The organism is Collinsella sp. LCP21S3_D3 (assembly GCF_052118305.1).
Lineage (GTDB): Bacteria > Actinomycetota > Coriobacteriia > Coriobacteriales > Coriobacteriaceae > Collinsella.
Genome location: NZ_JBQKHK010000008.1, coordinates 1 through 57,472, shown reverse-complemented (window position 1 = coordinate 57,472; position 57,472 = coordinate 1). Strand labels below are relative to the sequence as shown.

Sequence of the window (57,472 nt, the reverse complement as noted above, 5' to 3'; positions counted from 1 at the left end):
TGCGTGAGCGGCATGGACGCGCCGGTGAAGCCGTACGCGCTCACCAAACGCCGCAACACGACCTACTTGGCCGGACTCGATCCGCATGCACGCCAGGAGCGCCGCGCCCAGATGCTCGCCGCCACGCCCGGTGAGCTGCGCTCGCTCGGCGCCGACGTGACGCGCATCGCAGCCGTCTCGCCCACCTGCGTCTTTGGCGGCCGAGACGTCATCGCCAAGAGCAACGCCGGCTTCAACGTCATCGACCTGCTGGGCTAACGCACAGCAAAGGTAGATTTTTGGGACATGCCTGAAAATCTACCTTTTCTTTTGCCGCTGCTTGGGCGGGGCAGCTCAGCCCGTCACACCAGTTTGTCTAAATCTGTAACATCTAGGCGGCAATATTGGCTCCAGATGTTACAAATCGAGACGTTTTCGGATGACGCCGGCCCTTTGTCTAAATCTGTAACATCTAGGCCCGATTTTGCCGAGTTACTGTTACAGATCGAGACACACCGCCGCGAACACCCACTCTTCGTCAAAACCCACGAAGGTGTCCATGAACTGCTCCCCTTGCGATGGTTTGCGTGGTGGTTTCGACATTTGACCAGATAAAACCTACCAAAATAAACCTGTCCCTTTTTGGTAGGTTTGAGAGAGGGGCCGGGATGGATAAGGCCGAGTTGCGGCGGGCGATAATTGCCCGGCGCGACGCTCTAGATTTGGATATGCGGGCGGCAAAGTCTGCTGCTGTATGCGCGCGGCTCGTTGAGTTGCTGGGCGGCTCGGGTCCCGTGGCCCCGCGCACCGTTGCCGTCTATGCCGCCATGGGCTCCGAGGCAGATCCTGCCGCGTTTGCCGCAGCGGCCGCAAAACACGGCTGGCGCGTGGCCTATCCGTGCATGTTCTCGGCAGCTGACACCGTGGCTTGTGGCCAGCGCATGTGCATGCGGGCAGTTGCTGCCGGCGATGCGTCCGAGGCCCCGTTTATCGCCCACCCTACGCGGGCCTTCGCAGCCACGGACGTCGACAGCAGCCGTTTTCCTATCGTGCCTGCCGAGGCGCTCGATATGATCGTCGTGCCGCTCGTAGCCTTCGACCACACCGGCGCGCGCCTGGGCTATGGCGGCGGCTGCTACGACCGCTACCTGCCCACGCTCTCGCCCGCATGCCAAATCATCGGCATCGCCTTTGACGATCAGCGTGTCGACCACGTTCCCACCGACACCCACGACCTGCCGCTACCCCACATCATCAGCGCCTAACCGCCGTTGTATCGCACCCGCAAGATGGGCATCCGAAAATCCACGCTCGTCACGCCGCAGCCGCAGCCACAACCGCAACCGCAGCCGTAGCCTAGTGCTCCTCGCCGGCGCGGGCCAGGTCGTAGGGCGTGGTCTGGTAGACGTAGTAGTTGAGCCAGTTGGTGTAGAGCAGCTGGGCCTGGCTGCGCCAGACGTTGCGCGGCTCGGCGGTGGGGTCGTCACCTGGGAAGTAATGCGCCGGCACCTGGGGGTTGAGCCCGCGCTTCACGTCGCGCTCGTACTCCAGGCGTAGCGTGTCGGTATCGTACTCGGGATGGCCAAAGACAAAGAAGCGGCGGCTGTCGGTCGACTTGACGATGTACAGGCCCACCTCGTCTGATACGGCCACGACCTCAAGCTGCGGCTCGGCCTCCACGTCCTCGCGGCGCACATCGGTATTGCGTGAATGCACGGCATAGAAGCGGTCGTCAAAGCCGCGGACCAGCGGGCTTTGCGGCTTCACCAGATAATGCTCAAACACGCCGCTCGCCTTGGCCGGCAGGTCGCATTTCTGGATACCGTAATGATGGTAGAGCCCTGCCTGTGCACCCCAGCAAATATGCAGCGTAGAGTGCACGTGCGTGGTGGACCAATCCATGATCTGGCAGAGCTCGGGCCAGTAGTCGACCTCCTCGAACGGCATCTGCTCCACCGGCGCGCCCGTGATGATCAGGCCGTCGTAGTGGATATCGCGGATGTCGTCGAACGTACGGTAGAACGTCTCCAGGTGGCCGGCACACACGTGCGTGGCCTCGTGCGTCTTGGTGCGTAGCAGGTCCACCTCTACCTGCAGCGGCGTGTTGGAGAGCTTGCGCATGATCTGCGTCTCGGTGGCGATCTTGGTTGGCATGAGGTTGAGGATGAGCACGCGCAGCGGACGGATGTCCTGGTGCAGCGCGCGGTACTCGGTCATGACAAAGATGTTCTCGCTCTCGAGCTGCGCGGCGGCAGGGAGGGCGTCGGGGATGCGAATGGGCATGGATGCTCCTTACGAGTCAGTTGCAGCTATGGTACAACGAGCGGCCCCATCCGCGCGAGTGCATCGCCCCGAGACACCGTCAGCGGCCCAAATCACTCCAAAAGTAGAGATTAAGGCATGTCCCAAAAATCTACGGCGCTTTAGCCTAGCAAAGTGGCAGCAGGACGCTACAATGGTTCGATGCGAAAAACTCGGCCGAAAGGATATGAATATGTACCAGACGCGTAAGATCGGTGTGGTCGGCCAGGGCCACGTAGGAGCACATGTCGCCAACAGCCTGCTCATGCAGGGCATTGCCGATGAGCTGTACCTCTGCGATATCAACGAGGCAAAGGTGACGTCCGAGGTCCAAGACCTGCGCGACTCCCTTTCGTTTGTCCCGTACAACACCAAGATCGTCAACTGCTACGACCACTACGAGGAGCTGGCCTGCTGCGACGTCATCGTCAACGCCGCCGGCAAGGTCGCACTGGCCGCCGGCAACCGCGACGGCGAGCTGTTCTTTACCACCGACGCCGCCCGCACCTTTGCCAAGCGCATCGTCGACGCCGGCTTCGACGGCATCTTCGTGAGCATCTCCAACCCCTGCGACGTCGTGTGCACCGAGCTGTGGCATCTGACCGGCTACGATCCCAAGAAGATCATCGGCTCGGGCTGTGGCCTGGACTCTGCCCGCCTGCGCACCGAGATCTCCAAGAAGGTCGGGGTGAGCCCCAAGTCCATCGACGCCTACATGATCGGCGAGCATGGCTTTAGCCAGCTGGCCGCCTTTAAGGCCGCAACCATCGCCGGCAAGAGCCTCAACGAGCTTCAGGCCGAGAACCCCGACAAGTACGCCTTCGACCACATGGAGGTCGAGGAGCTCGCACGCAAGGGCGGTTATGTGACCTACGCCGGCAAGCAGTGCACCGAGTACGCCGTTGCCAACTCCGCCGCGCGCGTCTGCGCCGCCGTGCTGCACAACGAGCACGCCGTGCTTTCGGCCTCTACGCTTATGACCGGCCAGTATGGCGAGGAGGGCATCTTTACCTCCCTGCCGTGTGTGATCGGCGCCGAGGGCGTCGAGGAGGTCTACACGCTCGACCTTTCCGAGCACGAGCTCGAGGGCTTCCACAAGAGCTGTCAGCATATTCGCGACAACATCGCCCAGCTCGACTGGTGGGACGCCGAGGCCTACGACGCCAAGTAGTCCGCCGGTTGATGCGACAACTCACTCATACGGACACAATGTAAAGCGGGCCGCGCCGGAAACCCACCGGCGCGGCCCGCTTTTTGACTCACGCGACACGCTTGCAGATTTAGGTCTAATACTTTTCCCTAAAAGTGAACGAGCAAAAACGAGCCCTCGAAGCATCGGCACTTTGTGGAGACCATTTCCTGCAGTTTCATTAAGATTTTCCTGCTGTTTTGGCGTCAAAAAATGTCGATGCTTCGGGGGTCCAAAATAGGTCGTTCACTTCTCGAGAAAAGTATTTGACTTCGTTTTTCGACAAACAGAAAGGGGCACCGTAACGCAAACGGGGCCCGCGCTTGGCGAAGGCCCCGTCATGAAAATCGCGTTCCCCGTTACCTAGTACCGCTCGACGCCCATGTAGCGGCGAACCTCGGGACTGTGGTCAAATACCTTGCCGCGGGCGGCGCGCAGCTCACAGCTCATCGCATAGAAGAAGATCGGCTCCAGGTACGAACGCACGCTGGCGGGCACCTCGCCCACGCCGTACTCAAGCGCATCGAGCACCATGACTGTATCGGTGTGCGTGTTGAGAAATGCCAGTGCGCGCTCCTCCATGGGGCGACACTCGCCAGCGCCAAGCTGCACAAAGTAGAACACGCCGGGCTCGGTAGCCTCGAAGGGACCGTGGAAATACTCGCCGGAGTGGATGTAGCAGCAGTGCTGCCACTGCATCTCCATGAGCGAGCAGATGGCCATGGCGTAGGTCTGGCTAAAGTTGGGGCCGGAGCCCAGGATATAGAAGAACTTGTGCTGCTGGCAGAGCTCGGCAAAGCGATCGCCCAGCTCGGCGTTGACCTTCTCGCGGGCAGCGGGCAGCAGTGTGTCCATCTGCTTAAGGCCGGCGTACATGTCGGCGAGCGCCTCGTAGCCCTCCTGCTGGTCGAGCAGCTCGGCGGCGATCAGAGCGCCGATGCCCTGCGGAACTTCGGCCTGCGACTCGCCCTTGCCCCACGGGTAAACCCAGGTGGTCCACTTGCCGTTATCGATCTTGGAGCCCGCGTAGTCAGTCATAGTCACGACCTCGGCACCGGCGGCCAGCGCCATCTCGCAGCCGTCGACGACCTCTTGCGTGTTACCGCTGTGGCTACAGGCGATGACGAGTGACTTCGGCCCTAGGCTCTTGGGGGCCATAAGGCAAAACTCGCGCGCCGTGTAGACCGTCGAGGTAAACGTGGTTGCCTCGCGCTTGAGCAGCTCATTGGCCGGCATAAGGTCAATCATCGAACCGCCGCAGGCGATCCAAAAGACATTCTCGATCTTACCCTTGCGCTCGATAATTTCCTGAACCAGATCGTGTGCGTTCACGGTGACATTCCTCCCTGTGTGGCGGCTTTGAGCGGCGACAGCTCGTACCTGCGGTCGTTCTATGTTGTCCTATTTATAGCACGCAAGCTGTCGCAGGTGAATTCATTTCACCAAACTTGTTCTGTATTGTTCTATCTATGGACGTTAGATGTCGAACACGTAGCGCGACCCCACGATCTTTTGGCGCCCGAGCAGCAAGGGCCGCTCGTCCGCATCGGTAAAGTACGCCTCCATATAAAAGAGCGGCTCGCCGACCGGCACCTCCAACAGCGGGGCCGTCTGAGCATCGGCGAGCGCGATCTCCACGGTACAGGGATCGGACTTGAGCGGTGCGCGGCCCGAATGCACGGCAACGAGCGCAAAAATCGAATTGTCGGCGAGGTCCTCGTCGGCAAGCTGCTGCAGATAGGGATGGTCGGCCAGCACAAAGGCGTTGTTCTCGAGCATGACGGGCACGCCATCGGCCGTGCGCACGCGCTCGACCACGATGAGCTCGCAGGCGGGTTCCACGCCAAAAAACGCCGCGTCCTCGCGCGCCGCCGCAACCACCGTGCGCGATACCAGGCGCGCTCCGGCCGCCATGTCGTTGGCAGCGCAGGCCTCGGTAAAACTCTGGACGTCGCCTTTCTGGACAATCTTGCGCTTGAGCTTGGGCGCACACACAAACGTGCCCCTCCCCTGCTGACGGTTGAGATATCCCGCGCGCGACAACTCCTCAATGGCGCGACGCACGGTAATGCGCCCCACGCCGTAGGACTTCGCGAGCTCCATCTCGGAAGGAATGCGCGAGCCGGCAGCGTACACGCCGCGCGCGATCTCGCCCTTTAGGTCGTCCATAACCTGCTGGTACAGCGGCACGGCGGACACGTCAGTACGGTCGGTCTTGCTATCGGCTACCATCGTTACGCTCCATCCCGTGCGTGCTCGGATTCAAACTCTTCAATCGCCGCCATAAACTGCTCGCCAAAGGCGTCGGCTTTTTTCTCGCCAATGCCGTTGACCCGGATAAGCTCGTCGCGCGTCTGAGGGCGCAGGCGGCACAGACCGCGCAGGGCCTTATCGGAGAAGACCATGTACGGCGCCATCTCCAGCTCGATCGAAATCTCCTTGCGGAGTGCCCGCAAGCGCTCGAACAGCTCGGCATCGTCGCCCACGCGCGGTCGCTGATCCAGCTCGGCCTCCTCGCGTAGCAGATCCACCGCACGGCGGGCGCGGGCCGAGGCCTTGCGCTTGGATGCACGACGCTTAACGGTAAAGGCAAACGCCTCGTCCTCGACCTCGCCGGCACGCGGGCCCAGCCCAACGACCGGGTACTGTCCCTGTGAGGTTGCCAAATAACCGCGGCCGCACAGCTGCCCGATAATGTCCTTGATGCGCCCGACCGATTCGCTCGACAGCTCACCGTAGCCGCGGTCCTCGTCCAGATGCATCTGGCGAATGCGCTCGGTGTTGCCGCCGTGGAGCACGTCGGCGATCAGCGACTTGCCAAAACGCATGGGACGCGTAGCCACATAGCGCACGGCGGCGCGGGCCATATCGGTGACGTCCTCGACCTCGAACTGCGTGAGGCAGTTGCTGCAGTTGCCGCAGCCCTCGGCGTCGTCCGTGGCGGCACCGCTAGCACCGGCTGCGGCGGTATGCTCGGCCGCAGCCTCGTCGCCAAAGTAGCGCAGCATGTATTCGCGCAGGCAGCCGGTGGTATTGCAGTAGCCCTCCATCTGGCTGAGCAGGCGATATCGATTCTGGAGCGCCCACGCGCGTTGCTCGTCATCGAGCACCTCGTCGGCAGCATCGCCGCGATCGATCAAAAAGCGACGCATGCGAAAATCATTGCCGTTCCACAGCAAATGGCAGCTGGCTGGGTCGCCATCGCGGCCGGCGCGGCCCGCCTCCTGGTAGTACGCCTCGATGCTCTCGGGCACGTTGTTGTGAATCACGTAGCGCACGTTGGGCTTGTCGATACCCATGCCAAAGGCGTTGGTGGCAACCATTACCTGGATATCGTCGTCGATAAAGGCGCGCTGGCTTTGCCGGCGGGCGTCGTTGCCCATGCCGGCATGGTAGCGGCCAACGCGAATGCCGCTGGAGCCCAGCGCCTCGGCAAGCTCGCTTGCCAGCGCATCGACGGTCTTGCGAGTCGAGCAATACACGATGCCGCTTTCACTCGAATGTGCGATCACATAGTCGCGCACCCACGCGGCCTTGGCCTTGTCGCCCATCTCCTCGCAGCCAAAGTAGAGGTTCTTGCGATCGAAGCCCGTCACCACCGTCGCGGGGTTTTGCAGGCCGAGCATCTGCTGAATGTCCGCACGCACGCGCTCGGTCGCCGTAGCGGTAAAGGCCGCCACGATGGGGCGCTGCGGCAGGGAATCGATGAACTCGCGAATCTGCAGGTAGGCGGGACGGAAATCCTGGCCCCACTGGCTTACGCAGTGGGCCTCGTCAATGGCCACGAGCGGCACGCCAATGCCGGCGGCGGCCTCCCGCGCAAAAGTTAAAAAGCGCGGCTCGAGCAGACGCTCGGGCGCCACGTACATAAGCTGGTAGCGGCCCTCGCGCGCCCGCTTGAGCACGGTGTTTTGCTGGGCCGGAGTAAGACTGGAGTTGAGATAGCTGGGTCGCGCACCCGCCGCGAGCAATGCACGGGTCTGATCCTCCATAAGCGACAGCAGCGGACTCACCACAAAGGTGATACCGGGCAGCATGAGCGCGGGCACCTGGTAGCAAATGGACTTACCGGCGCCCGTGGGCATAACGCCCAGCGCATCGCGGCCGGCAAGGATCGCATCGACCATGCGGTCCTGCCCCGGGCGAAACGAGGTGTAGCCAAAATAGGCGCCGAGCGTATCGAGCGCCATCTGCTGCATGCTATCGGTCATGGTTTCCTAACGTCCAAGTCATCTGCCGCCGATTATACGCCGCCACGCGGACCGATGCCGCACGGCTGCCGGCCACGGGCAATGTAATCCGATGGGAACGAGCGTGGATAATCTCCCACTTTGAGCCCGTCACCAAGCAAAAAACGGGAGATTATCCACGCTCATTCTGCGGGTAGTCATTGGGGACATTCTTGACAAGCGCGGAAACGTCGCTGGTTGAGCATAAGTCAGCGAAAACGCCCCTAAGCGAGCAAGGTGACGTGAAAGAGGAGGGAAGCGTACTTTTGTACGCGACCGACGATTGAACGTCAGATTGCCGCTTAGGGGCGTTTGCAGCGTCGACCGGTCCGCCGTTCGTTAGAACGGCGGAACCAAAGGCGTAGCGTCGAGCCGTTACGCGGTTTGGTAAAACCGCGTAACTTATATGACCATGACGTAGCGGCTGCCCACGTAGTACTGCTTGCCGAGCAAAACCGGCTCGCCATTGGGACCGGTAAAGCCGGCACGCAGGTTGAGCAGCGGATCGTGCGGAGCGATGCCCAGCTCGGCCGCCTGCTCGGCATTGGCGCGAACGGCCTCGACCGTGCGGTAGCCAACCGAGGCAATCGGCGTTCCACCAACACGCTCGACCTCGGCAAAAATCGACTTGTCCTCAAGATCGGCCGTCAACAGCTCACGGTAGGCGTCAAAGGGCACAAAGATGTTCTCCTCAAAGATGGGCTCGCCGTCGGCCGTACGCACGCGCTTGATATGCAGCAGCAGCGCATCCTTCTGCAGGCCAAAGAACTCCATCTCGTTTTGGCGCGCCGGAACGATCTGGCGATCGATTACATGCGCGCCGGCCTTCATGCCATTGTCGGCACACAGCGCGGTAAACGTCTGCAGCATCGAGGCATGAAACTGGCGGTTGATGTGCGGCGTGGAGACAAACGTGCCACGGCCTTGCTGTTTAACCAGATAGCCATCGGAACACAGCTCCTCTACGGCGCGGCGCACCGTAATACGGCTCACCTCGTACTGCTCGGCAAGCTCAAGCTCGGACGGGATACGCTCCTTGGGTGCATAAACACCCTTCTCGATCGAATCCTTGATTTCGTCGTAAATCTGCTGGTACAGCGGCGCATTTTTGGGTGCAGGCATATCTAATCACTCTTATCGAAATATCGGGATAACAAATACGTATATAACGTCTAGTTTTATGTTACCTCATAACGATAAAACGATACATCCTCCCTACCAAAAAGGGACAGGATTGAGCAGAGCCGGCAAAATGCCAAATACCTTACTTGCCGTCGTCCTGCTGCAAGCTGTCCTGTTCGCTGAGGCGCACCTGCCTGCTGGCCATGCGTGCGGGCTTGTCGGGATCGGGAACGGCCGTGGGCATGGGTTCGTCGACATGACCGCCCCACCAACCGCCCACAAAGTTGAGCGTGTGGAACACGTTGATCACGGCGCCGGGATCAACCTCGCATACCAGCCTGATAATGTCCTGGCTCTCGTAGGTCGAGACAACGGTGTGCAGCAGGTACATCTTCTCGCGGCTGTATCCGCCGACGACCTCGGCGCAGCTAATGCCGTGCTGAAAATGGTTTACGTAGGCAGTCATGACCTCGTCTGCCTTACGCGTCGTGATCTGCAGCGTCACACGATCGTAGCGATGATAGAAACTGTCGATGGTCTTGGTCGAAATAAACTGAAACACAATGGAATACGCCGCCTTGTCCCAGCCAAACATAAAACCAAAGATTGCCAGGATAAAGCAGTTAAAGCCAAAGATGACGCCCCAGATGGTCTTGCCTGTGTGGTTGGAGACCCACAGCGCAATAAAGTCGGTGCCGCCGGTGGATGCGCCGGACTTAAGCGCGATGGCAGCACCCAGGCCCGAGACCACGCCGCCAAAAATGATGAGCATGATCTTGTCGCCCAAAAATGGAGCGAAGTGAAAGACGTTGAGGAACAGCGACGAGAGCACGACCTGCATCATCGAGAAGATGACGAAGCGCTTGCTAATGCCGCTCCAGCATAGGAGCGCCACGGGGATGTTGAGTGCGAGCATACCGAGCGAGATGTCGATGTGAACGCCACCTAGCGAGGTAACGCGATCGAGAAGGACCGCGACGCCGGTAAAACCGCTCGGAAGCAGGTCAGCGGGCCGAATGAATGCCTGGATCAGAAATGTCTGGAGAACGGCAGAGACCGTGACCGCCACGGCAGTAATGGCACGGCGGACGATGGTGAGGCGGCCGAGTACGAGCACGCGGTCCGTGAGCTGATCGATGGCATCCGCCACGCAGGCTCCTTTCGAAGGCAGATATAGTTGTGGGGCATGCCCGCGATTGTAGCATGGAGCGTGCGGGGGGCGCCTCAATTCACCCTCTCTCGACAACCATCAGAAGGACCGTGAGGCCACTCAAAAGAAAAACGCCGTGAAGAGAGCGATCCCTTCACGGCGAATTCGGCATTTGCCCAGATAAAACCTGCCAAAATAAACCTGTCCCTAAATGGCAGGTAGGATGTCACACAGATTGTCGATGACAACGTCGGCGGCAGACTGGTCCAGGTTGACGCCCTCGTGCGGACGCAGCGCCAGGACGCGGGCGCCAGAGCGCTTGCCAGCCTCGATGCCCAGAGGCGAATCCTCGATAACCAGGCACTCGGCAGGCTCCACCCCCAGCGCCTCCATGGCACGCTGGTAGATCTCGGGGTCGGGCTTAAACGCACTGCACTCGTGACCGCTGATGGTGTAGTCCAGCACGTCGGCGATGCCGGCAATCTCCACCAGCTCGTCGATCAGCTCGCGATAGGACGAGCTCGCGATGGCACACTTCACGCCGCGCTCATGCAGCTCTCGCATCACCGGCTCCGTCTGCTCGTTGAGAAGCTCGGCATACGGAACGGGGTGGTGCGGGCTGTAGACCTGCTTGTACTCCACGCGCAGGCGCTCACGCAGCTCAACATCGTCGGGCACCAGCGCCTTCCAAATGGCCGGCTCGTTAGACCCCGAAAGGTCGGGGATCTCGTCAAAGTGGAACCCCTTCTCTTCCATAAACGCCACGCGGCGACGGTTGTAGAACCACTCGGTATCGACCAGCACGCCGTCCATGTCAAACAGCACTGCCTTAATCATACGCTCCTCCTTCCACCTGCCAAAAAGGGACAGGTTTATTTTGGTAGGTTTTATCTGGGGTTTGCGGCGCGACAAACACGCCCCCAAAGCAAAAAAGGGGACGGGGTGAAAACCCCATCCCCTCTCAATCAACCCGTAAGGTCTACTTACTTGTGATTAGTAGGAAAGCTTCCACATGTAGCGACGCATGGTCAGCGGGTGCTGACGGGCCTCGGCGATCTGGTTGCCGTACTCGCGCATAACGGCGAGGTGCAGCAGCGGGTTGAAGTAGGTGACGACGCTCGCGGGCACGGCGTCAGCCAGGCCGTAGTCCTTGGAGTCGATCAGAGCGACCTTGGCGCCCATGCGCTCAAGGAAGGTGAGGGCGCGGGCGTCCATCGGACGGGTAGCGCCATCGGACATGAAGAAGACGTAGGGCTTACCCTCGGTGGAAACCTCGAACGGGCCGTGGAAGTACTCGCCGGTGTTGTAGGCGGCGGCGTCGATCCACTGCATCTCGGTGAACAGGAAGGCGGCGTGAGAATAAGCCATCTTCTCGGAGGCACCGGAAGCCATGAAGTAGATCATCTTGTCGTCCTTGAAGTCCTCGGCGAACTTCTTGGCGAGCTTCTTGCAGGACTGAGCGGCGTTCTCGCAGAGGTCGAAGACGTTGGTGAGGCCGGTGATCATGTCCTCGTAGTGGTCATAGCCCTCGGTCTGCTGAAGGATCTCGAGAGCAAGAGCGATGGCATAGCCGGGCTTCTCGCACTTGGCAGCGTAGTTGGCGTGGAAGCCGTGGATGATGACGTGGTCGGCGTCGACGGTCAGAGCGGAGCCGGCCTTGTTGGTGAGGGAGACTACCGGGCAGTTGTGCTTCTTGGCGGTCTTGTTGGCCTCGACGGTCTCGGGCGTGGAGCCACCGAGGGAGCAGGTGATCACGAAGGTGTGCTCGTTGACCCAGGAGGGCGTGTCGTAGTTGAACTCGTTTGCGGTGAAGATCTGAACGTTCAGCTTGTCCGTGTTGTTGGCCAGGAAGTACTTGGCGGGGTAAAGGTCGGACATGGAAGCGCCGCAGCCAACGAAGGCGACGCTGTGGATCTCGTGGTTGGACAGGACGTCAGCGACGATCTGCTTAGGGAGGTTAAGGTCGATCTCGTACATCTGACACATTCCTTTCGATTTTTGCGGCGCCACCTTGCCGGACGTGCGCAGGATTACCGTGATTTGGACCGAGTCGCCGGCCCATTGAAGATGTGACATAGGGACTGTCCCTTTGACACATTTAGGGATGGGAGCCTGCCTGGGGTATGGGATGCCAGGCAGGCTCCCCGGGGAAAGCGGTTAGACGCTTGGGCGCGACTAGGCCAGGATGCCGGCCGCGGAGAGGGCGATGCCGCCCACGATGGCGATCACTAGAAGCCAACCGGTGTTGACGTTCTTCTTGATGAGCCAGTACATAAGGCCGGTGAGGCCAAGGGAAATCATCTGGGGCATCATGCCGTCCAGGATGTCCTGGATCACGACGGTGCCGTCAGCGAACTGCAGCGGGGTGGTGGCGCCGATCAGCGTAGCGATCATGCCGCCCACGGACATAAGACCCACGATGCCGCAGACATACATGAGCTTCTCCATGAGGTCGCCGCCCTGAAGCTTGCTCAGGTACTCGTGGCCGCCCTGATAGCCCATCTTGGCTGCGAACCAAGTGATCAGCACGGAGGGCACGATGGAGATGAGCATGGCCAGGATCGGGCCCATGATGGAGCCCTGCTGAGCCAGCTGAACGCCCAGACCAAAGGCGATAACGCGGATGGTGCCCTGGAAGAAGGAGTCACCAATACCGGAAAGCGGGCCCATGAGGGAGGTCTTGACCGCGTTGATCGAATCGGGATCGAAGTTCTCGGGATCCTTGGCGTACTCCTCCTCCATGGAGGCGGCGAGGCCCAGGACGAAAGCGCTCGTCTGCGGAGTGCAGTTGTAGAACGCCATGTGACGGCGATAAGCCTCTTTCTTAGCAGCAAGCTGCTTGGGGTCGGACTCATCCGGATAGAGGCGATCGAGCGTGGGAACCATGCCATAGAGGAAGCCCATGTTCATCTGACGCTCGTAGTTCCAAGAGGCCTGGATGGCCCAGGAGCGCCAGAAGAACTGGCTGACCTTCTTGTTCAGGGACACGTCCTTGGTTGCGGTTGCCATAGTGTGTTCCTCCTTAGTCTTCGTCGTCTTCGAGCGGATCGTAGTCGGAATCGACACCGGCGGCTGCATGGGAACCGTTGAACTTGAAGCCCATGAAGACGACAGCCAGGCACACACCGATCAGAGCGACCGCGATGACGGACAGGTTGAGGTAAGCGGCGAGCAGGAAGCCGATGAACAGGAACGGAGTCATACCCTTCTTGATCATCATGGTGAGCAGCAGGGCCAAGCCGTAGGCGGTCATGATCTTGGTCGAAACGTTAAGACCAGTGGACAGCCACTCGGGAACCATGTTGACGATGGCCTGAACCAGGTCGGTGCCAACAAAGACGGCGAGGAAGATCGGCAGGAAGTACATGACGGCGTACAGACCAGTGCCGACGCAGATGTGCATACGGTAGGCGGTCTTGAACTTTCCGTTATCGATCGCGCTATCTGCCACATGGGTGAGGGCGGCGATGATGGAACGGAACACGATGCCGAGGAGCTGACCCAGGACGGCGACCGGGATGGCGATCGTCATGGCGGTCTCGGCGGAAGCATCGGTCAGGCACGCAAAGGCAGCGGCCACGATGCCGCCCAGGACCATATCGGGCGGAACGGCAGCACCGACCTGCACCAGGCCCATGGACACGAGCTCGACGGCGGCGCCGACGGCAAGGCCGGTGGGCACATCGCCCAGCAGCAGACCGACGAGCGTAGCGCCAACGAGGGGCTGCTCGAAGTTAAGACGACCGAGCAGGCGGGAGTCCCACATGCAGAACACGCCGACGAGGCCGACGAGCACCGCACTGATGAACGTATTCATACCCTTCTCCTTTCAGTCAGGCAAAAGCCTGGTTGACTACAGCTTGGCGTCGATGTCGACGCTCTGATACGTGGGGGTCTGCTGGACATAGAGCTTGATGCCCATGTCGAGCAGCTGGTTGATGTCGGCCTTCTGGGTGGCGTCGAGGAAGACGGAGCTGTCCTTGCCGCCGACCTGATCGGCACCGTCGTGGTTGGCGGTAGCGCCCAGGTTGATGGCGTCGAGCTTGTAGCCCTGGCAGAACTGCAGCATCTCGGCAGTGTTGCCAAAGACGAACATGACGCGCTCGCCGAGGGTGTTGAGCTTGTCCATCTTGGCGAGGGCACGCTCGACGGTGAAGACGTTCAGGCGCACGCCCTGGGGCTTGGCCAGCTTAAGAGCGCCCTTCTTGATGTCATCGTTGGCGGCAGCGTTGTCGACGACGATGATGCGCTCGGCCTGAACCTTGGTGGTCCAGGTAAAGACGACCTGACCGTGCAGCAGACGGTAGTCAAGACGTGCGAGGACGATCTTGGCGGGACCGGAGCTGTGACGGGACGCCTTGGCCTTCTTGGCGGGAGCCGCGACGGCCTCGACCGGTGCGTTGGGGTTGGTCAGACCAGTGCGGGCCTCGTTGATGAGGGCCGCGAGCTCGGTGCCCTTGACGGGGGCGGGGCTCATAGCGAGCGTGAGCGCCAGCGGGATGTTGAAACCGCTGACAACCGTGAACTTCGTGCCGTTCTTGGAAAGCTCGACCATGCTGTTGTTGACCGAGCTGCCGAGCATATCGGTCAGCACATAGACGGTGTCGTCCGCGTTGAACGTGGCGATCATGGCGTCCACCTTATTGGTGATGGGCTCCTTGTCGTCACGAGCAAGCGACACGACGTGGACGTTCGACACGTCGCCGAGAACCATCTCGAGCGTGTCTTTGGCGCCTGCGGCCAGGCCGCCATGAGATGCGAGAATGATCTGATTCATCTTGCCTCCTCCTTTTCGTTATGTTCATTATAACGTCTTATACGCTACTTACATTGATAATTAGTATAAAGACCGTTCGCGGTTAAAAATCGACCGTTTACGGGTTTAACGTACTCGAAACGTTGGGGCTGGGTAGGCGGGCACTGGCTGGATAACCCTAGGTCGGATGCCGCACGCAATTCCCTATCGCACGAAGTACCAGGGACTTTCCTGTACGGTGGGCTCCAGCGCGATGCCGGTGCGTTCCTTAAACAGATCCATGTCCTGCGATTTCTCCGTCCACCACGCGTTGGGCTTAAAGGTCATGCTCTCAATGACATGACCGACAAACACACTGTTGCGCAGCCTGGAGAAGTCGGTGTTCATGATCAGGATGGACGCGAGCACCAGCACGATGCCCAGGACCTTGATCGCGCCGGCGGGCTCGGCGTAGACACCAATGCCCAGCAGTACGGTGACAACTGTCTCGAATGACATTACGACGGGAACTTTCGACGTCTCGAGCCCCATGGACAGACCCTGCATATATAAGATGTAAGCCACGGCTGTGGGGATGAGTCCAAAGCCAAGGAACAACAGCAGCAGCTGTGGCGACATTGCCGCGGCGACATCCGGCCACGGAGCCGCGATAGCTGCCATAACCGCACCGCCAAAAACAAAGCCCCAAAACGTGACAGCCAGCGGGTGGACCGTCTTGGTTGCTATTCGGCTAAACACCGCGAGCGACGCACCGCAAAGGCCTGCAATCACACCCGACGTGACGCCCCAAACCGAAAAATGAAAACCGGAAAGGTCGCCATTGGTCACTGCAAGCACACAGCCAACGATGTTAAAGACAATGGCAACGAGCTTGTTAGGGGTCACGTCCTCGCGATAAAGCACGCGGCCGAGCATGACGCCAAACACCGGCGAGGTGTAGAGCAGCACCGAGGCCGTGGACATGCCCACCTCGCCCATGCACTCGTAATAGCAGGTGTTGGCGGCGGCCAAACCGACGATACCGACAAGCGCGCAGGGAACAAGCTCTTTAGGACTTGCCTTGAACAGTGTCAGGGGACCCGATGCTTTTCCCTCACGAGCACCTCCCTGGCAACCCATGAACGCCAAGACCGGAGCCATTAAGGCGGCACCCGACAACAGGCGAAAGGCCGCCATGCTCTGAGACGAAACACCCATGGCCGAGATGCCGTTTACAAAGATTCCGATGCTGCCCCACATAAGCGCGGCGATCAGCACCAGCACATAGCCCAGATTGCTTTTCTTCAACGCAGCCTCCTCGGTATTGTTTCCAATATGTTTCATACTACGTTATAGTCGTTATATACATTTTTCAAGCCACAAATCGCCGAACGGAAAAATCTGCTCTCCCACATACTCATTGGGGACGTACTTAAACGACTAGTCATTCAGGAACGTCCCCAATGACTAGTCGTTTAAGTACGTCCCCAATGACTACCCAACGGCTAGGACTGTCCCCAACTGCCGGCAGAAAGGGAACGTCCTCAACTGCCACATCTGGACCAAGGCGATGCCGATGCTTTGGCAACGTCAGCGAAAACCCGCCAGAGCGAGCAAGGTGCCTTGAAGCGAAGCGGCATTGACCTTCTGGCCATGCCGTCGAAACTGAAAGGCAGATTGCCGCTCTGGCGAGTTTGCAGCGTCGAGCCGTTATGCGGTTCGTAGAACCGCGTAACTAATACTCAAGCTTCCACATGTAGCGGCGCGTCATATAGTCCTTGTGGGTGACGGCAGAGAGCGCGCGCATGTAGACGTTGTTGAGGATCGGCGCGAAGATCAGGTGGTTGAAGTATTCGCTCACGCTGTCCTTGATGTCGTTGAGGCCGAGCTCCTTGGCGTCGAGCTGATAGACGCGCTCGCCACCGTACTGGTTGACGAAGCGGATGCCGCGCTCGTCGTTGCAGCGGCTGCGGCCGACGCTGATGAGCTGGAACAGCGAAGTGCGCTTGTCCAGGATCTCGAAGGGGCCATGGAAGAAGTCGCAGGTGTTGATGGTGCAGGAGTCGATCTGTAGCATCTCCTGCACGTTGCAGATGCTAAAGACGTAGGCGGCACCAAAGAGCGGACCTTGAGCCATCACGTTGATGCAGGGCTTGTCGGCGTTCTGCTCGGCCCACTTGGCAGCAAGCGGACGGGTGTACTCGACGGCCTTGCGATAGATGGGGTCGACCAAGTCGAAGGCGGCCATAGCGGTCTCGTACTCGGCATAGCCCTCGGTCTGCTGCGTGAGCTCCATGGCGATCATGGTCACGACGGCGGAGTTGGTGCGGCCCATGCAGGACTCGTCGACGGCCAGGCTGTCGTACTGAATCTTGTAGTCGCAGACCTCGGTGAGGGCGGACTCGTCGACATAGATGGCGATGGTGCTGGCGCCGCGGTCCTTGGCGACCTGGGCGGCGACGATAGTCTCCTTGGTGCCGCGCATGGACACGACGACGGCCAAGGTGTTCTCGTTAACGTAGGCAGGGGTGGCGTGCACGAACTCGTTGCTGGTGTAGCTGGAGCTCACGACCTGCGTGGCCTCGTGCTCCATAAAGTACTGGGCAGGATAGTTACCGCCGTTGGATCCGCCGGCGCCAATCCACACGACGCGCTTGATGCCGCCCTTGTCTGCCTTGTCGGCCAAAACCTGGGAGACGACATCTTTAACCTGTTCCTGAGTAGTCATCGTGCATCAGCCTTTCTTCTCGTTTGATGCTCATCACAGGCATACAAGTTACATACATGTTTTGGTTATGTCGACTAGTTGTATGCTATATTTGTCTTAGAAATTTTGCTGCTGTGGTTTTCGGTAGCTCGCTACCAGCAGTTTTATTGTTTTATTAAATACATGCTTGCTTAGATAAGCATACAGGTTAGATATAGGTTGGCAATATGGGCGTCACATCTAAAAAGAAACTGACCCAATACGAGCGCTTGGCGGGCACGCTGCGCGATCGCATCGCTGCCGGCACGTATGCGCGCGGAGACAAGCTGCCGTCCGAGATGGAACTCATGGACGAATCGGGGCTGTCACGCAGCACCGTACGCCACGCCCTTAAGGTGCTCGTTGATGAGGGCCTGGTGCGCACCGAGCGCGGGCGTGGCGCCTTTGTGGCCGACACGCCCGCGCTCCACGAGAACAACCTAGTGTTTTCGAGCTATACCAAGCAGGTCGAAGGCCAGGGCATGAAGCCCACCACGCGCACCGTGGACTCGGGCTTTGCCAAGGCGGCCGGCAGCATAGCTAAGTTCTTTGACGCCGCCGTGGGCAGCAAGCTCGTCAAACTTGTCCGCCTGCGCTACCTGGACGACGCGCCGCTGTGCCTGGAGACCACCTACCTGCCGCCAAGCTTCGAGACGCTCATCGATCGCGATATCAACGGTTCGCTCTACGCCACGCTGCGACAGGAGTTCCATCGCGCACCGGCACAGGGGCATAAGACCTTTGAGGTGTGCTATGCCTCGCAAAATGAGGCGTTTTTGCTCAACGTTGAGCGCGGGCAGGCGCTGATCCTGATCACCGACTACGTCTACGACACCGACGGCCGACCGCTCCATGTCTCCAAGCGCATCCAACGCACCGACCGCGCCAAATACACCGAACCCATCGGCTAACCTGCCAAAATAAACCTGTCCCTAAATGGTAGGTTTGGGGAGGTCGGGGAACCAGGTTGGTTTGGGTTGGTTGGGCGTGCGCTCGGCTAGGACCAACTCCATCCAACACATGTCGTACCAGCGACCGAACTTTTGGGCGCAGCGGTCGAAGGCACCCACCAGGCGATACCCCATATGGGCATGGAAATCCTGACTGTTGTGCGTCAGATACTCGTCGTCCTTGTCGTGCGGCACGGCGATGAGGGCGCACATGTTGGTGATGCCCATCGCGATCAGGCATTGCTTGAGCGCATCGTGCAGCTTGCGGCCCAGCCCGCCGTGGCGCACATCGCGCGCCAGGTAGATCGACGTCTCGACCGACCAGTCGTATGCCTCGCGGCTGTTGAGCGGACTCACATAGGCATAGCCTACCGGACGCCCGTCCAGCTCCATCACCAAATACGGGTAGCGCTTGAGCGTACGCTCGATACGCCCGGCGAACTCCTCAACGCTCGGCACCTCGTATTCGCAGGTAATCGCCGTATGGCGCACATACGGCTCATAGATGGCAAGCAACGCCGGCGCATCGTCGGGCGTCGCCAGGCGAATCGTCGGCTCGGATATTTCGGTCATACAACCCTTCCCCCTCAAAAACAAAGGCTGCCCTGCGCCAAGCTCAGGCGCAGGGCAGCCCCTTGTCACTACATCAGGCTACAGGACAGCCGCCAACGCGTCGATGTCCTCCTGCGTCGTGGCCCAGCTGGTGCAAAAGCGCACCACCGTGTGGGTCTCGTCGTACTTTTCCCAGTACTCAATCGAGGCATGCTCGCGAATGCGGGCCATGTCCTCGTTGGGCAGAATCACAAACTGCTGGTTGGTCGGCGTCTCCAAAAAGAACTGGTAGCCGCGCTCGTGCAGCACGCGACGAAGCGCCTGAGCCGTCTCGATCGCCTGGCGCCCAATCTCAAAATACAGGCCATCGGTAAAGAGCGCCTCAAACTGCACGCCCGTCAGGCGGCCTTTGGCAAGCAGCGCGCCATGCTGCTTAATACGCGGAATGGGATGCGCCGGGGCGTGCATACCGCAGAACACCACAGCCTCTCCGCAGAGCGCGCCGCACTTGGTACCGCCGATGTAGAACACGTCGCACAGCTGCGCCAGCTCGGGCAGGGTAATGTCGCACTCATCGGCCGCCAGCGCATAGGCCAGGCGAGCACCGTCCACAAACAGCGGAATCTCGCGCTTCTGGCACACTGCGTGAATCGCCGCGAGCTCGGCCTTGGAGTACAGCGTGCCGTACTCGGTCGATAGGCTCACGTACACGGCACCCGGGAGCACCGTATGCTCGTAGCTCTCGTTTTCGTAGAACACCTGGATATAGTTCTCAAGGTCCTCGGCGTGCATCTTGCCCTCGTAGCCGGGGATGGTGAGCACCTTGTGGCCGCCAAACTCGATGGCGCCCGCCTCGTGGCAGGCGACGTGGCCAGTCTCGGCAGCAACGACGCCCTCGTACGGCGCGAGCAGCATGTCGATCACCGTCGCGTTGGCCTGCGTGCCGCCCACCAGAAAAAACACGTCGGCATCGGGGGCCTGACAGGCCTCGCGGATAAGCTGCTTGGCACGCTCGGTATGTGCATCGGTACCGTATCCGGGCTGCGGCTCCATATTGGTGTCGACGAGCGCCTGCAGCACCGCCGGGTGTGCGCCGTGGGAATAATCGTTGTTAAACGCGAGCATGGCAATCCTCTCTTACCGGGTATCGGCCAGATGATTCAAACGGAGCTATTGTACGCCGCTGGGATAGGCAATGCGCGCGGCAAGGCACTCAAGTGCCAGCACCAGAGCAAAACCGCAGCTCACATCACTCAAAAAGTGCGCTCCGATCACGATGCGGCCAAACGCGACGAACGCCACAACCACAGCCGCCGTCCAAAAGACCACACGACGGCGCGACGGCTTTTCCTTAAAGGCCGCTGCGGGAAGCCCGGCGAGCATGAGGCCAATCGCCGCGTGCGCCGCGTGTCCGCTCGCAAACGACTTAAAGCCGTCCTTGACTACACCGGCGGCAATATAGGCCCGCTTGTCGGGGTTGCCAATCACCCACCACGGCTGAAACTCGAGCCCCGGCGTCACCTCGACCACGCGCATGCGCGGGCGCGACCACAGCGGCTTGACGATCACGTTGAGGATGATGGCCTGAGCGACCCACACGGCAAGCACCATGAGCGCCCAGCGTGTGAGCTCGTCGGGCTCGGTCGTGCGCGTGAGGCGATAGACGATAAGGTTGGCGACGATGGCCAGCACAAACGTCAGCACCAACTGAGCCACGATGAGTTTGCCGCCAACCCTCAGGGACGAAACGATCTCGTAGCCGGTCAGGCCAACATTGACGAAGATGCCGAGCACGGCGAGCCATTTGCTCCCCCTGGAGTCGGGACGCACCGCGCGCACGAGCATAACGCCCGCGACGCTCGCCGTCAGCTCAAACGGCAGCTCGCCGGTCGCCTCGATAAAGCGGCCGTACATACTGCCGATGTTGAACAGCGCGCTCGAGATCTGATAATCGAAGAAACTGCCCACGCCCAGGCAGAGGGCAAGGATAACCGCGATAGCAGCGGCATCTTTCTTATAGATGTACCCGAACATGCTTTCCTTTCGATGGAACCAGATTGCCCAAATGGGGCGTTTACGACGTCGACCCGTTAGTCATCGTCGGACGTGCCCAGCTGCTGCAGCAGCATGAGTGCCGCGGCCACGGGGCCGGTACCGTCGTTGGCGTCGAGACCGCGACCCAGGCCGCTGCCCGCGCCGGCGCCCGCCTTGTAGGGCACCGACAGTTTGCGGCTCTTGGGGAAGTTTACCGCGCCATAGCGGGTCTTAAGCTCATAGGCCACCTTCTTGGGAACGTCGACGCCCAAAAACGTGATGCGACCGCCGCTGAGCGTAACGCTCTCGAGCCCCAGGCGCTCGCCGCGAATGCGGATTCGCGCGCGATTGAACAGGTTGAGTCCCGCCAACGGCAGCTCGCCATGCGCGGCCTCGGTCTCTTCCTGCACCTCGTCGATGCTCTCCAGGTCCCCGGCCGCCGCAAGCTTACGGTATACGAGCACGCGCTGATCCACCGCCGGCAGGTACTCCTCGGACAAGAAGTAGTCGGCCGGCAGGTTGATGCCCACGCTCGCCGCCTCCACACCGGCATCGTCGTCGCCGCGCGCCTCGGCCACGGCCTGGCCCAGCATCTGCGTAAACAGGTCAAAGCCCACGCTCGACAGGTTGCCGTGTTGCTCGGCGCCCATGAGCGAGCCGGCGCCGCGGATCTCCAGGTCGCGCATGGCGATGCGCATGCCGCTGCCCAGGTCCTGGAACTCGGAGAGTGCGGTCAGGCGTGCCGTAGCCTCCTCGGTGAGCGGCAGCTCGCCCGGGAACATAAAGTACGCGTAGGCTTGCGTGGCAGAACGGCCCACGCGGCCCTTGAGCTGGTAGAGCTGCGCCAGGCCCAAGCGCTGCGAATCCTCGATGATCAGCGTGTTGGCGGTCGCGTTGTCTATGCCGCTCTCCACGATGGTCGTGGCGATGAGCACGTCGATCTTTTTGGTCGCGAACTCGATCATGACGTCCTCGACCTCGCGCGGGCTCATCTTGCCGTGCGCCACGCCCACGCGCGCCTCGGGCGCGGCCTCGTGTACGCGTGCCACGGCGTCGTCGATGGTCTTGACGCGGTTGGACACGTAGTACACCTGGCCGCCGCGGCCCACCTCCAGGCGAATCGCCGCGCTCACCACGTCGGGGTCGTACTCCCCCACGTGCACGATCACGGGGCGGCGCCCGGTCGGTGGCGTGGTGATCAGGCTCATGTCGCGCACGCCGCTCGTGGCCATCTGCATGGTTCGCGGAATAGGCGTTGCCGAAAGCGTGAGCACGTCAATCTGCTCGCGCAGGTTCTTGAGCTGCTCCTTGTGCTGCACGCCAAAGCGCTGCTCCTCGTCGATGATCACCAAACCCAGGTTCTTGGGGTTCACATCGGCCGAAAGCAGGCGGTGCGTGCCGATGAGCACGTCGATCGTGCCCTCGGCAAACGCCTTGAGCGCGCGCTTCTGCTGCGCCGGCGTGCGAAAGCGGCTGAGCACCTCGACCTCGAGGCCAAACGGGGCAAAGCGCTCAAAGAAGGTCTCGTAGTGCTGTTGGGCCAGAATGGTCGTGGGGCAGAGCACCATGACCTGACGGCCGGAGTCCACGCACTTAAACGCCGCGCGCAGGGCAACCTCGGTCTTGCCAAAGCCCACGTCGCCGCACAGCAGGCGGTCCATGGGCTTGGGCGCCTCCATGTCGGCCTTAATATCGGCGATGGCCTCCAGCTGGTCGCGCGTCTCGTCGTAAGGAAAGCTCTCCTCCATCTCGATCTGCTCGGGCGTATCGGGCGGGCAGGCGATACCGGTAATCGACGAACGGCGCGTATACAGATCGACCAGGTCAAACGCCAGCTTTTTGGCGTTCTTGCGCGCCTTGTTGGTGGCACGCGTCCAGTCGGCGGTATTGAGCCTAGTCAGGCGCGGCTTGTCGCCGTCGGGGCCAACATAGCGCGTGATGCGGTCGACCTGCTCAAGCGGCACGTAGAGCTTGTCGCCGTCGGCATATTCCAGCAAAAAGTAGTCGCGCTCCTTGCCGCCCACTTCCTGGCGCGCGATCTCGCTAAAGAGCGCGATGCCGTGGGTAGCGTGCACCACGTAGTCGCCCGGCTTAAACGGAAACGTGATCTGCGTAATGTCCACCTTGCGACGGCTGCGCGCGCGGTTGGCGTCCATGCGGGCATTGAGATCGGCGATCGAGAACACGGCTAGGTTGGCATCGGGCACCACCACGCCCTGCGGCAGGGCGGCATCCACAAAGGTCACGCGTCCGCGCGAGATGGTGGGTACGGCAGCACCGGCGGCAGCCTGGGCGGCGCCCGCCTCGAGCGAGCGGGCGTTGAGCGCGTCGGCCTTGCGCTCGCGAATTGCAGCATGGGCCTCCTGGCGGGCAGCACGGTCGGCAGAATCTGCCGCTGCCACGCGTACGCGCTCGCCAATAACACCGGCGTTTTCGGGGGCGGCCGTCAGCGACTCCTCAAAGGTAATGCCCTCGTCGCCAAAGGTGAGCTCCATCGACTCGCGCGCTCCGCGGTCGGGAATGGCAAACACGCAGGCATAGCGCTTGCCCACGACTTCCTGAACGCGCGTCATAAAGCGGTTGTCCGAGCCTGCGATAGCCGGCTGCTCAATCTTGAGCTCTGCCGTAACCGCACCGCCGGCGCGGATCAGGCTCACGTAGTTCAGGCGCTGCTGAGCACCAAAGTCGAGCTGCTGGGCGCGCACGTACAGGCCGTCCAAGCGGTCAATCCCCGCCTCGCCGGCGCGCGCCTCGATATCCTCGTAGGCACGCAGGCAGTCGTCGAACAGCGAGCGCGGCTCGGACAGAACCACAAGCGCCTTGCCGCTCACGTGCGCCAACGGGCTCACGGTCTGGCCGTACATCACCGGCAAAAAGCGGTCGAGCTCGGGTGTGACGATACGCGCATCAACCATCTCGAGCAGTGCCGCCAGCTTGCTGTCGCTCTGGCTTGCGCGATAGAGCGCCACGTGCATGTTGTGAACGGCTTCGTCGGTAAGCGCCAGCTCGCGGCACGGGAAGATCTCGATGCTGTCCTCGTTGCCGATGGTTTGGCCCGTAGAGCTCACCATACGGCGAATGCGATCAATTTCGTCGCCAAAGAACTCAATGCGCACGGGCGCTTTCTCTTGTGCGGGGAATACCTCGACGGTGTCGCCGTGCACGCGGAACAGGCCGGGTGCGTCGGCGGCGCCGGCATTGGTGTAGCCCATGCCCACCAGGCGCTGCGGCACTTCGTCAAAAGGAATCTCCTCGCCCACCGCAAAGGTCGTGGACTCCCAGTAGCAGCTCTCGACTGGCGGCACGCAACGCAGCAGCGCGCGGGCCGAGGCAACCATGATGCAGTTGTCCCCGCGCACGATACGCCCCAGAGCCTCGCAGCGCTGCGCCACCACGGCATCGTCGGGTGCCTGCTCGCGCCACGGATAGTCCTTGCGCTCGGGAAAGCGGCACACGTGCGCCAGGCCCACGTAGGCGGCCAGGCTGCGCGCGGCGCGATCGGCCGCGTCCTCGCCGCTCACAATGTAGACCGTAGGGCGCGGGCGGCGCGCAAACTGAGCAGCCGCCATAAGCGTGCGGCCCGACTGCGACACGGCCAGCGTCACATCCTCGCCGGCGTCGAGCCCGGCCTCGACGGTCTGCAAGGCCTCGGCAGTGTAGAGCTGCGCGGCTATACGGTGAATGAGCATGCTGTTCCTCCGGCATCGCAACGCCAAAAGCCCGCCGGGGCAAGCTCGGCGGGTCGTGCGTCAAAGTTCATTGACGCTTATGGTACCGCACGGTCCCGTGACCAAAAGCCAAAGCGACATCATGCCAAATGTTGCCCACAACGGTCTTGCCAACGCGTTTCCCAGCTTATTAATCCGCTTTCCGCTTTTTAATTTGCTGTCTTCTGGCAGCAATTTACACCGTCCGCGCCCCCTGGCGAGCATTTCGAGCTGAAAAGCGCCTATAATTGAAGATACTTGCGTATACAATGTCACTTTTTGATGAGGGGGGGGTGAAAACAAATGGCCGACACTCCATCTTGTGCACTGTACGCCGGGCTCAAGTCACTCGGTCGCATCAACAACGGTAACGCCGCGCAAATTCTCATGGACGGCAACGCCCGTTACGGTGGACGCCTCATCTCCGAACGCTTGATGGTCCCGTCGTTTATCTCACGCGAAATCGTTCACGCCAAACCCGGTGACCTTCCCGAGTCGCTGTTTGCGCCCTTTGAACAAAGTGCGCGCCAGATACTCAACCTCATCATACAAAACCGAGGCTCCGACCCCCAATCGCTGAGCAAGGTCGCTAAACGCTATATGGAATCGTGCGCCCCAGACATGCAGGATGCCCTTACCAATTGCGGCGTCGACGGCATGCTCTTTAAAAACGGCGTCGAGCGCATCGAGACCGCTGACGATAGTGACATTAAAGATCGCTTCTACATCCATCTGGTCTTTTTTATCGTTACCGGCTGCCTTGGCGACCCCGCCCGCGCCATCGAATACACCGAGTCCTTTGTGTCCGACCAGATGCTCTCGACACTCGGCACGGTCGAGACAACCGTCACCTCATTTTTCTCGACAACCGCGCGCCCCACGGGAGACATTCGCCTGGGGCTGCTGCGCGTCGTGGGCAACTCGGCACGACCGCCGTTGCATCCCCTTACCACGGACCCGGCGGGCAGCATTATCGGGTCGCTGACGAGCGACGAGAACGCCATCACCGACGTCGATTCCGATGTCTCGCGTCAGCACCTGCGCATTTGGCTCCAAGACGGACGCTGGCTTGCGCAGGGCCTCGGCTCCACCAACGGATCGTTTTTGATCTCGGGCGTCGATCGCTGCCGACAGGCTATCGAACCGCCTAGACGCGAGCGCCCCGCCAACTTTGCCAACACCCCCGTCGAGATTCACAACGGAGACACGCTTTGCTTGGGCGCCACGACGCGCTTCTTGGTCATTCGCATCACAGACTAGCCCGCCCACACATCTTCGACGCACAAGGTGCCGTTATTTGCATCAACCCATGCAAATAACGGCACCTTTTCGATTAAGGCAACGGTTGCGCTACCTTTTCACTAACATTATCGCCATGCACTTTTTTCTCGAAAGGATCGCCCCGTGACGTACGACACGGATATGAATATCATCGCGTTGTCCCCCTTTGAACCAAACGCCATGTTTGCGACCACCGAAGACCCCGATACTATTCGCCGCTTTACCACCCTGTTGGATTGCGGGGCAGTCGGCGGCGGTTCCCACCATCTTCGCAAGGTCGCCAACACCGAGGGCGAGACCTTTGCGCTCAAGACGCTGTGGCCCCTCAGCGGCTGTGATGAAGACGGCTCCGCCGTCAGCCCCTCGGACATCAAGACGCTTACCGAGGAGTATCGCAATCTTGCAGCCGTCTCACTGTTGGACGGCTTTCCCAAAACCTATGGCTACGGCTATACCGGCTCCGTACCGGTCATCGTTATGGAGTGGATTGAAGGCCTGCCCCTTCGCGATGCTGCGGCAGAGCTAACCGACCCCGCCGAGGGCGGCCACATTCCCGCAAACACCGTCGCCGCGATTGGAAAACGCCTGGGAGAGATTCTCCTGGGTGCCCAAAAGCTCGATGCGCCGTTTGTACACCGTGATATCTCCTTGCGCAATATCATCATTCGCACGACGTGCCGGTCCCTTGCCCAGCAGATTGCACACTGCAGTTTTGACCTTTGCCTGGTCGATCTGGGCAGCTCGAGCATCAAGCGCTCAGACCCCTCGTTTACCATGTCCACCGGCATCTGGCGCAACGGCACCCCCGAGTTCGCCCCACCCGAGATGCTCTCCAACGACATCCCCGAGCTGGCGCCGCTGCGTACGTCGCCCAGCATCGATACATACGAGCTCTGCAGCGTACTCTACACGCTCTATGCCGGCCACACGCCATATCGCCTAAACGAGCATATGGACCAGTCGCCCTACCTGTACAAGATCGAGCACGAGCACGAGCCGCTTGAGGCACGCGTACCAGGCGACCAAATGCTTGTCGATGTCATCATGAGCGGCATCCATAACGAGCAGTCCCAGCGCGCGCCGCTGTCTACGATTGTCGGCAAGCTCGATGCCTGGATTAAAGACATCGATTTTGAGCCGCGCACGCCGCTGCCCACCCCGATCGACATTAGCCAGCAACCGAAGCCTTCCTGCTCCGACAAGGCTCAGACGCGTCACCCAGTCATCTCGCGTCGCGCTGCGCTCGTGCTCGGCGGCGTCTGCGTTGCCGGCATAGCAGGCTCTGCCATTGCCACGGGATGCTGGGGGCTTATCGACCTGGCGCACGGCATCAAGCCGTCACTCGACGATTACACCTGGGAAGAACTCGCCCTGATCTCCCGCAAAATCCAAGAGACATCTTCCAGCAAAAAGGTGCTCGAGATTGCCGAAACCTACCACCTGGTAAACAGCAAGCAGTCGCTCGAAAACGAGAACACCAAGACCGTCAGGCTTTCCGACGGGACCAAGGCACAAATCCAGATCGTGGGCTTTAAGGCAGACACACTCACCGATGACGGCCTTCCCGCTGGCATCACCTTTATGTTCCGTACCCCCATCGCCATGCGCGCCGTAAACGACAGCGCCGCGACGGGTGGCTGGGAGCAATCGTCGCTTCGTGAATGGTTGGCGGACAAGGGCATGGCTACGCTGCCCGACGATCTCCGCAATCAGATTCGCTCGGTGCGAAAGCTCACCAACAACACCGGCGGCACCAAAGACGCCTCCAGCATCACCGCCACCGATGACAAGCTGTGGCTGCCGTCCATGAGCGAGCTGTGCGGCTACCAGGCGCCCGAAACGTTCGCAGAAGGCTACGAGTACCTTTCTACCCTCTACAGCGGAGAAGGCGAGCAGTACCAGCTCTATCGCGAGCAGAGCGTAAGCGGTCTGACCACCAACGACGCCATGATCCGCACCGTCGCCGGCAAAAAGATCTACTACTGGGAGCGCACCCCCAGCGCCGACTGCAGCGAGGGCGCCAACTCGACGTACTTTAACCGCGTTGGAAGAGACGGCGACGTGTTTAGCTGGGCAACGCCCGGAAACAAACCAGACCAAAAGACCTATGTCCTACCCGGCTTTTGCATCTAATACCTTCACCGGATACCAGAAAGGAGCCTCGCATCATGCGCGCGGAAACACCTTCCGAGGTGCTCTTTGATTTCCTTAAGTGCGACCTGCAGATCAATAATCGAGAAGCGGCGCGCATCTTGGTTTCGGACAAGCCGATGGACGCCAAACCGGCCCCAAGGTTTCGCATTGCCGAAAAGACGTTTCTATCGCGACGCGTGGTGCACGTCGTTCCGGGTACCGACAAGATCGACCCCGAGATGTTTGCCGATTTTTCGCAGAGCGTCCAGAACTTGGCTGCCGCTGCAAAAATCGCCAGCGGCAGCAGTCCAGCGGCCGCCAACGCTCGCCAGCAAGCCATTACGACGCGTGCCCTCGAGCGCATGGCGACGTCGCTCGAACACTGGGGGCTCGATGGTTCCATCCTGCGCAATATCTTTGACCGCATCGCCGTCATGCCGGGCCTCAAGCAAAGCGACCGGCGCCTTTTGGAGCTTCTTGCGCTAACGGTCTGCGGATGCTTGGCCGATCCCAACGCCGCCGCCTCCGAGGTCAAAGACTTTGCCATAACGCAACTGGCCCAGACCTTTGGCACGCTCGAGACCGCCGAGGTCGTCCAGGCACAAGGCACTAACCGCAAGGTCAACGAGCCTCCTGCAAAACTGGGGCTGCTCAGGCTTGCGAAAGACGGCTCGGCCTTGCCGCCAATCTATCCTTTGAGCCTCGAGCCCGAGGGTACGGTACTTGGCTCTTTTGCACACGACCAAAACGCCATCACCAACGTAGGACCCGATGTATCCCGCCGGCACCTGCGTGTAGCATTTTCTAACGGCACGTGGCTCGCGAGCGGCCTTCACTCCACCAACGGAACGGTGCTGGTGACACGCAACGGCACGACCACCGTTATCGAAAAGCCACGCTCGCTGCGCACCGCCGATGACGAGGACAGTCAGATTCCTATCCACGACGGCGACCTGCTCAAGCTGGGTTCCTCGACCGAGTTTTTGGTGCTGAAGATCTCCTCAAACGTACGCGCGCTGGCCTAGGGCCGAGCACATACAATAAGAATCAACTCAAAGGAGCGCCGCTGCACGCATCGCAGCGGCGCTCCTTTATATGACGCGGACATCTAAATACGGATGCAGGAGCCGACAAAACTTACGCAAGATAACTAAAACATAAAAGCCGCGTGGGGGTCGGGTCCCCACGCGACTATCAGGTTTGGGCTAATTAAGCCCGGAGGTAAACGCTAGCAGAGATTAGTGCTCGCGACGCTTGGTCATGTACATGCCCACGGCGGCAGCCACGGCGCCGGCAAGGGAAGCAGCTGAGGTCACTACAAAGATCGGGTCGCCAGTGGTAGGGAGGGCGGCGGCGTCCTTCTTCTCGGCCTTAGCCTCGTCCTTCTTGTCAGCAGTAACCTGCTTCTTGCCCTCATCCTTCTTCAAAGTCTCGGACTTGGGGGTCTTAGCGGTAAAGAAAGCGTAGACAGTGGTGTCCTCAGTGATAGGAGTAGAGAAGTCAAACTTCTTAAAGGACTCCTTGGAAGAAGACCAGCCGACAAAGTTGAAGCCGTCGATGGAAGGATCACTGGGCTGAGCAACAGTCTTGCCGTCCTCGACCTCAACCGTAGTGGTGGAACCATCAACATAGAAATTGACCTTGTGCGTCTGGACAGCAGGCGTCTCGTTCTTGGTCCACTGGGCGTAGAACGTCACGTGGTCACCGCCGCCTTGGACGGGCTTGCTGAAGACGACCGGGTCGGTGCCCTCGGAGTCGTAGGTCCAGCCGGCGAAGGTGTAGCCCTCGCGGGTCGGGGCCAGGGGCTGGCGGGCGACGCCGTCGGCATCGGTCACGCCCTGGAGAACTTCGTTGCCATCAGCGAACACACCGCCGTTGGTGAAGTAGAGGACGTCTTTCTCATTGTTAGCAAGCTCTGCCCACTGAGCGAAGAACGTAACGTGCTGACCGCTACCCGGGATAGGCTTGGTGAAGTCGACAGGATCGGTGCCCTCGCGGTCGTAGGTCCAGCCGGTGAAGGTGTAGCCCTTGCGGGTCGGGGCCAGGGGCTGGCGGGCGACGCCGTTGCTGTCGGTAACGCCCTCCATGGTCTCATTGCCATCGGCGAAAGCGCCACCATTGGCAACATAGAGAACCGTCTTCTCGTTGTTCTGCTTCCACTGGGCATAAAGGGTCGCGTGACCGCTGCCCGCAACGATAGCCTTCGTGAAGTCGACGGGGTCATTTCCGTCGCGATCGTACGACCAACCAAGGAAGTCATAGCCCTCGCGGGTTGGCTGAAGCGGCAGGCGTGCGATACCGTTAGTATCGGTTACGACCTGCATAGTATCGTTGCCGTCGGCGAACTGACCGCCATTGGCTTCGTAGGTCACATTAAGCACCTTCGAGGAAGCCTCAGTCCACTTGGCGAACAGCACGAAGTGATCTGCACCGCCCTGAAGGGGCTGGGAAAAATCGACAGCATTGGTAAAACTGCCGTCATAATACCAGCCGTCAAAGACGTATCCATCGCGCACCGGAGAAGCGGGCTGATTAATCTCGCCGTTTTCATTCGTCGAATAACACTGGTTGGGGTCTCCGTTAGTAAAAGTGCCCCCGTTAGCAATGAAGAAAGTTTGAGACTTTTTTGCAAAAAAGTTTGCAAAAAGCTATTGAGCCACCCGTACACTGGGGCAAAGGTCTGCCAGTGGGCACCCGTCGCACTTGGGTTTGCGGGCATCGCAGATCTCGCGGCCAAAGGTGATCCACTGGTGGTTGACCGACTCCCAATACTCGTGCGGCAAGATCTTGAGCAGATCCTGCTCGGTCTTGAGCGGCTCTTTGGCGTGCGTCTTGGGACTCAGCATCAGACGGTGCGCGATGCGGTTGACGTGCGTATCGACCGCGATGCCCTCGACAATGCCAAACCCCACGTTGAGCACAATGTTCGCCGTCTTGCGCCCAACGCCCGGCAGCTTGACAAGCTCCTTCATGTCGGCCGGCACCTCGCCGCCGTAATCGGCGACAATCATCTGTGCGGCCTCCACGGCGTGCTTGGCCTTGCTCTTATAGAAGCCGAGCGACTTAATGGTATCTGCCACATCGGCAACGCTCGCCCCCGCCATGGCCTCGGGCGTGGGCCACTGGGCAAACAGCTTCGGCGTCACCTTGTTGACCTGCGCGTCGGTCGTCTGCGCCGAGAGCAACACCGCTATGAGCAGCCTATAGGGATTCTCGTGGTCCAAAAAACACTCAACCGGGCCATAGCGACGGTTGAGGCGCTCGCACACCTCAACGGCGCGCTCGCGTTTGGCGGCATTGGTCTCGCGTGGCATAACGACTCCTCAGCTCAGCGACATAACAAACCTATGGGCACGATTGTCCCACGTATGGGGTCTTTACGCCTCCAAAAATGCGCCGGTCTGGCGGCCCCACAAGCTCGCATACTCGCCGCCTGCCTCGACAAGCTGCGCATGCGTACCGTCCTCGACAATCTCGCCGTCCGCCAGCACCACGATGCGGTCGAGCGCCGCCACGGTGGACAGGCGATGTGCCACCACAATGGAGGTGCGGCCGCGCATCAGGTTCTCAAGCGCCTCCTGCACCAGTGCCTCGGACTCGCTATCCAGGGCAGAGGTCGCCTCGTCGAGCACCAGAATCGGCGCGTCGGTGAGGATGGCACGGGCGATGGCCACGCGCTGGCGCTGACCGCCCGAAAGCTTAACGCCGCGCTCGCCCACCATGGTGTCAAAGCCCCGGGGCAGGCGGTCGATAAACTCCAGGGCATTGGCCAAGCGGGCCGCCTCGCGGATCTGTTCGTCGGTGGCATCGGGGCGGCCGTAGGCGATGTTCTCGCGAATGGAGCGGTGAAACAGCAGCGCCTCCTGCGGCACGTAGGCGACCTGGCGGCGCAGGCTCTGCTGCGTGCAGCGCGAGACATCCTGACCGTCCACGAGTACGCGACCGCCCTGTACGTCGTCCAGGCGCAACAACAGTTTGGTGAGCGTCGTCTTGCCCGAGCCCGATTTGCCCACCAGGCCCACGCGCTGACCCGCCGCCACATGAAGTGTCAGGTCGTCGAACACGCTCTCGCCCGCCGCGGCGTCGCGGTATGCAAAGCTCAGGTGCTCAAAATCAATCGCGCCCTCGCCCACCTTGAGCTCGGGAGCGTTCTCGTCGTCTGCCACCAGACGCGGCTCGTCCAGCACGCGCGTCATCTCGGCCGCATCGCCCAGCGCGCGGTTGATGCGCTGCATCATGGAGCTTACGTAGTTCAGACGCATGGTGAGGTTGTACGTATAGGTAAAGATCATGACGAGCGCGCCGGCCGAGATGCCAAACCACGCGTTGCCGCCCGCGACGAACACGCTCACCACGGCCATGGTGATGACGATAAGGCCCGAGGTTGTAAAGTTGCGCTGCATCATGGCGTGCATCGAAACCGTTTCGGCGTCGCGCGCGGCGCGGTCGGCAGCATCGAACAGGTCGCGCTCAAAGTCTTCGCGTCCGCAGGTCTTGACGGCCAGGATGTTCGTGACCGCGTCGGAAAGCACGCCCGACAGCTTGTTCTGCGCGGCGGACGTCGCGGCCGAAAGCGGCATGATGCGCTTATACATGAGCCAGACAAACGCAATGTAGACGACCATAATGCCCACCAGGATCACGGTAAACGTCGGCACCACCGGAGCGAGCGCCGCCACCGTGCAGACAACCGAGGTGATAGTGGGAATGAGCGAATACACCGTCACGTCCACCAGCCCCGTGTAGCCGCTCATAAAACGGCTCGTCTGGCTCACAAGCGATCCGCCAAAACGGCTGGTGTGGAATGTCATGGATTGATTGGAGAGCGTGTCGAAGCACAGGCGCGCCAAGTGATAGTTGCCCGCAATCTCGAGCTTGTAGACGGTGTAGTCCTGCAGCTTGGAGAGGATTTGGCCCACTAGGTTAACGAGCACGAGCGCCAGAATGTAGGGGCCAAAGACCTCAAACACCCGGTCGCCCGCCACGGGGCCGGCCTGGACGCGGTCGACGATAAGCGCCATCACGTAGGTGTTGGCAAACGTGAGCAAAAAGATGTAGCCCGCCGACGAGAGCACCGAAAGAAAGACGATCAGCGGCTGCGTGCGCGTGACGTCCCAAAAACGCTGTAGCGTGCGGCGCACGGTTGAGCGTTTGAGCGGACTGGTGCTTCTCTGTGACATGGGCTTCCTTTCACATCTGGCGGGGCTAAACGTCATTGTTGCATAATAAAGCGCACTTCAGGCAAGCACGATGCGAAAAGCAGCGGGGTGCCCGCGTTTGCGCCGGCGCCCCACCGTCTTGTTGTAATTATTCCTCGTCTTCTTGGTCTGTGAGAAGGCCCGCGGGCGTGAGTCCCAAGATCACATCAGCTTGGTCGGCGTCTTCCAGCGCGTCGATGTCCTTGAGCTTGCGCTCCATGACGTTGGTGCGCGTGGTGATGATGCCCTCGACCGTCTTTCCCGCGGTCTCGATTTGCTGCTGGGCGCGGCGCAGCGCCGCCTGATAGCGCGGCAGCTCGGCCTTGACGGCAGAAAGCACGCGCAGCACGTCATCGGTGCGTTTTTGCAGCCTAAACGTCTGGTAGCTCATCTGTAGACTGTTAAGGATAGCCGCCATGGTGCTGGGACCGGCAACGTTGACGTGATAGTCGCGGCCCAGGGTCTCGATAAGTCCCGGACGACTGACAACCTCGGCGTACAGCCCCTCAAACGGCACGAACATAATGCCAAAGTTGGTCGTTGCCGGCACACTCAGGTACTTTTCGCAGATGTCCTTGGCCTCGCGCTTGACCATGGCATCGAGCGTCTTACGCGCAGCGGCGACGGCCTCAGCGTCACCCGACTCCTGGGCGTCGAGCAGATGCTCGTACGCATCGCCCGGGAATTTGGAGTCGATCGGCAGCAGCACGGGATCGTCCTCGTCTACTGGCAGCTTGACGGCAAACTCAACGCGCTCCGAGGCGCCGGGCTTGGTGGCGACGTTTTCCAGATACTGGTCGGGCGTGAGGATGTCCGCCAGGATTGCACCCAGCTGCACCTCGCCCAAAATGCCACGCGCCTTTACGTTGCCCAGCACGCGCTTAAGGTCGCCCACGCCGGTGGCGATGGACTGCATGTCGCCCAGGCCCTTGTACACGGCCTCGAGCTGGTCGCTCACCTGCTTAAACGATGCCGACAGGCGATCGTTGAGCGTGCGGGAGAGCTTCTCGTCCACCGTCGCGCGCATCTGATCGAGTTGCACGTTGTTATCTTTGCGGATAGCACCCAGCTGGGCATCGACCGTCTCGCGCACCTTGTCCAGGCGGTGCTCGATGCCCTCGCGGTTGGCACCGAGTTGTTGGGCCGTCTCGCGGCGCAGGTCATCCATCCGGTCACCAGCTTGCGAAAACTCGCGTGCGATGTTCAGGTAACGTTGCTGCTCCACGGCCGCATCTGTCGTCTGCTGCTGCGCGATGGCATTGGCCGTGCGGCGGGTTTCTGCCAGCGCGACGTTCAGGGCATCGAGCGCGTTGTTGGCCTGCTCGAGTGCCGCCAGCGCCTCCGCACCGCCATCGCTGCGCTCTCGCAGCTCGGCGCGAAGGCCCTTGAGCTGCAGGGCGCAAGCCACAGCCACTCCTACCGCTACCAAGGCGATCACGACCAGCACAATATCAACAGCAGACATAGACTCCGCCCAACAAACCCAATCAATCATCAAACAAAACCGCAATCAATCTTACCCCGCCACACGCACCGGGCGCCCGGCCCCTTCTTGGGCGCCCCTCTCCTCCGCATATTCCATAATGCGGCGCGCCGTCTCCCTGCTCACCTTTGAGTCATCGCCGGCTAAGTATGCGTACACGTTTCCCTTATTCAGATTCAAATCGCGGCAGAGACCGTAGCGCGTTACGCCCGATTCCTCTAGCGCTCCCAACGTTCTTTTTCGCATCAGAGCGTTGATCCTTCTGTCCGCCACTGGCTTTTCCTTCACCGCTCTATACGCACGCCAAACGTTGGCATAACGATTAGGGAGTTTGTCCTCGGCGCATAGAGATGCCAGGCTACCCGTTTGGGCGTACAAGGACAAAACGCCTCGGTAACCCTCTTCCATCCACGAACCCTCGGATAAGCCCAGAACGTATTCGGCTTTACCCTGCGCCAAAGCGAGCAAAAACAGGGGCTCCGCCACGCGCGGCGCAACCGTCGTCGCCTGCTTAACCAATTTTCTAAAACTGAGCGACTGCTGTCCGGATAGCTCTCGGCAATAGCCTTTTAAGAATCCCTCAAAGGTCAGATTCAACCGAGCACCTCCTTTTTGTATTGCCTGTATGCGCAGACCATCTCTTGATAACTCCGCGCCGAAGGCGACGACGCCAGCGCCTCGCCCTCGTCGAATATAAGCCGTTCGAGCAGTCCCCAATCAAGTCGGTCGACGAATGCCTGGCTATGAAGATCGACGATGTCGTTCGGACGGTAGGCATAGAGCTTCATTACCGCTAGGTCTTCCAAGGATGGCGTAAAGTACCTGATAAAACGCGCCCCAATATCCAAGGGAATCAAACGATCTTCGTAATTGAATGGCATCTGATTACAATATGCCGCCGCCATACCATTCACCTCGGAATATCGAGCTATGATCTCGCGGAGGCACCTGTCTGCCTCAAACACATCAATGTCATGTGTAACCGACCGATTCGTCACATCGTTAAGCATGAAGGCGCTCCCTCCCACCAATACAACGCTCGGTCTATCGTCTCTTGGACCTATTTCCAGCTCCGCCTCTTCGTCAATACCCAAAAGAGTCTGCTCTAAATCCTGCTTATGCATAGCAAATCCTATTATTAATTATCATCAATAATACTATTCAGTCGCACGACAGGACCCACAGGATGCAAGAATTCTACTCGTGGCGATAATCCCTGCACCCTAGAAGTCCTAATGTGACAAACGCTAACTCTCCCAGCCGGCGCGGATGGTTGTTACGACATCGCCCAGGCGCTGGCCGAGAGCTGTTAAATGTTGGAGCACTTCGCTGGGCGAGGCGCCGTTGAGAATGCACGTGAGGGCATATGAGGCCAAGAAGATTGCCGCGAGTCCCAACGGGATCAGCACGATCATCGCCAGCGTACGCAGGCGCTGGGCCCAGCGACGGCGACGCGCACGACGCTTGTCGAACGCAAGCTCCTGCGCATATGAATCTTGCTGTACGGAATAGGCTCCTGGGTCCACCTCACCCGCAGGCGATACCGCGGGCGCGGCGTTTTGCGCAGGAGGCTGGACGGCTGCCCCTTGCATTTGCATCTCCATAAGCCGCTGCTGTTGGCGCAGCATGCGCTCGGCTTGTTGCTGCGGGGTCTCAAGAAACAGATCCATGTTGGCCTCCTCAATAGGAGCATTCGATGCTTGCGCCCAGCATCCCGCACCATCGCGGCCGCGGCAATGAAATCCGCGGCAATAGCCGCAAAGATTCTTTTGTCAGAAAACTGTCGAAAAGTTCAACAACTCCCCTACCAGCACTTTCTTTGAGCTTTTTTCGCCAGCAATCTTTTGCCCTCTCGCCCTTGCGCCATCCGACCAAAACCTAACCAAAAGCTTGACGGAAATTGTGAAGACAGGGACCCCAAACAAAACGTGCCGCCCCAAAAGGGGCGGCACACAAACTAATCTATTAGCCAAAACTCGTTGGCAAGCCCGCGCCGTCAGAACCGCGGCGCATGCCTTTGCCTCGCGCGACCCTGCGGAGCCGTGAGCGAGAGGCAAAGGTATTCCCCGCCCTGCGCTCCGCAGCAGCCAGCGCCACGCGCTAGTAGTTCACCACCTGCTCCTCAAAGTACGCCTTGGGATGGTTGCAAACCGGGCACACCTCGGGCGCCTTGGCACCAACATGCAGGTGCCCGCAGTTCAGGCACTTCCACACCTTTACGCCCTCGCGCTCAAACACCTCGCCCGATTCAATGCGCTCGACGAGCTTGTTATAGCGCTCCTCGTGAGCCTTCTCGACAGCGCCAACGCCACGGAACTTCGCGGCGATCTCGGCAAAACCCTCCTCTTCGGCGGTCTTGGCGAACTCATCATACATCGTGGTCCACTCGTAGTTCTCGCCCGCGGCGGCATCGCGCAGGTTGTCGAGCGTATCCGGAACAGCACCGTCGTGCAGGTACTTAAACCACAGCTTGGCATGCTCGGACTCGTTGCCCGCCGTCTCTGCAAAGATATTCGAAATCTGAACGTAGCCGTCCTTTTTGGCCTTGGATGCATAGTAACGATACTTGGTGTGCGCCTGGGACTCACCGGCAAAAGCGGTCTCGAGGTTCTTCTTGGTTTGAGAATTCTCAAAATCCATAGGTGTACTTCCCTTCAATACGCGCCGCCCATAGACTTTGAGCGGCATTGCCTTTAGGATACCCTCATGCCGAGAGTCTAAACCTTACTATCCTGTTCTGCAAATTCGCGTCATCACACACTCAGCCAGCGCTCGCCTTCGGCACGACAAAAGCCTTCGCGCTCCAGGTCGGCAAGAATGCCCGCAATAAAATCGCAACCAACCGGTTCGCGACCCGCTGCGGCCTCCATCTTGTTAACGCCTGCAACAGCTTCAACAAGCGTTATGCCCGCCGGCTGTCCGTCGCGAGCTGCAAGCAGCATGCGCACGATATGGGCACGCTTTTGCCGACGCGAGCCCTCAAATTTGGACTGGCGGCTATAACCCGCCGAGCGCCTAGACGGATTGGGCAGCGTCTTTTTGAGATACGCGCCGTAATCCAGCAGCGCGTAATACCACGCGCGCGGCGTATCGGCATCGTCGAGCGGCACGGCAAAGGGAGCGACCTCATCCGCCGCCGCACCGGGCGCCGCCGGGCAGGCCGCCTGGATCAACGGCACCAGCTCGCGATCGGGAACAGACGGAACGTCAGGAAAAAAGTAATGCAGAAAGACCGTGCGCACATTGGTCTCCAGGTACACTCCCGGAAGATCAAACGCAAACGACCGAATGCCCTGCGCCGTTGCGGGCCCAATACCGGGCAGCGCGACCAGGTCGCGTGTATCACGCGGAAACTCCCCATCCCAGTCCTCCACGAGTCGCTGCGCAGCCTTATGGAGCGCCAAAGCACGGCGGTTGTAGCCCATGCCCTGCCAAGCGTCCAAAACATCAGAAGGAGCGGCCTGGGCGAGAGAATGCACGGTCGGAAAGCGGTCGAGCCATGCCGGCATGCGCATCTCTACGCGTGGAACCTGCGTCTGCTGCAGCATGACCTCGGAAAGCCAGATGATGTACGGGTCGCGTGTGCGGCGCCACGGAAGGTCGCGATAACGCAGAACCCCTTCCGAACGAATCATCGAACGAAAGGGGTCCTGAATCATAGCTATGCTCCTTATGCGGCGCTACTCCTCCCGGCAAGCACACGCGCAAACGGCATACTCGGGAAAGGCGTCGCGGTCGGCGAACTTGGGATCGACGGCGGGGAACTGGCGGCGAGCGACGACATCGTCCAGCGAAACGGAATCGAGGTAGTCACGCATCAGCGCCTGGGCCCCAGCCCACAGGGGATGATAGCAGCACGTGCCCCTGCGTGCACAGTCGCCATCGAGTGCCGTGCAATCATTCATAACCATAGGGCCCTGAACGGCCTCGACGACCTGACGGATAGTGACCTCGCTCGGGTTGACCTTAAGACGCATACCGCCGTGGACGCCACGCAGGCTCTCCACAATACCGGCCTGAACCAAACCGTGTTGGATCGAGCGGGCAAACGAATACGGAACATTGACCTCTTCGGCAGCAGTGCGAACAGAAAGCAACCGCTCCGGCTCCTCGGCAAGCATCGCAAGCATGCGGAGGGCATAATCAGTCTTCCTCGATATGTCCATGTTTCCCCTTTCAAGGAATACGAACAGCTCGAACGGGCTCCGGGGCCGAGCTTACGTCGAGACGCTAAATAACCGCCGGGACAGCCAAATAGTGAATTAGATGTCCGCTGAAGGTCGAATCCAAAGCAAATTGCATCAGATTAGGCCAACAGTGGATTTTAGTATAACCTAACCCCCTGTTTCATTGAACGAGTGTTGCGCAACAAACCCCCCTGTTTAAACCGATGTACTTAATTCTTTTCCGCATCTCGGAAACAAGGAGCTGAATGAAAGGGACGGCCGAGCGGTTGTCCTATTAAACGCAAAAAGCCACGTCCGAAGACGTGGCTTTAATTGCGTTGGCGGGAAGTACGGGGCTCGAACCCGCGACCTCCGACGTGACAGGCCGGCGCTCTAACCAAACTGAGCTAACTCCCCAGGCAGTCGTTCGCGTTTGTTTCCGCTCGCGTGCGCTGCGGGGATTAGTATACACAGAAGTCTGTTCGCCGCGCAACAACTTTTTTGAAAATATTTTTTGGGTCCCTCCGGGAGGGTCTCCGGGGCCGGCTGGCGCGGGTTAAGTTTGCTGCTCTACAGTCCTGCGCAAGACGGAAAGCACATTAAGTGCTTTCCTTTGCGTGCGGAACTCGCGACAAACTTAACCCGCGCCAGCCGGCCCCGGAGACCCTCCCTGCCGTCACTATGTTCAACCAGTTTTGCGGGCGTGCGCCGCTGCGCGGCTAGCCCGCGTGCTCCTCGGCGGGGTTGGTCTGATTGTTCTTGTTGAAGCTCGGCCTTTGGCTCAAATGGAAACGGGGGATGCATTGTGCATCCCCCGTTTTTGTTGCGGTTAGTCTAAGTCAATAAACTTGACGCTTAAGACCTTGCCGTCCTTGACGAGCATTCTGGCCATGGTGGGGCCCCGGGTGCCCCTGGGGTAGCTGGCGCTGCCTGGGTTGAGGACCAAGCAGCGGCCCACCTGGGCCTCTTTGGTTACGTGAGTGTGACCGTTGATGGCTACGTCCACGGATCCCACCGGGAGGTCCTCGCGGTAGTGAGCTACGGCAAACTTAAGGCCCTCGTAGCTAAAGAGCGCCAGACAGTCCACTTCGGGGCCGTAATCACGGTAGTAGTCGTTATTGCCCAGAACCGCTCGCACGGGGGCAATGGTTCGCAGATGTTCGTAGTCCATCTCCGACGTAAGATCGCCGGCATGGATAATCAGGTCCGCGCCGCTCAACTCATCTAAAAGCGCGGGCGACAGATAACCGTGGGTGTCCGAGATGATGTCGATACGCTTGGCGCTTGCACTGTTCATGGGATCCCTTCCGCAAAACGATTTGGTGCGTTCATACAAAAAGCCCCGCGGCTCCGCAGACGATTTTGGTCTACAGGGCTGCGGGGCCGGTGTGCTAGAGGCTCAGGGCCTTCTTGAGCGGTACGACGCGACGGCGCGAAACCGGTACGCGTTCGTCGACGCCCGTAATGCCCAGCTGGATAGCGCCCGAGGGAACCGTCTCGACGTCGGTAACACACGCCAAGTTAACGATATAGCGGCGGTGAACGCGGAAGAAGCCAAAATCACAGAGCTTGGCCTCGAACTGTGCCAGCGAGGTCGTCGACAAAAAACGGTCATCGACGGTATAGATACAGGAGTAATCGTCCTTGGCCATAATGAAGCGAATGTCGTCCACGGGGATGAGCACCTTGCGGCCGCCCTTCTCCACCGGGATGCGCTCGATGGTCACCTTGCTGTCCGCAACGGGCTTCGTGCGCTGCATGACCTTCTCGATTGCACGATCCAGGCGGGCTTCCTCTACCGGCTTCATCAGATAGTCGACGGCATCCACATCAAACGCCTCAACCGCATGATCGCTGTACGCGGTCACAAACACGATCGCCGGCGGATTCTTAAGCTTATGCAGCGCCTCGGCAAGTTGCAGACCCGAAGCGCCAGGCATCGAAATATCGAGGAACACGACATCAACGCGACTCTCCATAAGCATCTCGATGGCGGAGCGAACGCTCGACGCTTCTGTGATCGTGCCGATCTTGCCCGTCTGCTCGAGCAAGAAGCGAAGTTCCGAACGGGCCGGGGCCTCATCATCCACAATCATCGCACGCAGCATGGGGATAAAACCTTTCGTCAACTAACTACGTCGGGCATACGCCAACCGGCGTTAAGCCCGTGACCAATTATTCTACTCTTGAATGTCGAAGATGCTCTCCGACAAATCGAGATGTAGGAGCACTTTAGCGCCCTTACCCGGCGCCGATTCGACGCGCGTATAGGAGTGCGGCCCATAAAAGCGATGAATGCGCTCCGAAATATTGTGCATGGCAACGCCGGCGCCGCCACCCTGCGGGGAGCTGGCGTCGGGGCGGGCAGAGCGCTCGTCAAACAGTCTGGCAGCGATGCCCTCGTCCATGCCCACACCGTCATCGGCCACCGAAATCAAAATCGCATCGTCACCATCCCTGCGCACCGTCACGTCAATCTTCAGCGCACTGGCATCACCCATGCCGTGACGCACGGCGTTCTCGACAATCGGTTGGATCACAAATGCCGGAACCAGCGTGTCCTCGACGTCCTCGGACACGTCAAAGGTCGCCAGCACGCGATCCTCGCCAAAGCGCGCCTTCTCAAACGTCAGGTAGCGCTTGGTCTGTGCGACCTCGCGCGACACGGGAATGAGCGAACCCGAATTGTCGAGCGTTGCGCGATAGAACGAGGAGAACTCGCGCAGCAGCTCGCGGGCGCGCAGCGGGTCGGTACGCGTAAACGATGCGATGGTGTTGAGCGTGTTGAACAGGAAGTGCGGGTTAATCTGCGCCTGCAGGGCACGCACCTCGGCACGGGCCGTGAGCTCCTTTTGCACCTCGAGCTCGTGAATGGCGAGCTGCGTGGACAGGATTTCGGCAAAACCCGAGGCGAGCGCATACTGGGTACGGTCGACGGCACGCGGGGTCTTGTAATAGAACTTGAGCGTGCCGACGGTGCGGTCGCCCACCTTGATGGGTGCGATGATGCCAGCGGGGACCTGGTTGTGTGAGCCATCCGAACCCACCACGTCCACCACGCGGTTGAACGACTGGACGATACCGTGTTCGATGACGTAGCGCGTGGCGAGCGTATGAATGGGAGAATTGGGCAGCAGCTTTTCCTCAAACTCGCCCGCGCAGGCCAGTACGTTGCTCTCGTCGGTAACGGCAACTGTCATGGCGCGTGTCTCGGGCAAAATGCGCTGGCACACCAGACGTGCTGACTCCTGCGTCAGACCGCCTTTAATGTCCTCGAGCATGGCCGAGGCCACCGAGAGCGTCTCCTCGGTGTACTGCGAGCGAACCGAATCGGGATTGAGCGTCAAAAAGATAAAGATACACAGGAAGATGCATAGCAGCGTACAGGCGACCACGGTCGCGATTGGCTCGATTCCAGTCGCCAGGGCAAAAACAAAGTACACCAGCACACAAATGGCGCAGGATACGGCAATGATGCGAAAGATTGACATTGAACTATCGCGCTGGGCGCGGCGGTCGATCATTCAGTCCCCTCCAGGATGCTGGTCAGCTGGGCGTCACGCCAGAGCCCATCCATAATCTTGGGCCAGAAGCTCTGGAAACGCAGGTAGCTTGCGGCGTTTTGGCGTGCGTAGGTCCTGGCCTCGTCAATACCGTGGCGCCAAATGCGTAGGTATCCCTCGTGCTCGCGGGTAAACATGCTGCGGACCATGGCAGTCTTACGCACGCGATCGTCAAGCTCGCGCGAAATCCACGGGCCCGGATAGGGCATGAGAGACGCGGCTGTAACGGGAACGAGCTCTTTCTGGTGCGCGGCAAACGTTAGCTTGGCACGTTCGTAGTACCAACGGTACACGTCCTGCATAAAGCGCGGCGAGCGTTTCTCGGACTCGGGCGGCAGATGGCGCACGGTCCACTCGTTATCAAACCATACGTCGTAGCCAAACATGCGCATATTAAAGAGGTAGTCCAGGTCCTCGCCACGAGTGATAAACGGGTCAAATGCCACGCGGGTAAAGGCGCGGGCATGGAGGGCCATAAGGCCGCCGCACACATAGTTTGAACGCGAAATACGGGTGCCCGAGAGCGCCTTTTTCATCCAGCGATTGAACTCAATACGCTTGGTCCACCAACGGTGGCAGATGCCCACCTTGTCCGTGGGGGCCAGCGGCGATCCGTCTCGATCGTAAAAGTAGCCGCTCTTAACCAAGATTGGCAGGCCCTGACGCGTCTGCTGCCCCAACGCGTAAGTCGCGCGTTTCATAAAGTCGGCATCGATGACAGTCTCGTCGTCATCCAAAAAGATGACGGCATCATGACCCAGCACGGCGGCACAGGCAAGTCCCATATTGCGGATGGCGCCATAGCCGCGCAGGCTCACGCATTCTCCCGAACCCTTGGGCGCAATCTGCGCTACGCGGTCGGCGATACGCGATGCCTGGGTATTGGTGACTACGGTAACTTTGAGCGTAGGGTGCGCCTCGACGATTTCGCGTACGCGCTTCGACACATCCGCCGTGGCCGAGATGGGACAGACCACCAAAAGAATGATTCGCGGAATATCGCGTACCTGCTCGAGCGAAGCAAGACAGTGATCGAGCTCGGGATTGGCGGCGTTGAGATTCGTCGAGTGGTCATAGACACCGGGAGCGTTTGCATGGGCATCATCGCCCGCCCAATATGTTGGAATCACAACCGTGGCGTTCATGCCTTCCCTCCCTGCAACACAAAAACGAGGCGCCGCCAAACACAGGCGACGCCCCGCGACCTAGCTGATTCCATCATACCCACTTGGGCAAATCATTGCTCGCAAGTCGCAATGTTTATTGCGGATAACCCCAAAAGAGTACCGCAGACAGGCACAATAGCCGCCCGCTCCTATGCGGCATGCTCTGCCGCTCGAGTCATGCGAGACAGGCGGGCCAGCAGCATAAAGCCAACGACCAGCAGCACAGCAATGGAAAGAACGCCCAGCGACGGGTTGCCGGTCAGCGAGGTGACGACCGACACCAGAAAGGTGCCCATAACGCTTGCATAGCGCCCAAAGATGTCAAAGAAGCCGTAGTACTCGTTGGACTTTTCCTTGGGGATGATGCGGCCAAAGTAGCTACGGCTGAGTGCCTGCACGCCACCCTGGAACAGGCCGACCATAATGGCAAGCACCCAGAATTCAAAGGCGGTCTTGAGGAAAAACGCGGCGAACAGCACAATGCCCATGTAGGCGGCGACCGCCACCAGGATCATGTTGAGCGTGCCCACGCGTCCGGCGAGCTTGCCGTAGATGATGGCGGACGGAAAGGCCACGAACTGTGTAACGAGCAGGGCCAGTACCAGCTGGGTCGAGTCGATGCCCAGAGCCGAACCGTAGCTGGTTGCCATGGAAATGACCGTGTGCACACCGTCGATGTAGAAGAAGAACGCGATCATGTAGACCAGCACGGTCTTGTTGTGGGCGATCTCGCGCATGGTGTGTAGGACCTCAGAGAAAACGCCGCCCACGATGTGGCCGATGGTGTCCTCGGGACCGCGCTCGCGACCGTACTTTTGCTTATAGGTGCGAATGAGCGGCAGGGTAAAGATGAGCCACCAGGCACCAGTGATGACAAACGACAGACGCGTTGCCAGCATGGTGGGGACGCCAAGAGCGGGACCACCCATGATAAGCGCCAGGCAGATGATGAACGGCACGGTGGAACCGATGTAGCCCCAGGCATAGCCCGAGCTGGACACGGCGTCCATGCGCTCGTCGGTGGTAATGTCGGGCAGCATGGCGTCATAGAACGTCATAGAAGAGTTAAGGCCGATGGTGCACAGCACGTACACGGTCAAAAATGCCATGGCGGACATTGGGATAGCCTGCGCCAGGCAAAGCACCAAGCCCGTGAGGAAGAAGCCCAAGAAAAACTTGATCTTGTTGCCGGCGTAATCGGCAAGCGCGCCCAGAATGGGCATGAGCATGGCAATGACCAGCGAGGCAATCGTCTGCGCGCTACCCCAAGCGACCACCAGGTCGGCCGAGGAAGCACCGGTATTGATGGCGTTAAAGTAGATGGGCACCACCGAAGTGTTGAGCAACACGAGGGCCGAATTGCCCACATCGTACATAACCCAGTTACGCTCGAGCTTGGTGTATTTCATGGACAGGGACCCTTCGTATTCGCCCGATATGCAGTCAGTTCATCGTACCCCAATTGCACAGAGGCACCGGTAAGGATTCGGCAAAGGGACACGCACGAACCCTACTCCTCGCGGTCGAACTCTTCGTCAGCGCCGAGCACGCGACCGCTGTAATTGACGTGGTTGGTCACGGCCTCCATATCGCCGGTCTCGATAAAGCGGGTGACCGTGCACTCGTAATCGACCAGCGCGCGGTCAAAGACCTCGGGGAAGCTCTCGTTCGAGACCTCATCGGTAAAGGGATTCTTCCACGTCAGATGGCCCAGATTGCCGGTGCGCTCGGGCGGCTCGGTCGTCACGCGGTGAGCAAGGCCATCGAGCAGGGAGTAGTCGTGTACTAGGCCCTCGACCAGGGCAATTGCACGCGTCTTGGCCGAGCCCGCCGGTTCAATGGTGCGATAGAGCAGCTGCATGTCGGCAACGGCGGCACCGTACTCCCCCGCTGGGATATCGATACCGTACACACGCCCGGCAACATAGCTCATCAGCACGCCGGCCACGCGATTGATGCGGTCGGTGGTGACGATCTCGCCCGCCGGCGGATAGTCCTCGACCGTGGCCCCGTCGCGCTTGAGCTGCAGCATCAACACGTCCAGGTCACTTTCGAGCACCGCATGGACCTGGCTGCCCGAATCCTCCAGCTCGGGATCGGACTCGACAATGCCAAACTGCTGCTCGTAGACAAAGGGGTGGGCATTACGGTCGAGCACGTAGTGCGACAGCAGGCCCAGCGCAAAGGCGCGGCCCAAGTTGGCATCGCGCGGGAGCAGATGGGACACGCCGTCGCGCAGGCACGAGAACTGGCGCGACATGCGCGAGCGATGCATGGCCTGCGCCAGCAGCGTGCAGTCCGAAACGCGCGGCGTCAGGATGTGGAAGAAAAACGGGTCGGGACCCTGGTTGCCCAGGATAAAGGCAATGCGTTCCTCGTCGGACGTAATGACGCCCTGCGGCAGACGATCGATGCTTTCCTCGCCAAACAGATGATGCGTAATAAGCGCAGGCATAATGATCCTTTCGATTTCATTCGATGTCACCCATTATGCCCACCGCGCGCCCATGCCAAACCTGCGTCGGCAAACGATGGCATGCGGACCGTCTACACAAGCCCCAGGCGCGCCTTAACCTCGGCAGCGCGACGACGGGACACGGGCACCGTCGAGGTTACGCGATCGAGCCTGAGTTCCATAAGACCCGTAGAACCGATCTCGACATTGTGCACGTCTTCCAAGTTGACCAGATAGCTGCGGTGGACACGGATAAAGCCCTCGGAGGCCAGGCGCCGCTCGAGCGATGAAATCGACTCATTGATCAGATATGTTCCCTCGGCGCAGACGGCGTTGCAAAAATCGGCGCGCGCCTCAAAGTAGCAGACATCCGCCACGGGAATGAACACCTTTTTACCCCCACGATCCACCGTCAGGCGCAAAGGCTGGTGCGGAGCATGGACGACACGGCGAGCGCCCAGGGCGGTCTCGATCTTATCGAGCGCCTTTGACAGGCGAGCATCCTCGACCGGCTTGACGATGTAATCGACGGCATCGAGGTTATAGGCATCGGCCGCATACTCGGCAAATGCCGTCACAAACACCACGACCGGCGGTGTCTTTAGGTTCTGAAGCGTCTCGGCAAGCTCAATTCCCGAGCGACCGGGCATGGTAATGTCTAAAAACAGCACGTCGGGCTTGTTCGACAGAATCGATTCCACGGCTTCGGTGACATTGCCCGCCTCGGCAATCTGGCCCACACGCGCATCCTTTTCCAACAGATAACGTAGCTCAGCCCTAATTGGAGGCTCGTCATCAACCACCAAGATGTTCCAGCCTTCGGACATATGCGCTTCCCCTCTTTTTTCTCTCAATCCAACCGCGTGCTACACCGTTAGCGGCGCCGGCTCATGCGGCTCGCCGTTCAACTCAACGATGACCTGCGTTCCCACGCCCTCCTGGGACTTCACGCGCATGCCGGAATCTTCTCCGTAAAAGAAATGGATGCGCTGAAGCACGTTGAAGAGCGCCAGGCCGCAACCTCGCTTGACGGAGCCGTCGGCGGTAATGCTTTCGGGCTCCTCTCGGCGATGCTGCTCAAACAGATGCGCGCAGACTTCTTCGCTCATACCGATGCCGTCATCTTCGACGATGATCTCCAAGCCATCATCGGTCTCAAAAGCCCTAACACGAATGGAAAGCGGCTCGGTCTCGCGCTGCGCATGCTTGATGCAGTTTTCGAGCAGCGGCTGCAAGATAAACGGCGGCACCAGGCTGTCGCGCACCTCAAAGTCGATGTCGACCGAAACGCGCAGACGGCCGTCGCCATACCGGGCCTGCATAAGATTGATATAACGGGTGCCCTGTTCCACCTCGTGCTCGAGCGTGGTGAGCGTATCGGAGTCAGAAAGCGTCTGACGATAGTAGTTGGAAAAGTCGATCAGCAGCGATCGCGCCTTGTCGGGCTCGGTTCGAACGAGCGAAACGATCGTGCTAATGGTATTGAATAGAAAATGCGGATCGACCTGCGACTGCAGAGCGCGGAGCTCAACGCGGGCCGTGAGCTCATCCTGGCGCTCGAGCTCAAAGCTGGCGAGCTGCGTGGAAATGAGATCGGCGAAACCCGAGGCAAGCGCCGTCTGGCGCATATCGATGCTGCTCAGGCGGGGATAATACAGCTCGAGTGTGCCCACGCAATGACCACGCACGCTAAGCGGCGCGACAATACCGGCACGCAGACGGGGAAAATAACCGCCCGTCTCATTGGAGGCATCACGCGAAAACACGCTCTGCTCGCCCGTCTCAATCACGTTGAGCGTGGTCTTGAGCACTACCGGGGTTCCGGCAGGGCACTTTGCCGAGTCCTCGCCCCAGCTTGCCAGCACCTGCCTGCCGTCAGTAAAGCAGATGGCAGAAGCGATGGTCTCGGACAGGATGATTTTAGAGGCACCCAGGGCCGCTTCGGGCGTAAGGCCGCGCGACGTGTAGGCAAATATTTTTGATGCGATGGCGAGCGTGCGGTCGGTTGCGCTCGATGTGAGGTCATCGGGGACCACAAAGACATACGAGAAGAAGAAGCACAGCATGACCAGGCCGGCAATAACGACAACGCCTGGAACGGGATTGGGATTATCGGTTAAATCCCAGATAAGCAGCAAGATAAGCGCCGGAACGACAACACCGAGTAGGATGGCCTGGACCACATGCTGGGCCGTACGAAAGACCTTGGTAGAGTTGTAACTCTTGCCCAGAATCAGCCTATTGAGATCCACCGTCATCCCCTCTTGTCCGTAGTACCGATAGCAATAAAGAGGGCCGCAAGCGACCCTCTCCATTGCATTATGCAATCAAAAACTGTGTTTTACATCCAGCCATCGACAAACGGTAGCTTAGGCGCTGTACTTGTTTGGCTCGCCGAAGGTGCCGGCCTCGACAATCCAGCCGTCCTTCATGATGACGTCCATGTTGTCAGTGTTGAGCACGTGGATGTCGGCGGCGACGTCACCGTTGACGACCAGCAGGTCGGCGCACTTGCCGGCCTCGATGGAACCGGTCTCGTCCTCGATGTGGCACATCTTGGCACCGTTGAGGGTGGCGCAGGTGATGGTCTCGACCGGGGTGAAGCCGATCTTGTCGACGAACTCGTACATCTCCTCGATGGAGCAGGTGCCGTACGGGGTGACGAAGGAGAAGGAGTCAGAGCCGATCGTCATGACGACGCCGCGCTTCTTGGCCTCACGCAGGCAGTCATAGTTGCGCTGCAGCTCCTTCTCGACCAGGGTACCCTCGTACTTGTCGTGCAGCTCGGGGACGTAGACGGGAGGATAGGTGGCGTACCAGGTGGGCAGGAAGGCGATCGTCGGGGTGAAGAAGGTGCCCTGCTCGGCCATGAGGTCCATGGTGCGCTCATCGATATCGAAGCCGTGAATCAGCTGCTCGCAGCCAAAGCGAACGGAATCGTAGGCGGCGGCGTGGTTGTTGTAGCAGTGGCTCCACACGGGGATACCGACCATCTTGGCCTCTTCGACCACGGCCTGGATCTCCTCGGAGCAATAGTGCTGGTCGCGACCGGAGTCCCAGCGCCAGATGCCGCCACCGGTAGCCCAGATCTTGATGGCATCGGGGTTCTCGCGCAGGCGACGACGGACGGCCTTGCGCAGATCCCAAGGACCGTCGACCTGGTCGCCCCAGGGATGGGATTCCTTGTTGAGCTCCTGGGTGCAGTGGTGGGAGTCACCGTGACCGGCAACACGGCAGAAGCCGAGGCCGGTGGCCAGAACGCGCGGGCCCTTAAAGACGCCCTTGTCGATGCAGTCGCGAATCTGGATACCAAAGCGGCCGATCTCGCAGACGGTGGTGAGGCCGTGGGTGAGGCAGTCGTAGGCCTGCTTGACGGCGACGGCCTGCTTCTCGAGGAGCGGCTGCATGACCCAATCGGTGTCATCGTCGGTCAGGTTGCCCGAGAAGTGCAGGTGGGTGTCGATCAGGCCGGGAAGGACAGTCTTGCCGGCGGCGTCGATAACCTCAACGCCCTCGGGAAGGTCCTGCATAACACCGGCGTACTCGATCTTGCCGTTATCGTCGACGAGAACGAGGGAGTTCTCGACCGGCTCGGCACCGGTACCGTCGATGAGCTTGCCGCCAACGATTGCATACTTAGTGGACATGGTTCCTCCTTATGGATCCATATAGTGGGTGAGGCCGTGTTGGGTTAAGGCCTCACAAAGCTACCCAAGTGATGCCGGGTTCGGTACGCGGGAGAGAGGGCACCGCGCACCCAATCCGCCCCGGCTCGGCGTTACTTTTTACGGGAATTGGTGAAAGCCATGAGAGCCAGGCCAATAGCCAACCAGCCGATCACGATGCTCCACTCCACCATGTTGAGGGAGGCGGGAGAGAACGGAATCACGAGCAGGCCGATGATGATGGCGCAGGCAGCGATGGCGAGGCTGATGCCAAACTTGCCGCCGGGCACCTCGTAGGGACGAGGTAGGTCGGGCTCGGTGAAGCGCATGCGCAGGCAGGCAAGAGCGACCATGCCGCAAGAGAAGATGAAGGCGAGAGCCGACACATTGGTCAGAGGGATGAGCATGTTCTTGCCCAGGAACGGACCGACGACGGTGATGATGGCCAGAACGACGCAGGCGAGCTTGGGAGCGCCGGAATTGGGATCGACCTCGGCAAACTTCTCGGGCAGCTGGCCCTTGCGGCCCATGGCGAGCATAATGCGGCTCGTGGCGCCGTAGAAGGAGTTCATCGGGCCCATGGGTCCAAGCGTGGCGATGACGAGCATGGCCAGGTACAGGAGCATGTTGATGCCCTTAAGACAGGCAAGCGCGGGAACCGGGCTCTTAACAAACTCATGCCAGTCAAGGATAGTGCCGAACGAGTAAATGCAGACCATGTAGAAGCCGCCGGCGGCCAGCAGGGCCAGGGAGATGATCTTGCCGAACTTGTTCCAGTTAAGGCCCTCGGCTGCTTCCTCAGCCTGCTGAGGAATGGTGTCGAAACCGGCGTAGAAGAATGGGGTCAGAACCAGGACCGACACGATACCGGCGAACAGGCTGGTGCCCTCGGTGGCGGCCTTACCGCCGCCAGCACCGGCGACCTGGGAGAACACAGGCATGGCGTTGTTCGGCGAGCCGGTGAACAGCGAGACGCCCATGGCGAGTAGCATGCCGCAGAGCAGGGCCTTGGTCAGGAAGGCTTGGAGCTTGGCGGCCGAGCTGGCACCGCGGAAATTGAGGAAGATGACGTAGACTGCAAAGCCGAGCGCGATCAGCGTCGGGAACAGGTAAACGTCGGCGCCCAGGATGGTGTAGAGCTTGATGGCGCGCAGCCACTCAAGACCGGGCAGGCTACCGAACATCTCGGACACGAGAGTCGAAATGGCAATGGCCTCCCACGGGCACAGGATGCCGTTGCCCAGGGCCAGGAGCCAACCGGTAATGTAGCTCATTGTACGGCCAAAGCTACGATCGACATACTCGACGATGCCGCCCGAGATGGGGATAGCAGCCGTAAGCTCACCGAAAACAGCTCCGACGGGCACGAGGAAGATTGCACCCAAGAGGAATGCGATCATAGCGGGAACGGGACCGCCGCCCACGACCATCCAGTCGCCGACCTGCAGAACCCAACCGGTACCGATGATGGCACCGAAACCGATGGTGAAGAAGTTCCAGAGCGAAAGCGTTTTCTTCATGCCGCCGGTATCCTCGACTGCAACTTCTGCGTTCTTGTCCGCCATTGTTCCCCTCCTTTCCTTTCTGACGCCCCTTGGCGTCACCCCTTGCACGGCCTGTTTTGCCGCGCACTTTTTATTTCATGGCTTTAAGATACGGCCTTGGCACAGCAACGCCACTCGTAGCTCGACCGAAGGCAGAACTGCAAAACGAGCGGCGCCGTTTTTGGGACGAACGGCGAGGGGCGCCACTCGGTGCGGGCGTCCGTTTTGATGACGCGACTCAATCGCTCGCGGAGGGCGTCGCTATATGACGCCAGGCTCGCTCCCGTCCATGCCGCTTACCGAGGTTTTGGTGTATGTCCTCATTTGCTGCACGTCTTTTTTGTAGGATGGACGGGTTATACATGAGACGAGGCGGTGCAAATGGCATACGAATACAACGGCGGCGAACGACAGCGAAACGTTCGCCTTGCCGGGCGTACCACGCCAGCATCCAGGAGTGTTTCTGACAACGACGGGCCGCAGCGTCCGCAGGATCGCCCCTCGTCGTCTATGCCGCAGAATACCAGCACGCGTCAAGCGGATCGCCCACGCTCGGGCACCCGTCAACGCCGGGCCGAAGTGCCTCGGCGGCAGAAAATCGATCGGCGAAAGTCTGACAACCACATCAGCCGTTTCTTTTCGAAGCCCCGCGGCGGACGCGGCGCAAAGCAGCCACGGCCGCTGGGACGCGGCCGGGCCGCCAATCCGCAGATTCATCGTCTCTGTCTTGCCCTGTGCTCCATCATGGCATGTCTGGCATTTGTGTATCTGGGGTCGTGTGCTTCGCATGGCTCTGCCGGCCTAGAGCCCACCGCCGAGGAAAAGCTCCTCAAAGCCCCAGTCGCACTCGGCTACTCGTTTGCTTTTTCGACCCCACGTTCGCAGTGGAGTGCCGGCACCATGCCGCATATTTACCAGATCGACCCCGCATGGTCGGAGCTGCCCTACGCCGGCGGAACTATCCGCCAAAACGGCTGCGGACCCACCTGCCTCACCATGATCTACATCTTTAAAACGGGGCGCACCGATATGACGCCGGTCGATATGTGCGCCCTTTCCGAGGCGGGCAACTATGCCCCCACCGGTGCCACCGAGTGGTCGTTTATGACGAGCGGCGCCGCGCAGCTGGGGCTTAACGGGACGCAGCTCTACAACGACCGAGACTCGATGGCCCAGGCCTTGCGCTCGGGTACTCCCGTAATCGCCGTCGTGCGTCCCGGCATGTTTACCAACGTGGGTCATTACATCGTCCTCTACGGCATTGACGACGCCGACCAAATCGGTGTCTACGATCCCAATTCGCCCAGCCGTAGCGCCCGCCGTTGGGGCATCGTAGAAGTCCTCAACGAAATCGAAACCATGTGGGCCTACTACTAGTCATTGGGGACAGACTTAAATGGCCAATACTAGTCATTGGGGACAGACTTAAATGACCAGCCATTAAATGACTAGCCACTGGGGACGTCTTTGCAGACGACCGCTCGCGCTGCCGAAAAGGACTGTCCCAAGATGCCGGCAGAAAAGGAACGTCCCCAAGTGCCGGGTTTCCGCGGTCTTCAGCGCTTCTCATGAACAGTCACCTCAATAGCAAAAGCCCCGCAGTCGGAGCGGACTGCGGGGCTCATGAAGAGAGGCTAGTTTGTGGGCGCTTTGCCTGGCGCCCACAAGAGAGGCAACAGAGTAGAGGCTACTCGTGGATGCGGGTACCGGAGAGGCCGGCCATGGTCTCGGCGGCCTTGTCCAGGGCGCCGATGATGCAGGTGCGGCCCTTGCGGGAACGGGCGAACTTGATGGCAGCGCGGACCTTGGGCTCCATGGAACCCTTACCGAACTGGCCCTCGTCGGCCAGGCGCTCGGCCTCGTCGGCGGTGAGGTCCTCGAGCTCCTCCTGGTTGGGCTTGCCAAAGTTGATGGCGACATGCTCAACGGCGGTCAGCAGGAACAGGACGTCGGCGTCGCAGTCCTCGGCCAGCAGCTCGCCGCCCAGGTCCTTGTCGATGACGGCGGGAACGCCCTTGTAGCAACCCTTGTTCTCGTAGTCGCGGACGACGGGAATGCCGCCGCCACCGCAGGCGATGACGATGAACTCGTTGTCGAGCAGGTTGAGGATGGAGTCGGCCTCGACGATCTTCTTGGGATCGGGGGAGGCGACGACGCGGCGCCAGCCGCGGCCGGAATCCTCGACGAAGACCTTGGAGGGATCCTCGGCCATGAACTCCTTGGCCTGCTCCTCGGTGTAGAAGGGGCCGATCGGCTTGGTCGGGTTCTTGAACGCAGGATCATCCGGGTCGCACTCGATCTGGGTGACGACGGTGGCGGCGTGCCAACGCTTATAGCGCTTGTGCATCTCGCGGCCGATGCCCTGCTGCAGGTGATAACCAATGTAGCCCTGGGACATGGCGCCGCACTCGGGCAGCGGCATCTCGGGGGTGCCGATGGCGTCGTGGGCGGCGGCGAAGGCATTCTGGATCATGCCGACCTGCGGGCCGTTGCCGTGGGTGATGATGATCTCGTTACCCTGCTCGATGAGACCAAGGAGTGCGTGGGCGGTGTTGCTCACGGCCTCGATCTGCTCGACGGGGTTGTTGCCGAGGGCGTTGCCGCCAAGGGCGACGACAATACGATCGGGCTTGCCAAGAGGCTTAGACATTGCTGGAATCCTTTCTGTAAAAGGCCTACATCCCATTAATAACCCACGTCCGTGCAATACGCGAGTTTATTAAGGTTTATATTCTCTTTATCGCTCATTTTATTCATTTTGAAAACAGTTGAACGGTGAACGGTCGTTTTTACCCGTTCAGCGTAAAGATGCCCAGCTCAAGCATATCTAAGCTATTTACGTGCGACTTTATTTTGATATAGCAGGGATTAGACCAGATTATGCAAACTATATCTTTGCTAAACACAAAACAGACAGCGCAATATCTTACTCGCACTATACGAGATTCTATACATTTATAAGACGAGTATGCAGCCCTGCAATAACATAGCGTTTTTCATCCAACTTAGGGAATAGACGAGCACCCTTACCGCGCGTCGGCCGGCAGCCGGCGAGCCGTCTCGTCGATTGCCGCTTCCAGAAATTCAAAAACTGATATTGCGCGCGCAATTACGGCATGGTACTTTAGCGAAGAACAGCGCGGGCTGGGGCGACAGAGATCTGTCGTGAAGTTTGGGTTCGGCGACCCCGCTGCTGTCTTCTCCTTATCCGCCAGCGAACCCCTTGAGCGACGGATTGAGGAGGTCCTTACTATGACAAAAATGCTCAAGATCACGCTGAATGGCGAGACGTTTCTCGCCGACATGCTCTGGGACAAGGCTCCCGAGGCGTGCAAGCTGTTCGAATCGTCCTGTCCGGTCGAGTCACGTATCTTTTCGGCCAAGATCTGCGATGCCGAGGTAACCTATCCCGTATCGGGCCCCATCGCCAATTACGAGCACATCGAGAACCCCGTCTTTCACGAGCCAGCGGGCGCCGTGAGCTGGTATGGCGGCTGGTCGTCAATTTGCATCTTCTTTGACGTGTGCGAGCCCTTTGGCACCTGCAACATGTTCGCCCGCATCTGCGAAGCCGACCGCGAGCGCTTTGCCGCCGCCTGCCGCAATGTCTGGGACAACCAGGGCATGTACATTAAAAACGAAATCGTCGAGATCGAAACGGAGGCCTAAAGATGATGGATATCAACACCCTGCTCGCACTCGACCTTGCCGAGTACACCACTGCACTTGAGGCCCTCGCTGACCAAATGATGCTCGAAGAACCCCGTGACATCGACTACATGCGCCGCCGCAAGCTCGACACCGGCCGCGAATTCGCCGTCTGGAACTTCACCGTCGGCTACTGTATGAACGCCGCCGACGCTCTCTCCCTCCTGCGAGCCCAGGCCAACGAAAACGCCAACGACGGCACCGCCGACCTCGCAACGATCAACAACAGCGCCGCGCGCCTGTGCGACTGGTTCTCGGGCGCCTTTGACGTCACCGGCAAAATGGATGACACTACGGCAATCCTCGCCCACAGCCGCGACCTCTACGCCCAGGTAGAGACTCACGAACAGTTCGCGGCCCTCACCCGTGCCACTGAGCGCTATCTGGTCCAGCTCCAATTTTGGGTCGACCGCCAGATTCCCTGGCCGGCTATTAGCGACCTCGTCCACGGCTACCGCCTACGCACAGAGAGCGGCGAGACAAGGTAAAAACAGCCAGGTAGCACCAACATAGTCCCACCACGGGACCCAAAGTAAGAATCAGAGGGCTGGAGACGCACGCAACAGCGTCCCCAGCCCCTTCGCAAAGTAGAGCGCTGTTTCAGTGGCTTTGAGACCTTATCGGACCTTTGCTATCTTCCAATTTTTGTATATTTACGACGTTATTATCTGCCAATTTTTGTATGATTTTAGGCGATTCTATCTGTCAATTTTTGTCATTTGGGGGTTTAATGCTACGCCGTAAGGTCACTGATAGGCTTTTGAGCTGGAAGAATAACTCCAATAAGGCATTACTTGTTACTGGTGCGCGTCAGATCGGCAAGAGCTATGCGATTCGCGCGTTTGGAAAAAGCAACTACGCTTCGTATTTTGAGGTCAATTTACTACTCGATATCGAAGCAAGGAATGCACTTGTTGGCGCAAAGAACTCCGTTGACTTTATCAACCGCGTAGCCCTTCTTGCGGATGCGCCGCTTGTTGAGGGCGATACGCTTGTCTTTGTCGATGAGATTCAGGAGTATCCGCAGATCGTTACACTCATGAAGGCGTTGGTCGAGGATGGGCGCTTTAGCTATGTCTTCTCGGGGTCTATGCTTGGGACTGAGTTTAAGGGGATCTCTTCTTTTCCGGTGGGGTATGTAGAGCACATTGTTATGCGCCCGATGGATTTTGAAGAGTTTTGTTGGGCAAACAGCGTTAGCGAGAATGTGCTTGCAGGCATTCGCAGCTGCCTTGTCGAGAAACATCCTGTCGAAAACTATATTCATGAGGCGATGCTCAAGAACTATAGAGCTTATATCGTTTGCGGCGGCATGCCGGAGGTCGTTCAGAATTATATTGATTCGGGTTATTCGCTCGTGAGCACACGTGAGCTTCAAACTCAGTTGGTCGATCAGTACAAAAGCGATATCTCAAAATATACATCGACTCGAGCGTTTAACGTTCGGTCGATTTTTGAGCAAATTCCCGTTCAGCTTGAGGCGGAGTCTCATCGCTTTGTTGTTTCGTCTCTGGGTGGGGGAGCTCGCCTTAAAAAATATGAGCAGGATTTCCTGTGGCTTGTTAACGCAGGTGTTGGATTGATGGTCGCCAGGGTGACGGAGCCACGGAGTCCTCTCAAGAGGACGGAGAAAACGACAGCCTTCAAACTATACGAGTCTGATACAGGCATGCTCGCATCGCGATACCCCGGTAGCACTGCACGCGCTGTCTATCTTGATATGAAAACTCCCAACCTTGGTGGTCTCTATGAGAACGTGGTCGCGCAGGAACTCGTTGCCCTCGGGGCGGATGCATGGTACTACCAAACGCGTGAGGTCGGTGAAGTTGACTTTGTGATCGAAGGCGCCCACGGGCATGTTGTCCCAATCGAGGTCAAATCGGGCAAGAAAGTTCGAGCGCATGCGGCCCTCGATCGTCTGATGAGTGTAGGCGAGTACAAAATTCCCGAGGCCGTTGTACTGAGCCACGAGAATCTCAGCAAAGAGGGCAAGGTTCTGTACGTTCCAATCTACATGACGTTTTGTCTCGATGAGTTTATGGAAAAGGATGACCCCAATAACGATTTCTCGTTCGCGCCCATATCTCTCTAGCCATTTGAATCTGCAATCCAGCCACGCCCCCATCCATCCCCAAAGTAGCGCGAGGTTTCGCGGCAAAGCCGCGAAACAGCGAAGGGGACAAAAGGCCCCCTCAGCCACGTCCTTCATTCAGCCCCACAATCCGAGGACGTAGTCGTAGCAGGATCTGAGGGCTAACCTTCGCGGACATTCCGCAGGACGAAAGAACCCCCGCCGCACGTAGTGTGAACTGCACCCCAAAACTTGGACGGCTTAAATAAGAACTACGCCGCAAGGGACTGTCTCCGGAACTCCTCCGGGGTCAGTCCCTTCAGTTTAACCTGGCGCCTCCTCGTG

51 protein-coding genes, 1 tRNA gene and 1 pseudogene (1 of these 53 cut by a window edge) are annotated in these 57,472 nt (G+C 59.6%); 13 read left to right on the top strand and 40 right to left on the bottom strand.

The features are described from left to right. Together ACTQ1S_RS05345 and ACTQ1S_RS05340 are read left to right on the top strand one after the other, a co-directional pair. Positions 1–258, top strand: partial view of an insulinase family protein gene (locus ACTQ1S_RS05345; RefSeq protein WP_441547235.1) — the 3' end only. Its footprint begins 2,787 nt before the window's first position; 258 of the gene's 3,045 nt are visible here — the last part of the coding sequence; its start codon lies off the left edge, out of view; its stop codon occupies positions 256–258. A gap of 389 nt (positions 259–647) precedes the next feature. Next, positions 648–1,244 (top strand): 5-formyltetrahydrofolate cyclo-ligase, encoded by a 597-nt coding sequence (locus tag ACTQ1S_RS05340; protein WP_441547234.1) that lies wholly within the window; start codon positions 648–650, stop codon positions 1,242–1,244. Between the two features lie 91 nt (positions 1,245–1,335). Here the strand turns inward: ACTQ1S_RS05340 and metA are convergent, their stop codons facing one another. After that, entirely contained in the window at positions 1,336–2,262 is a 927-nt protein-coding gene (metA, locus tag ACTQ1S_RS05335; protein WP_427795933.1) for a homoserine O-acetyltransferase MetA, read from the bottom strand. Positions 2,263–2,473: 211 nt separating this feature from the next. Between metA and ACTQ1S_RS05330 the strand changes: the two genes are divergently transcribed. After that, the gene (locus ACTQ1S_RS05330; protein WP_152067319.1) at positions 2,474–3,451 is read left to right on the top strand and encodes an L-lactate dehydrogenase; all 978 of its coding nucleotides are present in this window, start codon (positions 2,474–2,476) and stop codon (positions 3,449–3,451) included. A 381-nt stretch (positions 3,452–3,832) separates the two neighbouring features. Here the strand turns inward: ACTQ1S_RS05330 and ACTQ1S_RS05325 are convergent, their stop codons facing one another. From ACTQ1S_RS05325 to ACTQ1S_RS05315, 3 genes are all read right to left on the bottom strand, one after another. Further along, positions 3,833–4,801 carry an SIS domain-containing protein gene (locus ACTQ1S_RS05325; protein ID WP_427793944.1) on the bottom strand — a complete coding sequence of 323 codons (969 nt, stop codon included), beginning with the start codon at positions 4,799–4,801 and terminating at the stop codon, positions 3,833–3,835. A 144-nt stretch (positions 4,802–4,945) separates the two neighbouring features. Beyond that, entirely contained in the window at positions 4,946–5,701 is a 756-nt protein-coding gene (locus ACTQ1S_RS05320; RefSeq protein ID WP_441547233.1) for a GntR family transcriptional regulator, read from the bottom strand. Between the two features lie 2 nt (positions 5,702–5,703). Then, a complete protein-coding gene (locus ACTQ1S_RS05315; protein WP_441547232.1) occupies positions 5,704–7,680 on the bottom strand; it encodes a RecQ family ATP-dependent DNA helicase in 1,977 nt (658 codons plus the stop codon). 330 nt (positions 7,681–8,010) lie between these two features. On the opposite strand from ACTQ1S_RS05315, the pseudogene ACTQ1S_RS05310 reads away from it, so the two are divergent. Beyond that, positions 8,011–8,076, top strand: a pseudogene (locus tag ACTQ1S_RS05310) (hypothetical protein); the annotation flags it as partial. A 24-nt stretch (positions 8,077–8,100) separates the two neighbouring features. Here ACTQ1S_RS05310 and ACTQ1S_RS05305 read toward each other — a convergent pair. The 9 genes from ACTQ1S_RS05305 to ACTQ1S_RS05265 all read right to left on the bottom strand — a co-directional run bounded on the left by ACTQ1S_RS05305 (position 8,101) and on the right by ACTQ1S_RS05265 (position 17,433). Continuing rightward, positions 8,101–8,820 carry a GntR family transcriptional regulator gene (locus tag ACTQ1S_RS05305; protein ID WP_427719478.1) on the bottom strand — a complete coding sequence of 240 codons (720 nt, stop codon included), beginning with the start codon at positions 8,818–8,820 and terminating at the stop codon, positions 8,101–8,103. A gap of 142 nt (positions 8,821–8,962) precedes the next feature. Further along, the gene (locus tag ACTQ1S_RS05300; protein ID WP_441547231.1) at positions 8,963–9,970 is read right to left on the bottom strand and encodes a YitT family protein; all 1,008 of its coding nucleotides are present in this window, start codon (positions 9,968–9,970) and stop codon (positions 8,963–8,965) included. Positions 9,971–10,177: 207 nt separating this feature from the next. Next, positions 10,178–10,807, bottom strand: coding sequence for an HAD family hydrolase (locus ACTQ1S_RS05295; RefSeq protein ID WP_154518552.1), 630 nt, complete (start codon positions 10,805–10,807; stop codon positions 10,178–10,180). A 156-nt stretch (positions 10,808–10,963) separates the two neighbouring features. After that, positions 10,964–12,046: an SIS domain-containing protein gene (locus ACTQ1S_RS05290; protein WP_441547230.1), complete on the bottom strand. Its 1,083-nt coding sequence runs from the start codon at positions 12,044–12,046 to the stop codon at positions 10,964–10,966. A 99-nt stretch (positions 12,047–12,145) separates the two neighbouring features. Continuing rightward, positions 12,146–12,979, bottom strand: a complete 834-nt coding sequence (locus tag ACTQ1S_RS05285) for a PTS system mannose/fructose/sorbose family transporter subunit IID (RefSeq protein ID WP_154518549.1) — start codon at positions 12,977–12,979, stop codon at positions 12,146–12,148. A gap of 13 nt (positions 12,980–12,992) precedes the next feature. Further along, a complete protein-coding gene (locus ACTQ1S_RS05280; RefSeq protein WP_154518546.1) occupies positions 12,993–13,787 on the bottom strand; it encodes a PTS mannose/fructose/sorbose/N-acetylgalactosamine transporter subunit IIC in 795 nt (264 codons plus the stop codon). A gap of 36 nt (positions 13,788–13,823) precedes the next feature. Beyond that, entirely contained in the window at positions 13,824–14,747 is a 924-nt protein-coding gene (locus ACTQ1S_RS05275) for a PTS mannose/fructose/sorbose transporter subunit IIAB (RefSeq protein ID WP_427719486.1), read from the bottom strand. 183 nt (positions 14,748–14,930) lie between these two features. Beyond that, entirely contained in the window at positions 14,931–16,013 is a 1,083-nt protein-coding gene (locus ACTQ1S_RS05270; protein WP_441547229.1) for a DMT family transporter, read from the bottom strand. Between the two features lie 427 nt (positions 16,014–16,440). Further along, the gene (locus tag ACTQ1S_RS05265; protein WP_441547228.1) at positions 16,441–17,433 is read right to left on the bottom strand and encodes an SIS domain-containing protein; all 993 of its coding nucleotides are present in this window, start codon (positions 17,431–17,433) and stop codon (positions 16,441–16,443) included. 206 nt (positions 17,434–17,639) lie between these two features. Between ACTQ1S_RS05265 and ACTQ1S_RS05260 the strand changes: the two genes are divergently transcribed. Next, a complete protein-coding gene (locus ACTQ1S_RS05260; protein WP_427747834.1) occupies positions 17,640–18,362 on the top strand; it encodes a GntR family transcriptional regulator in 723 nt (240 codons plus the stop codon). A gap of 21 nt (positions 18,363–18,383) precedes the next feature. On the opposite strand, the gene ACTQ1S_RS05255 is transcribed toward ACTQ1S_RS05260, so the two are convergent. From ACTQ1S_RS05255 to mfd, 4 genes are all read right to left on the bottom strand, one after another. Continuing rightward, entirely contained in the window at positions 18,384–18,974 is a 591-nt protein-coding gene (locus ACTQ1S_RS05255) for a GNAT family N-acetyltransferase (protein ID WP_441547227.1), read from the bottom strand. A gap of 78 nt (positions 18,975–19,052) precedes the next feature. Further along, positions 19,053–20,078 carry a threonine aldolase family protein gene (locus ACTQ1S_RS05250; RefSeq protein WP_441547226.1) on the bottom strand — a complete coding sequence of 342 codons (1,026 nt, stop codon included), beginning with the start codon at positions 20,076–20,078 and terminating at the stop codon, positions 19,053–19,055. 45 nt (positions 20,079–20,123) lie between these two features. After that, entirely contained in the window at positions 20,124–20,987 is an 864-nt protein-coding gene (locus tag ACTQ1S_RS05245) for a phosphatase PAP2 family protein (RefSeq protein ID WP_441547225.1), read from the bottom strand. A gap of 56 nt (positions 20,988–21,043) precedes the next feature. Further along, on the bottom strand, positions 21,044–24,676 hold the full coding sequence (gene mfd, locus ACTQ1S_RS05240) for a transcription-repair coupling factor (protein ID WP_441064183.1): 3,633 nt from the start codon (positions 24,674–24,676) through the stop codon (positions 21,044–21,046). Positions 24,677–24,997: 321 nt separating this feature from the next. Between mfd and ACTQ1S_RS05235 the strand changes: the two genes are divergently transcribed. The 3 genes from ACTQ1S_RS05235 (at position 24,998) to ACTQ1S_RS05225 (ending at position 29,133) form a co-directional block, all read left to right on the top strand. Beyond that, the gene (locus ACTQ1S_RS05235) at positions 24,998–25,954 is read left to right on the top strand and encodes an FHA domain-containing protein (protein WP_441083261.1); all 957 of its coding nucleotides are present in this window, start codon (positions 24,998–25,000) and stop codon (positions 25,952–25,954) included. Positions 25,955–26,098: 144 nt separating this feature from the next. Next, a complete protein-coding gene (locus ACTQ1S_RS05230) occupies positions 26,099–28,108 on the top strand; it encodes a DUF6273 domain-containing protein (RefSeq protein ID WP_441064180.1) in 2,010 nt (669 codons plus the stop codon). 35 nt (positions 28,109–28,143) lie between these two features. Continuing rightward, the gene (locus ACTQ1S_RS05225) at positions 28,144–29,133 is read left to right on the top strand and encodes an FHA domain-containing protein (protein ID WP_441054378.1); all 990 of its coding nucleotides are present in this window, start codon (positions 28,144–28,146) and stop codon (positions 29,131–29,133) included. A 213-nt stretch (positions 29,134–29,346) separates the two neighbouring features. Here ACTQ1S_RS05225 and ACTQ1S_RS05220 read toward each other — a convergent pair whose 3' ends face one another. The 7 genes from ACTQ1S_RS05220 to ACTQ1S_RS05190 all read right to left on the bottom strand — a co-directional run bounded on the left by ACTQ1S_RS05220 (position 29,347) and on the right by ACTQ1S_RS05190 (position 36,459). Further along, entirely contained in the window at positions 29,347–30,714 is a 1,368-nt protein-coding gene (locus tag ACTQ1S_RS05220) for an InlB B-repeat-containing protein (protein WP_441064188.1), read from the bottom strand. 42 nt (positions 30,715–30,756) lie between these two features. After that, positions 30,757–31,422 carry an endonuclease III gene (gene nth / locus ACTQ1S_RS05215; RefSeq protein WP_441064179.1) on the bottom strand — a complete coding sequence of 222 codons (666 nt, stop codon included), beginning with the start codon at positions 31,420–31,422 and terminating at the stop codon, positions 30,757–30,759. 63 nt (positions 31,423–31,485) lie between these two features. After that, positions 31,486–33,288, bottom strand: a complete 1,803-nt coding sequence (locus ACTQ1S_RS05210; protein ID WP_441064177.1) for an ABC transporter ATP-binding protein — start codon at positions 33,286–33,288, stop codon at positions 31,486–31,488. 127 nt (positions 33,289–33,415) lie between these two features. After that, entirely contained in the window at positions 33,416–34,771 is a 1,356-nt protein-coding gene (locus ACTQ1S_RS05205) for a DNA recombination protein RmuC (RefSeq protein WP_441064175.1), read from the bottom strand. A gap of 51 nt (positions 34,772–34,822) precedes the next feature. Next, complete coding sequence (locus ACTQ1S_RS05200) at positions 34,823–35,386, bottom strand: hypothetical protein (RefSeq protein ID WP_390448572.1); 564 nt, start codon at positions 35,384–35,386, stop codon at positions 34,823–34,825. Then, positions 35,383–35,913, bottom strand: a complete 531-nt coding sequence (locus ACTQ1S_RS05195; protein WP_441547224.1) for a DUF6036 family nucleotidyltransferase — start codon at positions 35,911–35,913, stop codon at positions 35,383–35,385. Before ACTQ1S_RS05195 ends, ACTQ1S_RS05200 begins: the two co-directional genes overlap by 4 nt. Positions 35,914–36,036: 123 nt before the next feature. Further along, positions 36,037–36,459: a hypothetical protein gene (locus tag ACTQ1S_RS05190; RefSeq protein WP_441015560.1), complete on the bottom strand. Its 423-nt coding sequence runs from the start codon at positions 36,457–36,459 to the stop codon at positions 36,037–36,039. A 26-nt stretch (positions 36,460–36,485) separates the two neighbouring features. Here ACTQ1S_RS05190 and ACTQ1S_RS05185 point away from each other — a divergent pair, with 26 nt between their 5' ends. Further along, positions 36,486–36,671 (top strand): hypothetical protein, encoded by a 186-nt coding sequence (locus ACTQ1S_RS05185; RefSeq protein WP_154518490.1) that lies wholly within the window; start codon positions 36,486–36,488, stop codon positions 36,669–36,671. 218 nt (positions 36,672–36,889) lie between these two features. On the opposite strand, the gene rbr is transcribed toward ACTQ1S_RS05185, so the two are convergent. The 14 genes from rbr to ACTQ1S_RS05115 form a co-directional block, all read right to left on the bottom strand. Continuing rightward, entirely contained in the window at positions 36,890–37,429 is a 540-nt protein-coding gene (gene rbr / locus ACTQ1S_RS05180; RefSeq protein ID WP_154518486.1) for a rubrerythrin, read from the bottom strand. Positions 37,430–37,542: 113 nt separating this feature from the next. After that, positions 37,543–38,448 (bottom strand): adenine glycosylase, encoded by a 906-nt coding sequence (locus tag ACTQ1S_RS05175; RefSeq protein WP_441055842.1) that lies wholly within the window; start codon positions 38,446–38,448, stop codon positions 37,543–37,545. 21 nt (positions 38,449–38,469) lie between these two features. Beyond that, complete coding sequence (locus tag ACTQ1S_RS05170) at positions 38,470–38,955, bottom strand: RrF2 family transcriptional regulator (RefSeq protein ID WP_154518481.1); 486 nt, start codon at positions 38,953–38,955, stop codon at positions 38,470–38,472. Positions 38,956–39,294: 339 nt separating this feature from the next. Then, positions 39,295–39,372: transfer RNA gene (locus tag ACTQ1S_RS05165), tRNA-Asp, on the bottom strand. A gap of 412 nt (positions 39,373–39,784) precedes the next feature. Further along, positions 39,785–40,252, bottom strand: a complete 468-nt coding sequence (locus tag ACTQ1S_RS05160) for a metallophosphoesterase family protein (RefSeq protein ID WP_441547223.1) — start codon at positions 40,250–40,252, stop codon at positions 39,785–39,787. Between the two features lie 94 nt (positions 40,253–40,346). Further along, on the bottom strand, positions 40,347–41,063 hold the full coding sequence (locus tag ACTQ1S_RS05155) for a LytR/AlgR family response regulator transcription factor (protein ID WP_154518646.1): 717 nt from the start codon (positions 41,061–41,063) through the stop codon (positions 40,347–40,349). A 72-nt stretch (positions 41,064–41,135) separates the two neighbouring features. After that, entirely contained in the window at positions 41,136–42,479 is a 1,344-nt protein-coding gene (locus tag ACTQ1S_RS05150; RefSeq protein WP_427794496.1) for a histidine kinase, read from the bottom strand. Continuing rightward, complete coding sequence (locus ACTQ1S_RS05145; RefSeq protein WP_441067357.1) at positions 42,476–43,663, bottom strand: glycosyltransferase; 1,188 nt, start codon at positions 43,661–43,663, stop codon at positions 42,476–42,478. The genes ACTQ1S_RS05150 and ACTQ1S_RS05145 overlap by 4 nt, the downstream gene beginning before the upstream one ends. A gap of 170 nt (positions 43,664–43,833) precedes the next feature. Next, complete coding sequence (locus ACTQ1S_RS05140; protein ID WP_441547222.1) at positions 43,834–45,093, bottom strand: MFS transporter; 1,260 nt, start codon at positions 45,091–45,093, stop codon at positions 43,834–43,836. A 101-nt stretch (positions 45,094–45,194) separates the two neighbouring features. Then, positions 45,195–46,139, bottom strand: coding sequence for a zinc dependent phospholipase C family protein (locus ACTQ1S_RS05135; protein WP_441547221.1), 945 nt, complete (start codon positions 46,137–46,139; stop codon positions 45,195–45,197). 92 nt (positions 46,140–46,231) lie between these two features. After that, positions 46,232–46,966, bottom strand: coding sequence for a LytR/AlgR family response regulator transcription factor (locus tag ACTQ1S_RS05130; protein ID WP_427728894.1), 735 nt, complete (start codon positions 46,964–46,966; stop codon positions 46,232–46,234). A 39-nt stretch (positions 46,967–47,005) separates the two neighbouring features. Then, the gene (locus tag ACTQ1S_RS05125) at positions 47,006–48,391 is read right to left on the bottom strand and encodes a sensor histidine kinase (protein WP_427728891.1); all 1,386 of its coding nucleotides are present in this window, start codon (positions 48,389–48,391) and stop codon (positions 47,006–47,008) included. A 117-nt stretch (positions 48,392–48,508) separates the two neighbouring features. Continuing rightward, complete coding sequence (locus ACTQ1S_RS05120; RefSeq protein WP_154518625.1) at positions 48,509–49,786, bottom strand: metal-dependent hydrolase family protein; 1,278 nt, start codon at positions 49,784–49,786, stop codon at positions 48,509–48,511. 131 nt (positions 49,787–49,917) lie between these two features. Further along, entirely contained in the window at positions 49,918–51,369 is a 1,452-nt protein-coding gene (locus ACTQ1S_RS05115; RefSeq protein WP_441031882.1) for an APC family permease, read from the bottom strand. A 723-nt stretch (positions 51,370–52,092) separates the two neighbouring features. On the opposite strand from ACTQ1S_RS05115, the gene ACTQ1S_RS05110 reads away from it, so the two are divergent. Beyond that, the gene (locus ACTQ1S_RS05110) at positions 52,093–52,725 is read left to right on the top strand and encodes a C39 family peptidase (protein ID WP_441547220.1); all 633 of its coding nucleotides are present in this window, start codon (positions 52,093–52,095) and stop codon (positions 52,723–52,725) included. Between the two features lie 310 nt (positions 52,726–53,035). Here ACTQ1S_RS05110 and arcC read toward each other — a convergent pair whose 3' ends face one another. After that, positions 53,036–53,998: a carbamate kinase gene (gene arcC, locus ACTQ1S_RS05105; protein WP_006235166.1), complete on the bottom strand. Its 963-nt coding sequence runs from the start codon at positions 53,996–53,998 to the stop codon at positions 53,036–53,038. A 602-nt stretch (positions 53,999–54,600) separates the two neighbouring features. On the opposite strand from arcC, the gene ACTQ1S_RS05100 reads away from it, so the two are divergent. From ACTQ1S_RS05100 to ACTQ1S_RS05090, 3 genes are all read left to right on the top strand, one after another. After that, a complete protein-coding gene (locus ACTQ1S_RS05100; RefSeq protein WP_154518619.1) occupies positions 54,601–55,017 on the top strand; it encodes a DUF3830 family protein in 417 nt (138 codons plus the stop codon). Between the two features lie 5 nt (positions 55,018–55,022). Further along, a complete protein-coding gene (locus ACTQ1S_RS05095; RefSeq protein WP_271758658.1) occupies positions 55,023–55,544 on the top strand; it encodes a hypothetical protein in 522 nt (173 codons plus the stop codon). 242 nt (positions 55,545–55,786) lie between these two features. Then, entirely contained in the window at positions 55,787–57,148 is a 1,362-nt protein-coding gene (locus tag ACTQ1S_RS05090; protein ID WP_441547219.1) for an ATP-binding protein, read from the top strand. Between the two features lie 251 nt (positions 57,149–57,399). Here ACTQ1S_RS05090 and ACTQ1S_RS05085 read toward each other — a convergent pair. After that, positions 57,400–57,472, bottom strand: a 73-nt coding sequence (locus ACTQ1S_RS05085) for an IS3 family transposase (RefSeq protein ID WP_441015707.1), incomplete at its 5' end; no start/stop codon positions are given.

Bases quoted from the DNA above. Each gene is read 5' to 3' on its own strand.
- ACTQ1S_RS05320 (WP_441547233.1), bottom strand. From the start codon at position 5,701: ATGGTAGCCGATAGCAAGACCGACCGTACTGACGTGTCCGCCGTGCCG.
- ACTQ1S_RS05260 (WP_427747834.1), top strand. From the start codon at position 17,640: ATGGGCGTCACATCTAAAAAGAAACTGACCCAATACGAGCGCTTGGCG.
- ACTQ1S_RS05150 (WP_427794496.1), bottom strand. From the start codon at position 42,479: ATGATCGACCGCCGCGCCCAGCGCGATAGTTCAATGTCAATCTTTCGC.
- ACTQ1S_RS05250 (WP_441547226.1), bottom strand. From the start codon at position 20,078: ATGCTCGCGTTTAACAACGATTATTCCCACGGCGCACACCCGGCGGTG.
- ACTQ1S_RS05280 (WP_154518546.1), bottom strand. From the start codon at position 13,787: ATGAATACGTTCATCAGTGCGGTGCTCGTCGGCCTCGTCGGCGTGTTC.
- metA (WP_427795933.1), bottom strand. From the start codon at position 2,262: ATGCCCATTCGCATCCCCGACGCCCTCCCTGCCGCCGCGCAGCTCGAG.
- ACTQ1S_RS05295 (WP_154518552.1), bottom strand. From the start codon at position 10,807: ATGATTAAGGCAGTGCTGTTTGACATGGACGGCGTGCTGGTCGATACC.
- ACTQ1S_RS05290 (WP_441547230.1), bottom strand. From the start codon at position 12,046: ATGTCACATCTTCAATGGGCCGGCGACTCGGTCCAAATCACGGTAATC.
- ACTQ1S_RS05175 (WP_441055842.1), bottom strand. From the start codon at position 38,448: ATGATTCAGGACCCCTTTCGTTCGATGATTCGTTCGGAAGGGGTTCTG.
- ACTQ1S_RS05155 (WP_154518646.1), bottom strand. From the start codon at position 41,063: ATGCTGCGTGCGATGATTGTGGATGATGAGGCCCCGGCCCGTTCGGAA.
- ACTQ1S_RS05110 (WP_441547220.1), top strand. From the start codon at position 52,093: ATGGCATGTCTGGCATTTGTGTATCTGGGGTCGTGTGCTTCGCATGGC.
- ACTQ1S_RS05190 (WP_441015560.1), bottom strand. From the start codon at position 36,459: ATGGATCTGTTTCTTGAGACCCCGCAGCAACAAGCCGAGCGCATGCTG.
- arcC (WP_006235166.1), bottom strand. From the start codon at position 53,998: ATGTCTAAGCCTCTTGGCAAGCCCGATCGTATTGTCGTCGCCCTTGGC.
- ACTQ1S_RS05100 (WP_154518619.1), top strand. From the start codon at position 54,601: ATGACAAAAATGCTCAAGATCACGCTGAATGGCGAGACGTTTCTCGCC.
- ACTQ1S_RS05140 (WP_441547222.1), bottom strand. From the start codon at position 45,093: ATGAAATACACCAAGCTCGAGCGTAACTGGGTTATGTACGATGTGGGC.
- ACTQ1S_RS05340 (WP_441547234.1), top strand. From the start codon at position 648: ATGGATAAGGCCGAGTTGCGGCGGGCGATAATTGCCCGGCGCGACGCT.
- ACTQ1S_RS05135 (WP_441547221.1), bottom strand. From the start codon at position 46,139: ATGCCTGCGCTTATTACGCATCATCTGTTTGGCGAGGAAAGCATCGAT.
- mfd (WP_441064183.1), bottom strand. From the start codon at position 24,676: ATGCTCATTCACCGTATAGCCGCGCAGCTCTACACTGCCGAGGCCTTG.
- ACTQ1S_RS05255 (WP_441547227.1), bottom strand. From the start codon at position 18,974: ATGACCGAAATATCCGAGCCGACGATTCGCCTGGCGACGCCCGACGAT.
- nth (WP_441064179.1), bottom strand. From the start codon at position 31,422: ATGCCACGCGAGACCAATGCCGCCAAACGCGAGCGCGCCGTTGAGGTG.
- ACTQ1S_RS05285 (WP_154518549.1), bottom strand. From the start codon at position 12,979: ATGGCAACCGCAACCAAGGACGTGTCCCTGAACAAGAAGGTCAGCCAG.
- ACTQ1S_RS05210 (WP_441064177.1), bottom strand. From the start codon at position 33,288: ATGTCACAGAGAAGCACCAGTCCGCTCAAACGCTCAACCGTGCGCCGC.
- ACTQ1S_RS05120 (WP_154518625.1), bottom strand. From the start codon at position 49,786: ATGTCCACTAAGTATGCAATCGTTGGCGGCAAGCTCATCGACGGTACC.
- ACTQ1S_RS05090 (WP_441547219.1), top strand. From the start codon at position 55,787: ATGCTACGCCGTAAGGTCACTGATAGGCTTTTGAGCTGGAAGAATAAC.
- ACTQ1S_RS05130 (WP_427728894.1), bottom strand. From the start codon at position 46,966: ATGTCCGAAGGCTGGAACATCTTGGTGGTTGATGACGAGCCTCCAATT.
- ACTQ1S_RS05145 (WP_441067357.1), bottom strand. From the start codon at position 43,663: ATGAACGCCACGGTTGTGATTCCAACATATTGGGCGGGCGATGATGCC.
- ACTQ1S_RS05235 (WP_441083261.1), top strand. From the start codon at position 24,998: ATGGCCGACACTCCATCTTGTGCACTGTACGCCGGGCTCAAGTCACTC.
- ACTQ1S_RS05330 (WP_152067319.1), top strand. From the start codon at position 2,474: ATGTACCAGACGCGTAAGATCGGTGTGGTCGGCCAGGGCCACGTAGGA.
- ACTQ1S_RS05115 (WP_441031882.1), bottom strand. From the start codon at position 51,369: ATGGCGGACAAGAACGCAGAAGTTGCAGTCGAGGATACCGGCGGCATG.
- ACTQ1S_RS05160 (WP_441547223.1), bottom strand. From the start codon at position 40,252: ATGAACAGTGCAAGCGCCAAGCGTATCGACATCATCTCGGACACCCAC.
- ACTQ1S_RS05225 (WP_441054378.1), top strand. From the start codon at position 28,144: ATGCGCGCGGAAACACCTTCCGAGGTGCTCTTTGATTTCCTTAAGTGC.
- ACTQ1S_RS05265 (WP_441547228.1), bottom strand. From the start codon at position 17,433: ATGACTACTCAGGAACAGGTTAAAGATGTCGTCTCCCAGGTTTTGGCC.
- ACTQ1S_RS05095 (WP_271758658.1), top strand. From the start codon at position 55,023: ATGGATATCAACACCCTGCTCGCACTCGACCTTGCCGAGTACACCACT.
- ACTQ1S_RS05275 (WP_427719486.1), bottom strand. From the start codon at position 14,747: ATGAATCAGATCATTCTCGCATCTCATGGCGGCCTGGCCGCAGGCGCC.
- ACTQ1S_RS05205 (WP_441064175.1), bottom strand. From the start codon at position 34,771: ATGTCTGCTGTTGATATTGTGCTGGTCGTGATCGCCTTGGTAGCGGTA.
- ACTQ1S_RS05170 (WP_154518481.1), bottom strand. From the start codon at position 38,955: ATGGACATATCGAGGAAGACTGATTATGCCCTCCGCATGCTTGCGATG.
- rbr (WP_154518486.1), bottom strand. From the start codon at position 37,429: ATGGATTTTGAGAATTCTCAAACCAAGAAGAACCTCGAGACCGCTTTT.
- ACTQ1S_RS05305 (WP_427719478.1), bottom strand. From the start codon at position 8,820: ATGCCTGCACCCAAAAATGCGCCGCTGTACCAGCAGATTTACGACGAA.
- ACTQ1S_RS05185 (WP_154518490.1), top strand. From the start codon at position 36,486: ATGCTTGCGCCCAGCATCCCGCACCATCGCGGCCGCGGCAATGAAATC.
- ACTQ1S_RS05245 (WP_441547225.1), bottom strand. From the start codon at position 20,987: ATGTTCGGGTACATCTATAAGAAAGATGCCGCTGCTATCGCGGTTATC.
- ACTQ1S_RS05315 (WP_441547232.1), bottom strand. From the start codon at position 7,680: ATGACCGATAGCATGCAGCAGATGGCGCTCGATACGCTCGGCGCCTAT.
- ACTQ1S_RS05195 (WP_441547224.1), bottom strand. From the start codon at position 35,913: ATGCATAAGCAGGATTTAGAGCAGACTCTTTTGGGTATTGACGAAGAG.